This is a genomic window from Nocardia gipuzkoensis (genome assembly GCF_021183645.1).
Classification (GTDB): Bacteria; Actinomycetota; Actinomycetes; order Mycobacteriales; family Mycobacteriaceae; genus Nocardia; species Nocardia abscessus.
Map to the genome: position 1 here is coordinate 4,346,103 of NZ_CP089225.1, position 57,183 is coordinate 4,403,285.

50 protein-coding genes and 2 pseudogenes (1 of these 52 cut by a window edge) are annotated in these 57,183 nt (G+C 70.1%); 29 read left to right on the forward strand and 23 right to left on the reverse strand.

What is annotated here, in order from left to right; all coding sequences use genetic code 11:
- Nucleotides 1-1,767: the 3' portion of an ABC transporter permease gene (locus LTT66_RS19605; RefSeq protein ID WP_233060065.1), read on the forward strand. Its footprint begins 762 nt before the window's first position; the window shows 1,767 of its 2,529 coding nt (coding positions 763-2,529); its start codon lies beyond the left edge, outside the window; it ends in the stop codon at nt 1,765-1,767.
- A gap of 435 nt (nt 1,768-2,202) precedes the next feature.
- A complete protein-coding gene (locus LTT66_RS19610) occupies nt 2,203-3,027 on the forward strand; it encodes a phosphatase PAP2 family protein (RefSeq protein ID WP_233060066.1) in 825 nt (274 codons plus the stop codon).
- A 160-nt stretch (nt 3,028-3,187) separates the two neighbouring features.
- Here the strand turns inward: LTT66_RS19610 and LTT66_RS19615 are convergent, their stop codons facing one another.
- Genes LTT66_RS19615 through LTT66_RS19630 form a run of 4 tightly spaced genes read right to left on the reverse strand, consistent with a single transcriptional unit; the run spans nt 3,188 to nt 10,654 of the window.
- A complete protein-coding gene (locus LTT66_RS19615; RefSeq protein ID WP_233060067.1) occupies nt 3,188-4,345 on the reverse strand; it encodes a VWA domain-containing protein in 1,158 nt (385 codons plus the stop codon).
- 29 nt (nt 4,346-4,374) lie between these two features.
- Entirely contained in the window at nt 4,375-6,711 is a 2,337-nt protein-coding gene (locus LTT66_RS19620; protein WP_408638858.1) for a DUF5682 family protein, read from the reverse strand.
- Nucleotides 6,690-7,790, reverse strand: a complete 1,101-nt coding sequence (locus tag LTT66_RS19625; RefSeq protein WP_233060069.1) for an ATP-binding protein — start codon at nt 7,788-7,790, stop codon at nt 6,690-6,692. Before LTT66_RS19625 ends, LTT66_RS19620 begins: the two co-directional genes overlap by 22 nt.
- Nucleotides 7,787-10,654 (reverse strand): SWIM zinc finger family protein, encoded by a 2,868-nt coding sequence (locus LTT66_RS19630; RefSeq protein ID WP_233060070.1) that lies wholly within the window; start codon nt 10,652-10,654, stop codon nt 7,787-7,789. The genes LTT66_RS19625 and LTT66_RS19630 overlap by 4 nt, the downstream gene beginning before the upstream one ends.
- A gap of 433 nt (nt 10,655-11,087) precedes the next feature.
- On the opposite strand from LTT66_RS19630, the gene LTT66_RS19635 reads away from it, so the two are divergent.
- The 4 genes from LTT66_RS19635 (at nt 11,088) to LTT66_RS19650 (ending at nt 15,084) form a co-directional block, all read left to right on the forward strand.
- Nucleotides 11,088-13,532: an AAA family ATPase gene (locus LTT66_RS19635; RefSeq protein ID WP_233060071.1), complete on the forward strand. Its 2,445-nt coding sequence runs from the start codon at nt 11,088-11,090 to the stop codon at nt 13,530-13,532.
- Nucleotides 13,533-13,539: 7 nt separating this feature from the next.
- Nucleotides 13,540-14,022, forward strand: coding sequence for a hypothetical protein (locus LTT66_RS19640; protein WP_233060072.1), 483 nt, complete (start codon nt 13,540-13,542; stop codon nt 14,020-14,022).
- Nucleotides 14,023-14,400: 378 nt separating this feature from the next.
- Nucleotides 14,401-14,790, forward strand: coding sequence for a YchJ family protein (locus tag LTT66_RS19645; protein ID WP_233060073.1), 390 nt, complete (start codon nt 14,401-14,403; stop codon nt 14,788-14,790).
- Nucleotides 14,791-14,808: 18 nt separating this feature from the next.
- Nucleotides 14,809-15,084 carry a SelT/SelW/SelH family protein gene (locus LTT66_RS19650; RefSeq protein ID WP_043696962.1) on the forward strand — a complete coding sequence of 92 codons (276 nt, stop codon included), beginning with the start codon at nt 14,809-14,811 and terminating at the stop codon, nt 15,082-15,084.
- A 21-nt stretch (nt 15,085-15,105) separates the two neighbouring features.
- On the opposite strand, the gene LTT66_RS19655 is transcribed toward LTT66_RS19650, so the two are convergent.
- Entirely contained in the window at nt 15,106-15,333 is a 228-nt protein-coding gene (locus tag LTT66_RS19655) for an FmdB family zinc ribbon protein (RefSeq protein WP_043696959.1), read from the reverse strand.
- Between the two features lie 152 nt (nt 15,334-15,485).
- Between LTT66_RS19655 and LTT66_RS19660 the strand changes: the two genes are divergently transcribed.
- From LTT66_RS19660 to LTT66_RS19670, 3 genes and pseudogenes are all read left to right on the forward strand, one after another.
- Entirely contained in the window at nt 15,486-15,872 is a 387-nt protein-coding gene (locus LTT66_RS19660) for a hypothetical protein (RefSeq protein ID WP_233060074.1), read from the forward strand.
- Nucleotides 15,842-16,155: pseudogene (locus LTT66_RS19665) on the forward strand (hypothetical protein); the annotation flags it as partial. The gene LTT66_RS19660 and the pseudogene LTT66_RS19665, both read left to right, overlap by 31 nt.
- Nucleotides 16,156-16,374: 219 nt before the next feature.
- On the forward strand, nt 16,375-17,970 hold the full coding sequence (locus LTT66_RS19670; RefSeq protein ID WP_233060075.1) for a carboxylesterase/lipase family protein: 1,596 nt from the start codon (nt 16,375-16,377) through the stop codon (nt 17,968-17,970).
- 147 nt (nt 17,971-18,117) lie between these two features.
- On the opposite strand, the gene manB is transcribed toward LTT66_RS19670, so the two are convergent.
- The 3 genes from manB to rfbD all read right to left on the reverse strand — a co-directional run bounded on the left by manB (nt 18,118) and on the right by rfbD (nt 21,408).
- Nucleotides 18,118-19,197 carry a mannose-1-phosphate guanylyltransferase gene (gene manB, locus LTT66_RS19675; protein ID WP_043696952.1) on the reverse strand — a complete coding sequence of 360 codons (1,080 nt, stop codon included), beginning with the start codon at nt 19,195-19,197 and terminating at the stop codon, nt 18,118-18,120.
- A gap of 39 nt (nt 19,198-19,236) precedes the next feature.
- Nucleotides 19,237-20,133, reverse strand: a complete 897-nt coding sequence (locus LTT66_RS19680) for a glycosyltransferase family 2 protein (RefSeq protein ID WP_043697026.1) — start codon at nt 20,131-20,133, stop codon at nt 19,237-19,239.
- Nucleotides 20,134-20,538: 405 nt separating this feature from the next.
- Nucleotides 20,539-21,408, reverse strand: a complete 870-nt coding sequence (gene rfbD / locus LTT66_RS19685) for a dTDP-4-dehydrorhamnose reductase (RefSeq protein WP_233060076.1) — start codon at nt 21,406-21,408, stop codon at nt 20,539-20,541.
- Between the two features lie 111 nt (nt 21,409-21,519).
- On the opposite strand from rfbD, the gene LTT66_RS19690 reads away from it, so the two are divergent.
- From LTT66_RS19690 to LTT66_RS19700, 3 genes are all read left to right on the forward strand, one after another.
- A complete protein-coding gene (locus tag LTT66_RS19690; protein WP_408638859.1) occupies nt 21,520-23,076 on the forward strand; it encodes an LCP family protein in 1,557 nt (518 codons plus the stop codon).
- 3 nt (nt 23,077-23,079) lie between these two features.
- On the forward strand, nt 23,080-23,802 hold the full coding sequence (locus LTT66_RS19695) for a TIGR03089 family protein (RefSeq protein WP_233060077.1): 723 nt from the start codon (nt 23,080-23,082) through the stop codon (nt 23,800-23,802).
- A gap of 134 nt (nt 23,803-23,936) precedes the next feature.
- Nucleotides 23,937-25,238 (forward strand): cytochrome P450, encoded by a 1,302-nt coding sequence (locus LTT66_RS19700; protein ID WP_233060078.1) that lies wholly within the window; start codon nt 23,937-23,939, stop codon nt 25,236-25,238.
- On the opposite strand, the gene LTT66_RS19705 is transcribed toward LTT66_RS19700, so the two are convergent.
- Both LTT66_RS19705 and LTT66_RS19710 read right to left on the reverse strand, forming a co-directional pair.
- Entirely contained in the window at nt 25,239-25,943 is a 705-nt protein-coding gene (locus tag LTT66_RS19705; RefSeq protein WP_195150350.1) for a response regulator, read from the reverse strand.
- The gene (locus LTT66_RS19710) at nt 25,940-27,508 is read right to left on the reverse strand and encodes a sensor histidine kinase (protein WP_233060079.1); all 1,569 of its coding nucleotides are present in this window, start codon (nt 27,506-27,508) and stop codon (nt 25,940-25,942) included. The genes LTT66_RS19705 and LTT66_RS19710 overlap by 4 nt, the downstream gene beginning before the upstream one ends.
- A gap of 122 nt (nt 27,509-27,630) precedes the next feature.
- Between LTT66_RS19710 and LTT66_RS19715 the strand changes: the two genes are divergently transcribed.
- Nucleotides 27,631-28,995, forward strand: coding sequence for a cation:dicarboxylate symporter family transporter (locus LTT66_RS19715; protein ID WP_233060080.1), 1,365 nt, complete (start codon nt 27,631-27,633; stop codon nt 28,993-28,995).
- Nucleotides 28,996-29,097: 102 nt separating this feature from the next.
- Here the strand turns inward: LTT66_RS19715 and LTT66_RS19720 are convergent, their stop codons facing one another.
- Together LTT66_RS19720 and LTT66_RS19725 are read right to left on the reverse strand one after the other, a co-directional pair.
- The gene (locus LTT66_RS19720) at nt 29,098-29,313 is read right to left on the reverse strand and encodes a DUF4287 domain-containing protein (RefSeq protein WP_233060081.1); all 216 of its coding nucleotides are present in this window, start codon (nt 29,311-29,313) and stop codon (nt 29,098-29,100) included.
- 154 nt (nt 29,314-29,467) lie between these two features.
- Entirely contained in the window at nt 29,468-29,893 is a 426-nt protein-coding gene (locus LTT66_RS19725) for a DUF4267 domain-containing protein (protein ID WP_195064940.1), read from the reverse strand.
- A gap of 221 nt (nt 29,894-30,114) precedes the next feature.
- Between LTT66_RS19725 and LTT66_RS19730 the strand changes: the two genes are divergently transcribed.
- Nucleotides 30,115-31,584, forward strand: a complete 1,470-nt coding sequence (locus LTT66_RS19730) for a phytoene desaturase family protein (RefSeq protein ID WP_233060082.1) — start codon at nt 30,115-30,117, stop codon at nt 31,582-31,584.
- Between the two features lie 73 nt (nt 31,585-31,657).
- Here the strand turns inward: LTT66_RS19730 and LTT66_RS19735 are convergent, their stop codons facing one another.
- From LTT66_RS19735 to LTT66_RS19765, 7 genes are all read right to left on the reverse strand, one after another.
- Nucleotides 31,658-32,584: a cation diffusion facilitator family transporter gene (locus LTT66_RS19735; protein WP_233060083.1), complete on the reverse strand. Its 927-nt coding sequence runs from the start codon at nt 32,582-32,584 to the stop codon at nt 31,658-31,660.
- A gap of 76 nt (nt 32,585-32,660) precedes the next feature.
- Nucleotides 32,661-33,881 carry a mannose-6-phosphate isomerase, class I gene (gene manA / locus LTT66_RS19740; protein WP_233060084.1) on the reverse strand — a complete coding sequence of 407 codons (1,221 nt, stop codon included), beginning with the start codon at nt 33,879-33,881 and terminating at the stop codon, nt 32,661-32,663.
- Nucleotides 33,881-35,083, reverse strand: coding sequence for a serine/threonine-protein kinase (locus LTT66_RS19745; protein ID WP_233060085.1), 1,203 nt, complete (start codon nt 35,081-35,083; stop codon nt 33,881-33,883). The genes manA and LTT66_RS19745 overlap by 1 nt, the downstream gene beginning before the upstream one ends.
- Nucleotides 35,084-35,201: 118 nt before the next feature.
- The gene (locus LTT66_RS19750) at nt 35,202-36,578 is read right to left on the reverse strand and encodes a phosphomannomutase/phosphoglucomutase (protein WP_181719251.1); all 1,377 of its coding nucleotides are present in this window, start codon (nt 36,576-36,578) and stop codon (nt 35,202-35,204) included.
- Between the two features lie 52 nt (nt 36,579-36,630).
- Entirely contained in the window at nt 36,631-37,011 is a 381-nt protein-coding gene (locus LTT66_RS19755) for a DUF3499 domain-containing protein (RefSeq protein WP_043697013.1), read from the reverse strand.
- Nucleotides 37,012-37,335: 324 nt separating this feature from the next.
- Nucleotides 37,336-37,815 carry a metallopeptidase family protein gene (locus tag LTT66_RS19760; RefSeq protein WP_167477524.1) on the reverse strand — a complete coding sequence of 160 codons (480 nt, stop codon included), beginning with the start codon at nt 37,813-37,815 and terminating at the stop codon, nt 37,336-37,338.
- Nucleotides 37,816-37,939: 124 nt separating this feature from the next.
- Nucleotides 37,940-38,173, reverse strand: a complete 234-nt coding sequence (locus LTT66_RS19765) for a WhiB family transcriptional regulator (RefSeq protein WP_029901515.1) — start codon at nt 38,171-38,173, stop codon at nt 37,940-37,942.
- Between the two features lie 491 nt (nt 38,174-38,664).
- Here LTT66_RS19765 and cofD point away from each other — a divergent pair, with 491 nt between their 5' ends.
- The 15 genes and pseudogenes from cofD to hpf all read left to right on the forward strand — a co-directional run bounded on the left by cofD (nt 38,665) and on the right by hpf (nt 54,292).
- On the forward strand, nt 38,665-39,663 hold the full coding sequence (gene cofD / locus LTT66_RS19770; protein ID WP_408638652.1) for a 2-phospho-L-lactate transferase: 999 nt from the start codon (nt 38,665-38,667) through the stop codon (nt 39,661-39,663).
- Nucleotides 39,660-41,006 carry a coenzyme F420-0:L-glutamate ligase gene (locus LTT66_RS19775; RefSeq protein WP_233060086.1) on the forward strand — a complete coding sequence of 449 codons (1,347 nt, stop codon included), beginning with the start codon at nt 39,660-39,662 and terminating at the stop codon, nt 41,004-41,006. Before cofD ends, LTT66_RS19775 begins: the two co-directional genes overlap by 4 nt.
- 34 nt (nt 41,007-41,040) lie before the next feature.
- A complete protein-coding gene (locus LTT66_RS19780) occupies nt 41,041-41,559 on the forward strand; it encodes an NUDIX hydrolase (RefSeq protein ID WP_181719248.1) in 519 nt (172 codons plus the stop codon).
- 179 nt (nt 41,560-41,738) lie between these two features.
- A complete protein-coding gene (locus LTT66_RS19785) occupies nt 41,739-42,995 on the forward strand; it encodes an alkane 1-monooxygenase (RefSeq protein WP_233069336.1) in 1,257 nt (418 codons plus the stop codon).
- Nucleotides 42,992-43,165, forward strand: a complete 174-nt coding sequence (locus tag LTT66_RS19790; protein ID WP_233060087.1) for a rubredoxin — start codon at nt 42,992-42,994, stop codon at nt 43,163-43,165. Before LTT66_RS19785 ends, LTT66_RS19790 begins: the two co-directional genes overlap by 4 nt.
- Entirely contained in the window at nt 43,162-43,344 is a 183-nt protein-coding gene (locus LTT66_RS19795) for a rubredoxin (protein WP_043696873.1), read from the forward strand. The genes LTT66_RS19790 and LTT66_RS19795 overlap by 4 nt, the downstream gene beginning before the upstream one ends.
- 40 nt (nt 43,345-43,384) lie before the next feature.
- Entirely contained in the window at nt 43,385-44,005 is a 621-nt protein-coding gene (locus LTT66_RS19800; RefSeq protein ID WP_233060088.1) for a TetR/AcrR family transcriptional regulator, read from the forward strand.
- Nucleotides 44,006-44,196: 191 nt separating this feature from the next.
- A complete protein-coding gene (locus LTT66_RS19805; RefSeq protein WP_233060089.1) occupies nt 44,197-45,333 on the forward strand; it encodes an alkane 1-monooxygenase in 1,137 nt (378 codons plus the stop codon).
- Between the two features lie 116 nt (nt 45,334-45,449).
- On the forward strand, nt 45,450-46,934 hold the full coding sequence (gene ahcY / locus LTT66_RS19810) for an adenosylhomocysteinase (RefSeq protein ID WP_233060090.1): 1,485 nt from the start codon (nt 45,450-45,452) through the stop codon (nt 46,932-46,934).
- A 145-nt stretch (nt 46,935-47,079) separates the two neighbouring features.
- Nucleotides 47,080-47,727 (forward strand): dTMP kinase, encoded by a 648-nt coding sequence (locus LTT66_RS19815; RefSeq protein ID WP_181719242.1) that lies wholly within the window; start codon nt 47,080-47,082, stop codon nt 47,725-47,727.
- A gap of 78 nt (nt 47,728-47,805) precedes the next feature.
- The gene (mtrA, locus tag LTT66_RS19820; RefSeq protein WP_039800350.1) at nt 47,806-48,483 is read left to right on the forward strand and encodes an MtrAB system response regulator MtrA; all 678 of its coding nucleotides are present in this window, start codon (nt 47,806-47,808) and stop codon (nt 48,481-48,483) included.
- Nucleotides 48,480-50,225 (forward strand): annotated as a pseudogene (gene mtrB / locus LTT66_RS19825) (MtrAB system histidine kinase MtrB); the annotation flags it as partial. The gene mtrA and the pseudogene mtrB, both read left to right, overlap by 4 nt.
- A gap of 422 nt (nt 50,226-50,647) precedes the next feature.
- The gene (gene lpqB / locus LTT66_RS19830; protein WP_233060091.1) at nt 50,648-52,471 is read left to right on the forward strand and encodes an MtrAB system accessory lipoprotein LpqB; all 1,824 of its coding nucleotides are present in this window, start codon (nt 50,648-50,650) and stop codon (nt 52,469-52,471) included.
- A gap of 264 nt (nt 52,472-52,735) precedes the next feature.
- A complete protein-coding gene (locus LTT66_RS19835; protein WP_233060092.1) occupies nt 52,736-53,380 on the forward strand; it encodes a ComF family protein in 645 nt (214 codons plus the stop codon).
- Nucleotides 53,381-53,608: 228 nt separating this feature from the next.
- Nucleotides 53,609-54,292, forward strand: a complete 684-nt coding sequence (gene hpf / locus LTT66_RS19840; RefSeq protein ID WP_408638860.1) for a ribosome hibernation-promoting factor, HPF/YfiA family — start codon at nt 53,609-53,611, stop codon at nt 54,290-54,292.
- A gap of 37 nt (nt 54,293-54,329) precedes the next feature.
- Here hpf and LTT66_RS19845 read toward each other — a convergent pair whose 3' ends face one another.
- From LTT66_RS19845 to LTT66_RS19860, 4 genes are read right to left on the reverse strand one after another with little or no spacing between them, the layout of a single operon-like run.
- A complete protein-coding gene (locus tag LTT66_RS19845) occupies nt 54,330-55,430 on the reverse strand; it encodes an MAB_1171c family putative transporter (protein WP_233060093.1) in 1,101 nt (366 codons plus the stop codon).
- Nucleotides 55,427-55,951, reverse strand: a complete 525-nt coding sequence (locus tag LTT66_RS19850; protein WP_233060094.1) for a hypothetical protein — start codon at nt 55,949-55,951, stop codon at nt 55,427-55,429. Before LTT66_RS19850 ends, LTT66_RS19845 begins: the two co-directional genes overlap by 4 nt.
- Before the next feature lie 47 nt (nt 55,952-55,998).
- Nucleotides 55,999-56,436, reverse strand: a complete 438-nt coding sequence (locus tag LTT66_RS19855; RefSeq protein WP_181719237.1) for a hypothetical protein — start codon at nt 56,434-56,436, stop codon at nt 55,999-56,001.
- Between the two features lie 10 nt (nt 56,437-56,446).
- Complete coding sequence (locus tag LTT66_RS19860; protein ID WP_195096383.1) at nt 56,447-57,148, reverse strand: helix-turn-helix domain-containing protein; 702 nt, start codon at nt 57,146-57,148, stop codon at nt 56,447-56,449.
- Nucleotides 57,149-57,183 lie beyond the last annotated feature (35 nt).

Genomic DNA, 57,183 nt, shown 5'->3' on the forward strand with positions numbered 1-57,183 from the left:
GTCTCCAACGCGCTCAACTTCATCAACTACTTCCTGCTCGCCTTCGGTGCGATCGCGCTGATCGTCGGCACGTTCATCATCTACAACACCTTCTCGATGATCGTCGCGCAGCGTTTGCGGGAGCTGGCGCTGCTGCGCGCGGTGGGCGCGAGCAGGCAGCAGGTCGGCCGGTCGGTGGTGGCCGAGGCGTTCGTCATCGGCTTGATCGGCAGCGTGATCGGCCTCGCGGGCGGCGTCGCGCTCGCGTTCGGATTGTCGGCGGTGCTGAACGCGTTCGACCTCGGATTGCCGACCGGATCGATGGCCGTGCGTCCACGCACCGTCGTGGTCGGACTGCTGGTCGGTCTCGTGGTGACGGTGGTGAGCGCCTACGCCCCCGCGCGCCGCGCCGCGCGGATCCCACCCGTGCAGGCCATGCGCGAGGAGTTCGCGTCCACCGGCGAGTCGCTGCGCTGGCGGACCGTCTCCGGTGTGGTGCTCGCCGTGCTCGGCGCGGGCTTCGTCGTGCTGGGTGCGCAGCGCACCGGCGGCACGGCGGCCGCCACGGTCGGGGTCGGCGCGCTCGGCCTGATCTTCGCGGTGCTGCTCGCCGCGCCCGCGCTGTCGCGGCCGGTGGTCGGCGGGCTCGGGGTGCTGGTGCGCCCGTTCGGGCCGATCGGCCGCATGGCGCGCAACAACGCGGCGCGCAATCCCCGCCGCACGGCCGCGACCGCGTTCGCGCTCACCCTAGGGCTGATGCTCGTCTCGGCGATCGGCATGCTGGGCGCCTCGGCGAAGGCCAGCGTCGGTGTGCTGGTGGACAAGGGTGTGCGAGCCGACTACGTGCTGGCCGGGCCGCAGTTGCTCGGCGTGCCGTTCGGTGCGGCCGACGCTGCCCGCACCGACGTGCCCGGAGTGCAGCAAGCGGTGGGGATGCGAGGTGCCGGCTTCAAGCTCGGCGACGAGCAGGTGTTCGCCACGTCGCCGGACGGGCCGCTGAACGGCGTGCTGAACTACGAGATCGTGCGCGGCAGCGACACGCTCGGCGCCCGCGACGTGCTCGTGTCGGAGGACGAGGCCGCCGACCGCGGGTGGAAGGTCGGCGACCAGGTGACCCCGACCAGCGTCGACGGCAAGAAGGTTCCGCTCACGGTGACCGGCCTGTACAAGAAGAACCCGCTGCTCGGTCCGATGGTGGTGTCGCAGACGGTCTACGACGAGGTGGTCCCGCTCAACTTCCGGACCAATTTCCTGGTGCTGATCAAGGCGCAGCCGGGCGCGAACCTCACCCAGATGCGCGCCGACCTGGAGCAGGCCACCGAGCGGTTCGTCGTGGTGCAGGTGCAGGACCGCGAGGAGTTCAAAGGCGCGCAGGGCAAGCAGATCAACACCCTGCTGGCCATCCTGTACGGTCTGCTCGCCTTGGCGGTGGTGATCGCCATCCTGGGCATCGTCAACACGCTCGCGTTGTCGGTGGTGGAGCGGCGCAGGGAGATCGGCATGCTGCGCGCGGTCGGTATGCAGCGCGCCCAGGTGCGCCGCACGATCTATCTGGAGTCGATGCTCATCGCGGTGTTCGGCGCGATCGTCGGCATGGTGCTCGGGCTCGGCCTCGGGGTCGGCTTCCTGCGCACGCTGCGCGACTTCGGCCTCGACCAGATCGCCATCCCGTGGAACCAGCTCGTGCTCGTCCTGGTCAGCTCGGCGGTCGTCGGGGTGCTGGCCGCCCTCTGGCCCGCGGTGCGCGCGGCGCGCACGCCGCCGCTCGCTGCCATCGCCGATCTCTGAGATACCGTGCGGCGCACAGATATTGTGCGCCGCACGGTGACGGATCGGCTTCAGAGCCGCGTCTCTCTCGCCGACGCACATGGACACACGGCGTCGGCGCTCTCTCCGGCGTGTCCGGCTGGGTCATCTTGCCCGGCGGATGAGCGCTCGTTGTCGCGTGCCGCCGGTGGGCGAAACCGTGGCAGCGTGACACGTCCCTCGAAGTCGGTGGACCGACGGCAGCACTCGAGTCAGGCTCAGAGGCGCCGCCCGGGTCAGGGGCGGCAGTGATCGCGAATTCGCTTGTGCTGTAAGCGAACTCGACCATCGACGCGCCGGTGTCTGTCCCGTCACATCCTGCTGAAGTTGTCCGTTTCGTAGTGCTAGTTTAAACGGAGGCTATCACTCCACTTAACTTTCGGTAACGGCCTGTTCAACGGGGAAGGAGGCCGCGCGATGGTCGCTGTGGACTTCGGGGGTCCGGGCGCCGGACTCGAGTTCGCACCGGGCGGAGTCGTCGAACGGGTGCGTGCGGCGGTGCGCGGTCGCGGCGGCGAGGCGCTCGGGCAGCTGCTCCTGATCACGGTGCTCTATCTCGGCTATCGCGCAGGGCGGCTGGTCACCGCCGATCACACCGGGCGCGCCATGGTCAACGCACACGGTCTGCTCGGCCTCGAGGAGCGGCTCGGCCTGCCGGACGAACAGCAGGTCCAGGCGTTGTTCCTGCACCGCGACTTTCTCGCGGTCCCGGCCAATTTCTACTACGCCGCGGCGCATTTCACGGTGGCCGCCGGGGTGCTGCTGTGGCTGTGGACGTTCCGGCCCGAGCACTATCGCTGGACCAGGAACCTCATGGCGGCCCTGACCGGAGCCGCGCTCCTGGTGCACATGCTGGTTCTGCTCGCGCCTCCGCGCATGCTGCCCGATCGTGGTTTCGTCGACCTGGCCGCGCTGTACGGCCAATCCGTCTACGGGGAGGCCGAGTCCGGCGGTCTTTCCAATCAGTTCGCGGCTATGCCGTCGCTGCACGTCGGCTGGGCGCTGCTGCTCGGTGTCGCCGTGGTCGCCGCGACTGGCACGCCGTGGCGCTGGCTCGCCCTGGCGCATCCGGCGCTGACCACGCTCGTCGTCGTGGGCACCGCCAACCACTACTGGCTGGACGCGATCGTCGCTGTCGGATTGCTGGCAGTGGCCGCGGCTCTGCATCCCTTCGTGGTACCCGCGGCGGCCACCGCCTGGGGCGTGATGGGTCCAGTTCGGCCGAAACCTGTTTCGACCTGAAAACCCTGCCGTCGCTCGTCGTTCAGGTCGTCTCCCTGGTGCAGGAGATCGCCGCCGGTCACACCGGCTGATCGGTTCCCGCAAGCCGCCCTTGGTGGAGGCCGTCAACCGGAAAGCGGGATCGGCCAGGAGTGCCGTCTTCTCGTACGGGAGCGCCGACTCAGTGGTGGGCCGCGTTGGCGTGCGACCAGGACTGGACGTCGCCTCGATCGAGGGCCACTGCCAGCAAGTCCGGGAATTTGTCGGGTGTGCAGGCGAAAGCCGGGATGCCCAGCGCGCCGAGGGCCGCGGCGTTGTCGTGATCGAAGGCGGGGGCGCCGTCGTCGGAGAGGGCGAGCAGCACGACGACCTGCACGCCGGCCTCCTGCATGGAGCGGACGCGGCGCAGCATCTCGTCGCGGATACCTCCCTCGTAGAGGTCGGAGATCAGGACGAACAACGTGTCGGCCGGGCGAGTGACCAGGGATTGGCAGTAGGCGAGGGCCCGATTGATGTCGGTGCCGCCGCCGAGTTGCGTGCCGAACAGCACGTCCACCGGGTCGTCGAGTTTGTCGGTGAGGTCGACGATCTCGGTGTCGAAGACCACCAGCGAGGTGCGCAGCGACCGCATCGAGGCCAGCACCGCGCCGAACACCGACGCGTACACCACGCTGGCGGCCATCGAACCGGACTGGTCGATGGCCAGCACCACGTCGCGCCGCACCGCCTGTGCCTTGCGGCCGTAGCCCACCAGCCGTTCGGGTACCACGGTGCGATGCTCGGGCAGGTAGGTGGCGAGGTTCTTGCGGATAGTGCGGTCCCAGTCGATATCGCGCAATTTCGGCCGGGTGACGCGAGCGGCGCGGTTCAGCGCACCGGAGACCGCGGTGACGGTGTGCGCCGCCACGCGCTGTTCGATCTCCCGCACCACCTTCTCCACCACCATGCGCGCGGTCGCCTTGGTGGTCTCGGGCATCACCCGGTTCAGGCTCAGCAACGTGCCGACCAAGTGCACGTCCGGCTCCACCGCCTCGAGTAGTTCCGGCTCCAGCAGCAACTGCGTGAGATCGAGTCGCTCCACGGCGTCGCGCTGCATGACCTCGACAACCGTCGCGGGGAAGTAGCTGCGAATGTCGCCGAGCCAGCGGGCCACGCGCGGCGCGGAACCTTGCAAACCACCGGTGCGCTTGCCGGGCGGAGTCTCGTCATCGGTGTTGTACAGCGCCGACAGCGCCCGGTCCATGGCCGCGTCCGCGCCGGAACCCAGCCCGCCGAGCCCTTCCTCCGCGGCCGCGCCGAGCACCAATCGCCAACGCCGGGAATGTGCTTCGACGCTCATATCGTGTCCTCGCCCCGCTGCCCGATCGCTCATATCGTGACCCCCAAGATCTCCGCCGCGGTGCGCACCGCGGCTGTGGCGCGGTCCGCGTCGATGTCCGCGACGGCCGACGCGGCGGCCACGGACCCGCCGTCGCGGACGGCCTGCCCGATCGCGCGGCGCTCACCCGATTCGAACGCGCCGAAGGTCCGGCGCAGCAGCGGCAACGTCTCGACGAACGTGTCGTCCCCGAGCCCGCGCAACCAATCGTCGATGAGCCGCAACAGCTCCCGATCGTGCACCAGCAGCAGGCCACGGCCGCCGAGGAACCCGTCGACCCACGCCGCCTTCGCCGCGGCGGTGGCGCCCACCGACAGGGCCGCGGACAGCCTGCGCGCGGATTCGGCGTCATCGATGCGGCCCGCGTCGGCGAGCAGGCGGACGGCTCGTCCCACGAGCGCGCCGTGCACGTCGTCGCGGTCGGCGACGCGGCGCAGGGCGGCCAGCCACTCGCCGGTGGCCCAGCCGTCGTCCCTGGTGTGGATCGCGGTGTGCGCCGCGTCCAGCAGGCCGCGCAGTTCGGTGGCGGCGTCGGTGTCCAATCCGGTGACCGCGGCGGACAAGCCCGCGCAGATGCGCACCAGCAGGCCATCGGCGACGTGGGCCAGCGCTTTGGTGTCGGTGCCGCGCACGTCGCCGTAGCGCAGTGTGCGGATCAGCCCGGGCAGCGCGGCGAGAAGGTGGGTGACGTCGTGGTCCAGCGCGGCGGTGGACTCCAGCCGGGCGATCAATCCGTTGGTGGCCCCGCCGAGGTCGGCGAGCAGCGCGACTTCCAATGCGGCGGTGAGGTCGCCGACGGAGCGGTCGGCGCGGCCCGCGGTGTCGAGGATCTTCGCTTCCGCCGCGGTGCGGATGGTGGTGCCCCAGCGCGAGGCCTCGATGATCGAGATCGCGTACTCGGGATGCCACCGCAGCGTCCAGGTTTCCCGGAAGGTGCCGGTGCTGCGCACCTCGCTGGTGGTGAGCGTGCCCCAGTCGATGCCGAGCACCCGCAGCCGGTGCAGCAGGCGCGATCGCTCGACCTCGCGTTCCTTACGCAGATCCAGGTCGACGGTGCGGGCCGACGGCTCCTGCTTCATCCGCAGCGACCGGATGGTGGCCCGCAGGTCCGCGTCCAGCGGCACGGTCGGCGTCTGCTCGGGAACGGCGCCGAGTGCCTCGCCGACGACGAGTTCGCCGATCACCAACCGCAGCATCGTCTCGTCTCCGCCGCACAGCACCGACCGCGTAGCCTCGGTGACCTCCGACAACCCGGCGAGCGGGCGGCCGCGCAGCGCGGCGAGTGTGTCGGCGAGCCGGACCGCCTCGATGACGTGCGCGCTGGAGACGGGCAGGTCGTGGGCGCGCAGCACACCGGCGACCTTGGTCAGCCAGCGGGCGATCGGTCGTTCGGTCTCGGTGAACAGGTGGTGATACCACCCCGGCGAGGTGACGCCCGCGCCGTAGCCGGAGGTGGTGGACAACCGTGAATGTGTCCACGGCACCCAGGTGAGCCGGGCTTTGGTCTTCGGCAGCCCTTTGAGCAACCGGGCGTCGGGTGCGGCGGGCCCGAGCGCGCCGGTGAGCGCGGGCGCATGCCACGCACCGCATACCACCGCCAGTCGTGTCGCTCCGTCCTTCAGAGCTTTGCGCATGGTTTGGCGCATATAGGCTTCGCGCCGCAGCGTGTGGGCGTCGACCACGAGGGGCTCGGGTGGTGATTCGCGCACGGGGGATTCGGCGACCGCCTCCGCGACCGAATCGAGCTCCGGCTCATCCGCGGGGCCGCTGTCCGGCGTCACGTCGCCTTGCCGCGCGGTGTGTTCGGCGGATTCCCGCAGCGCGCCCATCGCCTCGGTGATCGGGTCGAACGCGTCGGCGTCGGGCACGGATTCGACGACGGCGTCCCACCAGCGTTCGGCGTCGTCGTAGCCGCCGGCCTCGGCGAGCGCGGCGAGGGGATCGAAGCGGTCGCCGGGTTCGTCCTCGGTGGCGAGCACTGTCGACGCGGGCAGGTCGCAGAATCGCACGGGCACGTCGTGGTCCACGGCGTACCGCAATGCCTGCCATTCGGGGGAGAACACCGCGTACGGCCAGAACGCGGCTTTGGCGGGTGCGTCGGGAACATACGCCAGCAGCGCGACCGGCGGCGTCATCCCCTCGGCCGCGACGTAGCCCACCAGAGGATCGGCGTCCGAGGGCCCCTCGATGAGAATCAGGTCGGGGCGGAACGCCGTCAGCGCAAGCCGCAGCGAGCGCGCCGACCCGGGACCATGGTGGCGGATGCCGAAAACCCTGGTCACCGGGGCGAATTCGGCGGGAGAGGTCACCCGGTGACCTCCCGGCAGGCGCGGTAGAAATCCGCCCAGTCGGGCCGCTCGCGGACCACGGCCTCCAGGTACTCGGTCCACACCACCGCGTCGGCCACCGGGTCCTTGATCACCGAACCGAGCACCGCGCCCGCGATGTCCGAGGCGCGCAGCACGCCGTCGCCGAAGTGCGCCGAGAGCGCGATGCCGTTGGTGATCACCGAGATCGCCTCGGCTGTGGACAGCGTCCCGGACGGCGACTTGAGCTTGGTGCGGCCGTCGGCGGTGCTGCCCGAACGCAGTTCGCGGAAGACCCGCACCACTCGCCGCACCTCCTCGGCCGCCGCGGGCACGGTGGGCAGTTCCAGCGCGGAGCCGAGCTGCTCGACCCGCCTGCTGACGATGGCGACCTCCTCGTCCTCGCTCGCGGGTAGCGGCAGCACCACCGTGTTGAAGCGGCGGCGCAACGCGGAGGACAGTTCGTTCACCCCGCGGTCGCGGTCGTTGGCGGTGGCGATGACGTTGAAGCCCTTGGCCGCCTGCACTTCGCGGCCGAGTTCGGGCACCGGCAGGGTCTTCTCGGACAGGATGGTGATCAGCGCGTCCTGCACGTCCGAGGGGATGCGGGTGAGTTCTTCGATCCGGGCGATGGAACCCGTCCGCATGGCGTTGAGCACCGGCGAGGGCACCAGCGCAGCGTCGCTCGGTCCTTCGGCGAGCAACCGCGCGTAGTTCCAGCCGTAGCGGATCGCCTCCTCGGCGGTGCCCGAGGTGCCCTGCACCAGCAGCGTCGAGGAGCCGCTGATGGCAGCGGAAAGATGTTCCGAGACCCAGGTTTTGGCGGTGCCCGGCACGCCGAGCAGCAGCAGCGCCCGGTCGGTGGCCAGCGTCGCGACCGCCACTTCCATCAGCCTGCGCGGGCCCACGTACTTCGGGGTGATCACGGTGCCGTCGCCGAGGGTGCCGCCGAGCAGGTAGGTGACCACCGCCCAGGGCGACAATCGCCACGAGGGCGGGCGGGTCCGATCGTCGGCGGCGGCGAGGGCGCGCAGTTCGTCGGCGTACGCCTGCTCGGCGTGCGGACGAAGCAGGGCCGGTGTGGGGTCGGTGGTCGTCACTGCAACTCCTCGAGCATCATCGAGCGGTGGTTGAGGTCGTGGGCGAGCTGGTCGAAGGCGTGCTCCCAGGCGGGATCGTCGCATCGGCGGGCCACCGCGGACAGGCTGCCCGCGGCGGCTATCGGGAGGTGGACGGCGGCCGTGGCGAGCAGCGACCGGTGCGCGTTCGGCGACGCGCCGTGCGTCTCGGGGCGACGCGCCGCCGCCCGCGCCCGTTCGAAGAGCAGCAGGACGACGTGCTGGGCGAGCGCTTCCGGCCACGGATGGCCCATCGCAGGCAGCAGCGCCTCGATCTCCGAGAGCCACGAGCCGTCCAGCCGCACCAGGTGCGCGGTCCGGTCCGGCAGCGGCAGCAGCGCGAACAGCTCGCGCCTGCGTAACATCGCCAGGTCGGTGGGGACACCGGCTTCGAACAGCGCCCGCGCCCAGGCCGAATCGCGCTGGGCCAGTGCGGCGTCCACCCAGCCGTCGAAGACCGGCTGGCGGAACCGGTCCTCGATGGTGGCGCGGACCGCCTGCTGCGGCGTGCCCAGCACACCGGTCCAGTGCGTCAGCGCAGTCGCGGCCACCACCTGCCGCAGCCGCGCCGCGGACACGTCGGGCGCGCCGTTCCAGCGGTAGGCGAATTCGGATGTGCGATCGGTGATTCCGTCGCGCTGCGCGGCGGCGTCGAGCGTGTCCGGAAGGGCGAGAACAACGTGTGTGTGCAGCATCCGGTGCTCGGCGCGCAGCCACGCGCTCGCCCGGGCGCGCATGCGCAGGCTGAACGCCGATTCCGGGAGCCGCGCGAGCAGTCCGGCGGCGGTGCGGCGCACGTCGGCCCGCCGGTCGTCCAGCGCCGTTTCCAGCAGGGGCTCGTCGTCGGGCCCGAGTCCGTCGGCGAGCACGGCCAGCAGTTCGGCCTTCAGTGGCCCGGTTTCCTTCGGCCACGCCGCGTTGAGCGTCGTCCTGGCCGCCTCGGCGTCGTCGCGCCGGAGGGCGGCGAGCCAGTCGCGCCGCTCGGCGGGCTGACCGAACAGCCAGGTGTCCGCGGAGCGTTCGGACGCGGGCGACGGCTGCCGCACCAGGTCGCGCCAGTCCGGATGCCGGGCCGCCAGCCAGCTGCCCCGAGTGCCCGCCAGGCGCAGCAGCGGCTCCCGCGAGGTGGCGTTGATCTTCGCGTGCTCGAGCAGTTGCTCGCACAGCGCGTCCGGGGCCCGATAGTCGTGCGGCGCTGCCGCGTCGAACCATTCGGGAAGGAATGCCGAGCGCTCCCGCAGCATGCGGGCCAAGCGTGCGGCTGCCGGGCGCGGCAACAACGGGCGCGGGTCATCGGCCGCCGGTTCCGGCGCCGCCGCGGTGGCGGGCGCGACACCGCCCCGGCGGAACAGGTCGTGCAGCGCCGCGGATTCGAGCAGCCGCAACGCGGGGTCACTCGGCAATCGCTCGGCAGCGCGCGCGATCGGGGGCGCCAACCCGGTGAGGTCCGGGGACCGGCGCGCGGTGCCCAGCAGCGCGACGGAGGTGAGATCCGCGCTCGCGGACGACCCGGCGGGCGGACGGGACGCGTCGAGGCCGAAGGTTTCGGTGGGCGTCAGGTCGGTCACCTCGCCGGCGGTGAACACCGAAATCGGCGCCAACCCGTCGGGGCTCCACTCGCCGACCACGGTCACGGGGTGACCGCCGGAGACGGCCATCAGCGTCCACGGCTGTTCGCCCGGCCGGATCGGCAGCGCCGTGCCGTCGGATTCGGTGACGTACCAACCCTGTTCGGTCCGGGTGGGCACCACGCGGGCCAGCAGCATCGGCCACGAACGCAGCCACGGATCGGCGCCCAGCGCGGTCGCGTGCGCGCCCAGCGCGGCGGCGATCGTGGCGGCCCGGCCGGCTTCGGCGGGCAGTGTGGTGAAGGGTTCGGCGGCGCCGTGCCGTTCACCCCACAGTGCTCGCAGCGGTGCGGCGCCCGGATAGAAATGCAGCTCGGCGTCGGCCAGTTGCCCGAGCGCGGGAACGTCGGCCGGGAAGCCGGGTGAACCGAAGGAATGATCGACCACCAGCGCCCAGCGCCCGGTTTCCCGCCCGTACAGCCACGCGCGCCGGGTGTAGAGGCGTTCTTCCTCGGTGACCCGCAGGCCGCACACCATCCATCGGTCCCGGACCGCGGCTTCGGCGCGCACCGCCTCGGCCGGGCTGGGGTATCCGACGTGCGTTCGGATGCTGGCGCGCAGAGCGGGCGGCACCGCGTCGAGCTGCCGGTGTGCGGCGATCAGCAGGTGCATCCGCGCGTATTCCCGCAGCACCACGTCGGGCCAGTCGGTTCTGGTGGCCACGGCTGCCGGGAGCCTGCGCAAGGCGGAGGCGAGCCCAGGGGCCTGCGCGTCGACCATCCTGGCGGCGACGGCCTCGAAGGCGCGATAGGAGCGATCGGCCTGCGCGAGCCCGGTGCGCACCTGATCACCGAGCCAGACGTCGAGTTCCTCCAGCCCCGCGGTCACTCGTACCCGCCGCTGTTCGGCGGTGGCCGGGTTCGGGGTGCGGGCGCGGTCGGCGGTCGCGGCGCGCGCCGCACGTCCGCCGATCCACGACGCCGCGTAGTCCGCGGTTTCCGCGGCCACGGCGACCTCGCCCGCGGCCCAGCGCAGCAACAGCGACAGTGCGTGCTTGCAGGGGAACTTGCGGCTCGGGCACGAACACCGGTACGCCGGACCGGACAGGTCGACGATCGTCTGGTACGGCGTGGCCCCGCTGCCCTGGCACCGACCCCACAGCGCCGCGCCGTGTTGCCCGCTCTCCTGCCAGCGGCTCACCAGCTTGCGCGCCGCCGACAGCGAACTCGCGTCCGGCGCCAACGCCGTGACCTGGTCTTCGGTCCACGGCGTCGTCATCGCGCGGCTCCGGCTCGGTGGTGCCTCATCGCTTCCTTCGTTGCTCGGTTGACCGGATTTCTACCCCAGCGCACCGACAAGTGCCGCCGCCGGTGCCGCGCCGGGAACGGAACCGCTTGCCCCGGCGTCACATTCGCCGATCGAACGATCTTGCGCCGATCGGGGCGTTCTGGCATTCTGTCCTGTTCGGCTCGACCGAGCCACCCGGAACGGGTGTCGACACCATCGAGGCTGCCCGCCGGGGTTGGCGCGAGGGGTGGACATCGAGACGCGGCGCAGGCGTTTCGATGACCATATTTCCATCCCCGCGGGCAGATTCGCATGGGCGCGGTGTGCGATTCGAACGTGATCGGGTAGCGTTTCGCACAGCTTCGACAAGGCGCCGCGCACGGGGTTGGAGGAGTGCGCGGCTCGATGGTGGAGGGGATTTCGCATGCGCCTGGATCCCGACGCTGTCCAGGCCGCCGGATCAGCGGACGCCACGCCCCGGCTCTCGGAGGTGGTGACCCGGCGCCTCGCGGAGGACCCGGCGGTCACGCCCTCGGTCAGCCGGACCGTCCTGCGCGCCCTCGGCGCCGCCGAATCCGATGACGCGACAACGACATTCGATCACTCCGGGATCTTCCTCAGCGCCATCCGGGTGTGCGGTTTCCGCGGCATCGGTCCGGAGACGACGCTCCAACTGCCGCCCGGGCCGGGTCTCACGCTCGTGGTCGGTCGCAACGGCAGCGGTAAATCCAGCTTCGCCGAGGCCGCCGAATTGGCCCTGACCGGCGGTAATCGCCGCTGGGACGGCCGATCGGCGGCCTGGCGGGAAGGCTGGCGCAACCTGCACGAGGGCGCGGCCGCCCGCATCGAGCTGGAGCTGCTCACCGCGGGCGACGCGCCCCGGCTCACCATCACCAAGGTATGGGCGCCCGACGCGGATCTGTCGGACGCGCACTGGACCCAGCGGTATCCGCCCGCGCCGCCGAGCGTATTCGACACCGACCGCTGGGCGGCACAGCTCGAGCTCTACCGCCCGTTCCTTTCCTACAGCGAGCTCGGCGCGCTGGTGGACGGGAAGCCGAGCGACCTGTTCGACGCGCTGCACCAACTGCTCGGGCTCGACGAGCTCACCCTGGCGCAGGAGCGGATCCGGATGCGCAGGCTGCAACTGGAACGCGCCGTGCGGGATTCGCGGCAGGAACGGCTGGAACTGCTGGAGCTGCTGGCCTCGGTGGCCGACGACCGCGCGGTCCGGGTGGCCGGGCTGCTGCGGCCCGCCCAGCCGGATCTGGCGGCCGTGGGCCGTGAAGTGCTGGGCGTGGTGGACGACCCGGCCGGACCGGACGGCCTGCGCGCGATCGTGCGGCTCGCGCTGCCCGACGACGCCGAAGTGGAAGCCGTGGCGTCCCGGCTCGAGGCGTGCGGCGACGCTCTCGCGCAGGGCGCCACCGCCGACGCCGAAGCCGATCTGCGCCTGCTCGGCCTGCTGCGCAAAGCGCGCGAGCACCAGGCGGCGAGTGGAACCTGCCCGTGCCCGATATGCGGGCGCGGCGCACTCGACGAGGCGTGGGTGCGCGAGACCGACGCGGCCATCGAGCAGCTGGCCGCCCGGGTGGACGCGCTCACCACCGCCCGCATCGAGCTCGGCAACGCCGTGCGGGCCGCGCGGGCGCTTCCCGACCTGGTTCCCGCCGAACTGGATTTCGATCCGCGCAATCCTCCGTCGGTGGACACCACGGCGGTGCGCGGGGCTTGGGCCGACTGGGCCGCGCTCACCACCGCCGAATACACCCCTGAACTGCCCGAACGTCTGCGCGTCGCGCACGCGCGGCTGGTCGACGAACTCGACCTGCTGCAGCAGGGCACCCGCAAGGAACTCGACCGCTTGGACGAGGTGTGGACGCCTTTGGTGCCGCGGATCGTGGCCTGGCTGGACGGCGCGCGCGAGGTGGCCGCGCACGCGGCGGAACTGCGCACGGTGAAGAGGGCCGAGGACTGGCTGAAGTCGGCCACCGCTGGGCTGCGCGGTGAACGCATGACGCCGCTGGAAACGACGGCCCGCTGGGTCTGGCGCACGCTGCGGCAGCAGAGCAACGTCGAGTTGGGCGCGATCCGCCTGCAGGGCAACGCGGGCACCGCACGCCGCGTCCTGCTGGACGTGACCGTGGACGAGGTGGACGGCGCCGCATTGGGTGTGATGAGCCAAGGCGAGTTGCACGCGCTGGGGCTGTCGCTGTTCCTGCCGCGAGCGACGGTGGAGGAGAGCCCGTTCCGCTTCGTCATGATCGACGACCCGGTGCAGGCGATGGACCCGGCCAAAGTGGACGGCTTGGCACAAGTGCTCGCCACGGTCGCCTGGACGCGTCAGGTGGTGGTGTTCACCCACGACGAGCGCCTCGCCGAGGCGGTGCGGCGGATGCAGCTCGACGCCACCGTGCTCGAGGTGCAGCGCCGCGACCGCTCGGTGGTCGAGGTGCGGGTCTCCAGCGATCCCATCCGCCGCTATCTGGACGACGCGCGCGCCTTGGTGCGCACCCCCCAGTTGCCCGCGGCGATCGCCGACGAACTCGTTGCCACGTGCTGCCGCTCGGCGGTGGAGGCGGCCAGTCTGGCCAGGGCGCGGCGCACCCTGCTCGCCGCGGGCATGAACCACAACGAGGTGGAACGCCACATCGATGCCGCGCACTCCACCAGGGCGAAGGTGGCGCTGGCGGTGTTCGGGGTCGGCAGCAAGGTCGACGACCTGAACAAGAACCTCATCGCGCGGGAAGGACGGTGGGTGGTGGACGCCCTGCGCGACGCCACGGCGGGCGCGCACGTGCCGATCGGGCGCGACATGCGCGAGCTGATCGGTGAGACGGAGAAGTTCGTCGCGTGGCTGGTTCGGTGAGGCGCCGATGAGCGGGCGGCGCCGGCCGGTCGGCGCGCGCCGCGGACCCGCGGAGGGCGGCCGCGGTCCCCGGCACGGGCAGCGGCGGAAGGACGGTGGGCACCGGCCGCGGGCGAATCGGCCGTCGGTCGCCGAGCGGCTGGAGACCGTCGATCTGCTGCTCGGCGGATCGGTGACCGACGCGGGCGGATTGTGGTCGCGGGCGACCGCCTGGATTCTGCGGATAGCCCTGGAACAGGCCGTGGACGATCTGTGGCTGCGGCTGGCGCCCGCGCTGATCCGCTGCCCGATGCGGGCGCAGCTGATCGCGCTGCGCGCCTTCGCGGGGCCGGAAGTGGCGGCGCGCGTGGCGGTGCTCTGGGCCGCCCTCTCGCGCGCCGCCCACCACCACGACTACGAACTCGCGCCGAGCGTCACCGATCTGCGGCGCTGGCGCGAGCAGACGGTCGCCTTGGCCGCGGACCTGGCGGCGGTGGACGCGCACCGTTGACGCTCGGCGATCGCGCGCACCTGGTTGCGGGTGTGCGACGAGGGTCGACCCGGCGATCCCGCACGATGATTCGGCGGCAAGATGCGAGGGCATGAGCCGGGCCGGGCCCGAGGTGGCACGGCACGTGGTTCCTCGGTCTACCTGTAACGGGCGGGCACCGGTGACCAGGATCGACCCCCGCGGCGGAGCGTGCCCACGGTGTGCTGTGCTCCGTGTGGAGCCGCGACGGCGGCGGCTCTCGGGTTTGCCCGAGGCAGTGCGACACGGCGATCATGAGGGGCCCGGCCGAGCACGGACGGGATGGCAGACCGGCTCCTACCGGAGGTGGTCGCACAGCACGACCACGACGGGTCGCGCTCGTGCCGGAGAGGAGACAGCGTGAGCGGAGCACGACGGTGCCCGTGCGGGCGCGGTGACGCATACGACGAGTGCTGTGGCCCGGTGCTGCGCGGCGAGCGTCCGGCCGCGACCGCCGAAGCGCTGATGCGGTCGCGCTACACCGCGTTCGCGGTGGGCGACGCCGACTACCTGCTGCGTTCCTGGCACCCGCGCACCCGCCCACGCGAGCTGGCCCTCGATCCGGCGCAGCGCTGGCTGTTCCTGGAGATCACCCGGACCGACCGCGGTGGACTGTTCGACGAGACCGGCACGGTGGAGTTCGTCGCGCACTACCGGGACGCGGACGGCCGCGGCGCACTGCATGAGATCAGCAGATTCGCCCGGTCCGACGGCGCCTGGGTGTACCTGGACGGCACGCACGACGCCTGACCGGTAGCGTCGACGGGCATGGCACGCGTCGCGATCGAGTACTGCACCCAATGCCGCTGGTTGCTGCGGGCGAGCTGGATGGCGCAGGAACTGCTCAGCACGTTCGCCACCGACCTGGACGAAGTCGCGCTCGTCCCGGGTTCGGGCGGGATCTACCGGATCACCGTCGACGGCGAACAGATCTGGGAGCGCAAGGCCGACGGCGGATTTCCCGACATCGCGGTGCTGAAGCAGCGGGTGCGCGACCGGGTCGCCCCCGAGCGCGACCTCGGCCACGTCGACCGGCGCGACTGAGACCACACCGGCCGGACCAGGTCATCCGCAGCAGCCGCCACCACAGCAGCCGCCGCCGGCCGGGGGCGCGGCGGAACTCGGCGCGGGCGCGCTTCCGCCACCCCGGGAGACGGTGGCGAAGGTGGTCAGCAACTTGACCGTGTCGTCGTGGCCGGTCGGGCAGGTCGCGGGCGCCGACGCCTCCGCCATCGGACGGGTCACCTCGAACGTGTCGCCGCAGCTGCGGCACCGGTAGCTGTAACTCGGCATCCGCTCAGTTTAGGTCCTCCGCCCCGATACGTTCGGATCGCACTGCGCCGAAATCTTCGCACCCGCGCGCCGCGTCCGTACCGTGACGGGGCAGCGCGGCGCTGAAGAGGTGGTGCTGTTCGTCGGGAACGTGATCGACGTGGACCGTCGCCGTGCACGGGCAGGTGCATTACGGACCGAGGTCGGGTGCGGGTTCGATCGAGACGCTGCTCGGCCTCGGCGCGGGGAAAAGCGCTGGACAGCTGCCGGTTTCGTCGCTCAACGACTCCTACTCCGATCATGCGCTGCTCACGCGCTGCGGTGCGGCCTCGACGATGCCGGACCTGGTGGCGGCCGCTGCCGACGGGGCGCCCGTGCGCGGCCTGTTCCTGGAGCGCGCCCGCGTGCTGTGCCGGGTCGTCGCGGCACTGATCGATCTGCTCGACCCCGAATCGGTGGTGATAGTGGACCGGGGCCGTCACGTCGCCGGTGTGTGGGAGGCGTATCTCACTGCGGTGCGCGAGCATTGGCGGCGCGGGCAGTGGGCGCGCACGAGATGATCGCCGCGCTGGAGCACGGGTACTACCAGCCGATCGGCGACCACGGGCGCAGTATGTCGGCGGGCCAGCGCCAGCTGCTCGCTCTGGCCAGGGCACAGTCGTCGCCCATCGCCTCGCCACCGCCGCGGATCTCATCGCGGTGGTCGGCCAGGGGCGGCTGCTGCAGACGGGCACGCACGCGGAGCTGCTCGCCGAGGACGGGCCGTACCACAGGTTGTGGGCCGCGTATGTCGGCGACGGCCCGGCGTCGGTAGCGGACCGGCAATCGGAGGCCGCCACCTGATCCTGCTGCACGGCTCCGTCGGGACCCCGGCAGCATCTTTTCCGCTATCAGGGGGAGCACGGGACGATCGCGGCCACCGTGACCGATTCGACACCGGACCCCTGGGCAGGGGCCTGAACAGCGGATGAATAGCATCCGACGCAGCAATGTCTCGGCATCGAAACGTTGCCGTACTGATCTTCGACGTACTCTCGAAAAAGAAGTATGAGGAGGTCTGCGATGCGCGCTCAGTTCTCCGAGGCGGTGCCCGGTCCGGACGGTTTCGCCGAGCCCATCGCGCGAACGGCTTACGGCGACGTGCGCGGCCTGCGCGAAGGTTCGATTTCCGTCTGGCGCAGCATCCCGTACGCGACGGCGCCCGCCGGTCCGGCCCGGTTCGCCCCACCCGAGCCCCCGCAGCCCTGGGACGGAGTGCGCGACTGCACCTCTTACGGGCAGATCGCGCCGCAGACAATGGGCACGATGGTCCCCATCGACTCGGGCCTGACCATGGGCGAGGACTGTCTCTGGCTCAACGTGTGGTCACCGCGGTCCGAGACCGGCGATCCCGCCCGCGTCCCGGACGCCGAGCCGCGCCCGGTGCTGGTCTGGCTGCACGGCGGAGCGTACTGCCTCGGCACCGCCGCGCAGCAGATCTACGACGGGCGCAAGCTGGCCGCGACCGGCGACGTCGTGGTCGTGGGGGTGAACTACCGGCTCGGCGCGCTCGGCTTCCTCGACCTGTCCTCGCTCGGCGACGACTTCGCGCCGAACCTCGGCCTGCACGACCAGATCGCCGCTCTGGAATGGGTGCGCGACAACGTCGCCGCGTTCGGCGGCGATCCCGGCAACGTCACGCTGTTCGGCGAGTCCTCCGGCGCGGGTTGCGTCACCGCGCTGCTCGCCGCCCCCCGCGCCGCCGGGCTGTTCCACAAGGCGATCGCGCAGAGCCCACCCGCGACCACGGTGTTCGGGCCGGAGCGGGCGGCCACGGTGGCGCAGCGATTCCTCGAGCTGATCGAACTGCCCGCGACCAGGGCCAAAGAACTGCTGGAATGCCCGATCGAGCGGATCATCGCGGCGGCAGGCGTCCTGCTGGACGAGATTCCGCTGAAGGAGCCGGGCAGGCTGGCGGCCGCGCCCGTGGTGGACGGCGATCTGCTGCCGACCTACCCGATCGACCGGTTCCAGCGGGGACGCACCCACCGGGTGCCGCTGATCATCGGCACCAACAAGGACGAGGCGTCGCTGTTCCGGCTGCTGCGCTCGCCGATCATGCCGGTGACCCCGGACGCGGTGAACGCGATGCTGCGGGACGTCGCGGCGGGGCACCCGGAGATGTCCGCGCAGCGCATCGCCGAGATCACCTCCGCCTATCCCGATCTGAAGAAGGCCCGCGGAGCGCTGGCGATGTCCACCGACGCGGCGTTCCGGATGCCGGCGCACTGGGTGGCCGACGGTCATGCCGCGCACTCGCCGACCTGGATGTACCGCTTCGACTACGCCACCCCGATGCTGCGGGCGGCCCGGGTCGGCGCGGGTCACGCCACCGAATTGCCCTACGTCTTCGGCAATTTCGGCACGCTCAACCTCGACCCGACCTTCTGGCTCGGTGGTCGCAGAGCGGCCATGGAGGTCTCCGGCCGGATGATCCGCCGCTGGCTGGCGTTCGCCGCCCATGGCGTCCCCGCCGCCCTCGACGGCTCCAAGCACTGGCCGCCCTACCGCCTCGCCGCCCGCGCCACCCTGCTCATCGACAGCGTCGATCGAGTGGTCGACGACCCGGACCGTGACCTGCACACTGCCTGGGGCCAACAGGCTGTCGGTTTCTCCTAGGGGCGCTGTTCGACCCGGCCGGTGCCGCCACCGACTTGAACACTCGTGTCGGCGCGGTCGGTGGCGCCGGAAGCAAGCCCCCCGCCGACCATGCGGATGTGTCGATGACCTCCGGATCTTCGTGCGCGGGGGCGAGCGGGACGCGCCTCAGACGTCGGTCGAGAAGCGAATGCCGCCGTCGGGGATCTCCACGCCGGGCCACACGCGCGCCCCGCGCAGGAGTTCGCAGCGGGCGCCGATGTTCGCCCCGTCTCCGATGACGCCGTCACGGACGAGCGCGCGCGGGCCGATGCGCGCGCCGAAGCCGATGATGGTGCGCTCGACCGTGGCCCCCGCCTCGATCACCGCGCCGTCGAAGACGACCGCGCCGTCCAAGCGCGCGCCCGCGCCGATCTCGGCGCCGCGGCCGACCACCGTGCCGCCGATCAGCAGCGCTCCCGGTGCGACGCCCGCACCAGGATGGACCAGCGATTCGCCACGCTGACCGGGCAGGGCCGGGGAGGGCGCGATGCCGCGGACCAGGTCGGCGGAGCCGCGGACGAAGTCCTCGGGAGTGCCCATGTCGCGCCAGTACGAAGCGTCGACGTAACCCTGGACGCGGGCGCCCTCGGTCAGCAGCGCCGGGAACACCTCACGCTCCACCGACACCGGACGCCCGGCCGGGATCTTCTCGATGTACTCGCGGCGGAAGACGTAGCACCCGGCATTGATCTGGTCGGTCGGCGGGTCCTGGGTCTTCTCCAGGAACGCGGTGACCCGGCCGTTCTCGTCGGTGGGCACACAGCCGAACGCGCGTGGGTCGCTGACCCGCACCAGGTGCAGCGTCACGTCGGCACGGGTCGACTCGTGGGTGTCGAGCACCGCGCCGAGGTCGGTGCCGCCGAGCACGTCGCCGTTGAACACCATCACGTTGTCCGCGCGCAGCTTGGGCAGCACGTTGCGGATGGCGCCGCCGGTGCCGAGCGGCTCGGTCTCGGTGACGTACTCGATCTCCAGGCCGAGGTCCGAGCCGTCGCCGAAGTGCTCCTCGAACACTTCGGCCTTGAACGACGTGCCCAGCACCACATGGGTGATCCCGGCCTCCGCGATGCGGGCGAGCAGGTGGGTCAGGAACGGCAGCCCGGCCGTCGGCAGCATCGGCTTGGGCGCCGAAAGGGTCAGCGGCCGCAGCCGCGTGCCCTGCCCGCCGACCAGGATCACCGCGTCGGTGCCTGTATTTCCTGCCATCAAGCTCCCCTGTTCACAAGGTCGTACTCGCCGCCGCCGCTATCCGGCGTCGCGCGCCTGCTGGCGCAGGGCAGATCGAACCGCAATCCGCGAGCGGATCGCAAGTCCGGCCCGCAGTGCCAGCCGCAGCGGAGCCTGCCACCAGTGCGGATGCCGGTCGGCCTGGAACCGGTAGGCGCTGGCGTGATGGGCGGGCAGCATCACCTCGGGATGGCGGCCCGCCGCGTGCCCCTTGGCATGGGTGACCTCGGCGTCCGGCACGAACACGTTGTGCCAGCCCGCCTTGCCCATCCGGTCGCCGAAGTCGACGTCCTCCATGTACATGAAGTACCGCGAATCGAAGCCGTCGATCGAGTCGAACGCCGCGCGCCGCACCAGCAGGCACGACCCTGACAGCCAGCCGACGGCCCGTTCGGAGATCTCCTCGTTCTCCTGCCGGTACCGGCGGGTCCACGGGTTGGACTTCCACACCGTGCCGAGGATCGCGTGCCCGGCGCCGTCGAGCAGGCCGGGCACCCGGCGGGCCGACGGGTACACGCTGCCGTCCGGCTCGAGCACCAGCGGCCCGAGCGCACCCGCGCGCGGCCAGCGCTTGGCGGCGGCGAGCAGTGTGTCGATCGAATCGGTGCCCCAGCGGATGTCCGGGTTGGCGATCACGACGAACTCGATGCCCGGATCGATCTCCGCGACCGCCCGGTTGATGGCGCCGCCGTAGCCGATGTTGCCGCCGGTGCGCAGCAGCCGCACGTGCGAATTGGCCTCGGCGACCAGCTCCGGCACACCGTCCACCGACCCGTTGTCGGCGAGGATCACCTGGGGTTTCTCCGAGGTGGCCCCAGCGAGGGTGGTGATGAAGTGCTCGAGGTGCTCACCCGGGGAGTAGGTCACCGTGACGACGGCCAGCCCGGTGGGCGCGGCGGAATCGGAATCACTCACGGCAGCCAACTCTAGTGGGCGCGACCGAACGTCGTCTGTCGATAGGCCGTGCACGGCCGCGGTGGGAGTGGAGGTACGCCGATTGGGTGCTGTCGGACACGGTCTGTCGGTGGTCCGCGCACGGCCGCAGGACGCCTTGAAGGTGCTGCCGGACGTCGTCGGTGGTGGTCCGCGTACGGCCGTAGTGATGGCGCAGGTACGCCTTGAAGGTGCTGCCGGACGTCGTCGGTGGTGGTCCGCGTACGGCCGTAGTGATGGCGCAGGTACGCCTTGAAGGTGCTGCCGGACGTCGTCGGTGGTGGTCCGCGCACGGCCGTGGCGAAGGCGCAGGTACGCCGCGGAGGTGCTGTCGGACGCCGTCTGTCCGGAGGTTGGCGCACGGCCGCGGCGAAGCCGGAGGTGCGCCTAGTCGGCCCGTCGCGCCAGCGCGTCCCCCAGCGCGGTCCGCCAATCACGCAGTGGCCGCAGCCCGGCATCGTTCCACGCCCGCGGCGACAACACCGAATATGCCGGGCGCCGTGCGGGTCTGGGGAACGCGGAGGAATCGCACGGGCGGACGCGCTCGGGATCGGCGCCGACACCCGCGAACACCGCGCGGGCGAGCTCGAATCGACTGGCCCGCCCGGCATTGGTGGCGTGCAGCACGCGCGGGGCGTCCGGCCGGCCCGCCAGTTCCAGCAGCGCGGCGGCCAGATCGGCGGCATAGGTGGGCGAGCCGACCTCGTCGTCGACCACGTCCACGGTGTCGCGTTCCCGCTCCAGCCGCAGCATGGTCGCGACGAAATCGCTGCCGCGCCCGGTGTATACCCACGCGGTGCGCACCACGTGCGCGTCCGGGCAGCCGCTCAGCACCGCCTGTTCGCCCGCGAGCTTGGATTCCCCGTAGACGGTGGTCGGTCCGGTCACATCGGCGGTGTCGTACGGCCGATCCTGGGTACCAGGAAAGACGTAATCGGTGGACAGATGGATCAGCCGGGCACCGAGGTCGGCGCAGACCTCGGCGAGCACGGCCGGTCCGGTGGCGTTGCCCGCGTACGCCGCCTCGGTTTCGGTTTCGGCCTGGTCGACGGCGGTGTACGCGGCGCAGTTCAGCACCACGTCGCCGGGCGCGAGTACCGCGCGCACGGCAGCGGGGTCGGTGATGTCGAGTTCGGCGCGCCCGTAGCCGCCTGCGGCCGGAGCGAGACGCCGCAGTTCCCGGCCCACCTGTCCGTGCGCCCCGGTGACGACGAGGCGGGCGGGCACGGTGGAGTCGGGTGCGGTGGGGTCGGTCACGGGCGCAAGTCTGGCACGCCGCCACGTCCGCGGTTGCCGCCGTTCGCGATAACCGTTCGATAGCCTTGAGCTATCGGGGGATCCCGAAACCGGGCGGGGCGAGCGGTGACCATGGTGGCGGATCGGTTGCGCACGCGTCGCCAGGGAACCGAGTTTCGGCGAGAGGATGCAGATTTGTCGCAGCGGAGGGGCACATCGGCGTCGGCGCGTCCGACCGGGGCAGGCGACCGGTCCTACGGTCCGCTGCGCTCGATCGCGGCGGCCGCCGCCGTGATCGTGCTGGTGCTCACCGGTTTCGCCTGGCACAGTGTCGACGCCCTGGTCGCCAACATCGAGCGCATCGGCGATCTCGGACTCGGCGGCAGCCGGGACGGCGCGGTGGACATCCTGCTGGTGGGTGTGGACAGCCGCACCGACGCGCACGGCAACCCGCTGTCGGACGCCGAGCGCGCCATGCTGCACGCGGGCGACGAGGTCGGCACCAATACCGACACCATCGTGCTGCTGCGCGTGCCCAACGACGGGCGTTCGGCGACGGCGATCTCGATTCCGCGCGATTCCTACGTCAGCATTCCCGGCCTCGGCATGGGCAAGATCAACTCCGCCTACGGCGCCACCAAGGCGACCCAGCTCCAGAAGCTGGCCGAGCAGGGGGTTTCCCAGGCCGACGCGGAGCGGCAGTCCACCCAGGCGGGCAGGCAGGCGCTGATCAAGACGGTGGCCGCCCTCACCGGCATCACCGTCGACCACTATGCCGAGGTGAGCCTGCTCGGCTTCGCGCTGCTCACCGACGCCGTCGGCGGGGTCGAGGTGTGCCTGAAGAACCCGGTGGACGAATGGATGTCCGGCGCCCGTTTCCCCGCGGGACGTCAGCGCCTGGACGGGCCGAGGGCGCTGAGTTTCGTACGTCAGCGCCACGATCTGGAGCGCGGCGACATCGACCGCATCGTGCGCCAGCAGGTGTTCATGGCGCAGCTGGTGCGGCAGGTGCTCAGCGCGAAGACGCTGGCCAATCCGGCCAAGCTCCAGCAACTCAGCGAGGCGGTGGGGCGGACGATCGTGCTGGACGAGGACTGGGACGTGCTGGCGTTCCTGCAGCGGTTGAAGGATCTGACCGGCGGACAGGTGAAGTTCGAGACCATTCCGGTCGCCGATCTCAACGGGGAGACCAGCAGCGGCGAATCCGTGGTCAAGGTCGAGCCCAAGGCGGTCAAGTCCTATATCGCCTCGCTGGTCGGCGACGGCCCGGCCCCACGCAACACCGAGCCGGGCTTCGATCCCGCCTCGGTGACGGTCAGCGTGTACAACGCCGGCGGCATCGGCGGGCTGGCGGCGGAGGTCGCGCAGGCGCTGAGCGCCAAGGGATTTCGCCAAGGCACGGTGTCCAACTACAGCGGCGGCCGCGTCACCAGCAGCCGGGTGCTCGCGGCGGACACCGCGAGCCCGAAGGCTCAGGCGGTGGCCAAAGCGCTCGGCGGGCTGACGGTGCTCGCGGATCCGGCCCTGTCGCCGGATTCGGTGAGCGTCGTGCTGGCGAGCGACTATTCTGGTCCGGGTTCATCGGCGAGCCGGGTGTTCGATCTGTCCGGTACGTCGTCAGCCGCCACACCAGTCCCACCCGCTCCACCGATCGACGCAGGCCAGAACGGACCGAAATGCGTGAACTGAAACATGCGTGACATCCACCAGGTACACACACTCACCGAAGCGGTACTCGATCCGATCCTCGCCCGCGAACCGGCGGGCCCGCGCGTCACCTACTACGACGACGCCACCGGAGCGCGCATCGAGCTGTCCGGCGCGACATTGGCGAACTGGGCGGCCAAGACCGCCAATCTGATTCGCGACGAGTTCGGCCTCAGCCCGGGCGCCAGGGTCGCCGTTCTGCTCCCGGCGCACTGGCAGACCGCCGCCGTGCTGCTGGGCTGCTGGTGGGCGGGCACCGAGGTGGTGCTGCACCCGGACGAGGACGCCGATCTGGCCCTGGTCATTCCGGATCGCCTGGACGAGGCCGACGGAGCGGGCGAGGTCGCGGCACTGTCGCTGGACGCCATGGGCTCCCCGGTGCGCGACCTGCCGGTGGGCGTCACCGATTTCGCCACCTCGGTGCGCGTGCACGGCGACCAGTTCCTGCCCCGCGGCGCCGGTGTCGCGCTGGACGGCATGCCGGTCGCCGAGGTGCTGGCTGAGGCCAGGAAATCGGCGGTGCTCCAGGGCTTCGCGGAGGGTGACCGGGTGCTGTCCAGTACGCCGTGGGACACCCCCGCCGAACTGATCGACGGATACCTCGCGGTGCTCGCCGCGGGCGCTTCGCTGGTGCAGGTGGTCAATCCGGATCCGGCGGCGCGGGAGCGGCGCATCGCGTCCGAACGGGTGACCGCGCAACGCGGGTGAGCGGCGATCCGATCGCGATCCGCGCCCAGGTAGCGGCTCCTACCACGGTATGGGCGCCGCATCCGACCTGGGGACGTTTTACAAGTCGGCGGCGTTCCGTACGGTGGAGTCATCGCACAACGACGGGGTTGAGTATGAAGCCACACTATTGGTTCCGCTGGTTGTCGGTGCAGGGCGCGCCTCGTCTCGCGCTGCGGCTGCAGGCCCGCCGCGGCGACCCGTTCGCCGAACTGATGGGCGGGCCCGCCGGCTTCGACGACCCCTACCCGCTGATCGAGCGGTTGCGCGGGCAGGGGAGACTGCTGCGCACCTCTATCGCGTGGGCGACCTTCGATCACGAGCTGTGCCGTTCCATCCTGCGCGACAACCGTTTCGGCGTGCGCACGACGGAGAGCTTCAACATCCCCAAGCCGCTGCAGAAGCTGGCCGAGCGCTTCCCGCTGCCGCCGAATCCGGTCGAGCCGCCGTCGATGCTGGTGATCGATCCGCCGGAGCACACGGCGATGCGCAAACCGGTCGCCTCGGCGTTCACCCCGCGCGCGATCCGCAGGCTGCGCGACCGCGTCGAGACGGTCACCGAGGAATTGCTGGACGCGCTGCCCGCGCACGGTTCGGCGGATCTGATCGGTTCCTTCGCCTCCCAGGTGCCGATCGCGATCATCTCCGAGATGCTCGGCTTCCCCGACGAGGACAAGGCCAGGTTCCTCGACTGGGGTGATCAGATGACGCCGTTGCTGGACGTCGGCATCCCGTGGCGCGCCCACCGCAAGGCGCTGCTGGCCATGGAGGTGATGAACGACTACCTCGACCAGCACATCGAACGGTTGCGCCGCGCACCGGGCGAGGACATCCTCAGCAGCCTGGTCACCGCGGGCGAGCTGGACTCCCATGCGCTCAAGGCCACCGCGAGCCTGCTGATGGGCGCGGGCTTCGAGACGACGGTCAACCTGATCGGCAACGGTGTCGCACAACTGCTGGCCCATCCCGATCAGCTGGAACGGCTGCGCGAAGAACCGGAGCTGTGGCCCAATGCCGTCGAGGAGATCCTGCGTTTCGACTCACCGGTGCAGACCACGGCGCGCACCGCGCTGACCGACGTGCAGATCGACGGTATCCGGGTGCGCGCGGGCAACACCGTGGTGCTGTCGCTGGCGGGCGCCAATCGCGACCCGGCGGTCTTCGCCGATCCCGGGCGGTTCGACATCGGACGCGACAACGCCAAGGAGCACCTGTCGTTCAGCAGCGGCGTGCACGTCTGCCTCGGGGCCAGCCTGGCCAGGATGGAGGGCGTCCACGCGCTGCAAGCCCTGTTCGAGCGGTTCCCCGACCTGCGCCTGGATGGTCCGCCGAAGCGGCGCGAGCTGTTCACCCTGCACGGCTACGAACTGATGCCGGTGCGGCTCGGTCAGCGCGCGCCCGCGCCGGAACCGGTCTGATCAGCCGGGCGTGGTCTTCCAGACGTAACGGGTCTTCGGGCGTCCCGCCCTGCCGTAGTCCGAGCGGCGCACGACCAACCCGTCGTCGGCCAGCTTCTCCAGGTACCGCCAGGCTGTGATGCGCGACACCCCGATCGAGGTCGCGGTGTCCGCGGCGGTGACGCCCTCGCCCTCGGCCGCGCGCACGGTGCGGGAGATCTCGTCGAGAGTCTGCGGCGCGACGCCCTTCGGGGTGGCGGCGCGCTGGTCCGGGGTCCGTAGCGCGCTCAACGCCCGGTCGATGTCGTGCTGGGAGATGGCGCTCTCGCCGGCCGGAAGCGCGGTGCGGAACTCGCGATAGCGATCCAGCTTGTCGCGGAACGCGGCGAAGGTGAACGGCTTCAGCAGGTACAGCACGACGCCGTGCGACACCGCGGTGCGCACCAAGGCCAGGTCCCGGGCGGAGGTGATGGCGATGACGTCCGGGCGCGGCGCCAAGCCGGTCAGCGCGGCCGCGACGTCGAGCCCGCTGGCGTCCGGCAGGCCGATGTCCATCAGCACCAGGTCGATCGGCGTGCCCTCGGCCGCGGCGTCGGCGGCGGCGCGCATCGCCTCGCGTCCGGTATGGGCGACACCGACGGGGGTGAATCCGGTGATGCGCTCCACATAGGCGCGGTGCGCCTCGGCGATCAGCGGCTCGTCCTCGACGATCAGGACACGGATCATCGCGCTTCCTTTCGTGGAATCGTCACGGTCACCGCGCTTTCGGGATCCCGTTGAGTGCGGATGCTTCCCCCGTGGCGGGCCACCAGCCGGTGGACCAGCGCGAGACCGAGCCCGTGGTGGTCGGCTTTGGTCGAATAGCCGCGCTGGGACGCGCGCGCGAACATCTCCGCCGACATGCCGGGTCCGCTGTCGGCGATCCGGATGTAGAGCGACTCGTTCGCGGCATCCGCCCGCTGGTGGCGCAGGGTGACTTCCACCCAGCCCGACGCGCTGCCCGCCGCGGCATCGATCGCGTTGTCGACGAGATTCCCGACCAGCGTCACGGTTTCGTGCGGCGACAGCGGATCCACCGAGTCCAGGGCGGTGTCGTCGGTGATGGTCAGCTCGATGCCGCGTTCGGCCGCCTGGTTCACCTTGCCGAGCAGCAGAGCGGCCAGCGCGGGCGCACCCACCGCGGCGAACAGCCGATCGATCAGCGACTGGGACAGTTCGAGTTCCGCGGTGGCGAACTCGACGGCCTCCCGGTGGTGGCCCAGCTCCACCATGGTGACCACGGTGTGCAGCCGGTTGGCTGACTCGTGCGCCTGCGCCTGCAACGACGCCGCGAAGCTGCGCACGGAGTCGAGTTCGCCCATCACCGCCTGCAATTCGGTGTGGTCGCGAATGGTCATCACCGTGCCGATCGGCCTGCCCTCCCACGAGACGGTGTCCTGGTTGACCAGCAGGATCCGATCGGTGGTCACGTGCATCTCGTCGCGAACGGTGCCCCAGCTCATTCGTTGCAGCGACAATGGGAGGTCGCTGCGCCGGACGTCGCCGACGGGCAGGTCGAGCAGCCGGCGTGCCTCGTCGTTGACCACCTCGGCGTCCTCGCCGGACGGCCCGAACACCACCAGACCCTCGTGCACCGAGTGCAGGACGGCGTCGTGGTGCTCGTACATCGCGCGCAGCTCGTCGGGCGCCAGGCCGTGCGTCTGCCGCCGCAGCCTGCGGCTGAGCAGGAACGATCCTCCGGCGGCCAGCACGAGCCCGGCCCCCGCGACGCCGAGGATCACCGGGAGCTGGGTGGCGACCTGGTCGCCGATCTTCGCGCGGGTGACGCCCGCGGAGACCAGGGCCACGATCCGCCCGTTGTCGTAGACCGGAGTCACCGCCCGGATGGAGGGGCCGAGGGTGCCGGTGAAGGTCTCGGTGAAGGTCTCACCCGCCAGCGCGCGATCGATGGTGCCGCTGAACGGCAGCCCGATCATCGCCGGGTTGGTGTGCGTGTAGCGCGTCCGGTCCGGTGCCATGACCACGATGAAGTCCATGCCGGTCTCGCGGCGGATCTCCTCGGTGACCGGCTGCAACAGCGCGGTCGGATCGGCCGCGCCGATCGCGGCCACGGTGGAGGGCGCGTCGGCGACACTCACCGCGACGTCGGTGACCTCGCGGGTGGTGGTGACGTCGCTGTCATGCCTGGCGTCCAGCACGGCGAGCACCACGCCGATCGCGATCATCACCGCGAGCACGACCAACTGGAAGACGAATGCCTGACCGGCGAGGGAGAGCCGACCGCGTCTCACAAGCTCTTCCTCCGCTGAACGTAATGCACCAAACAGTGACCAGGATCACCCAGCCGACCATCATTCTGCCTGGCGAGCGTCAGCGACCTCGCTTCGGTACCTTTCGAAGGGAAATCCTCGCTATGAGCGACTCGGTTCGAACGCGGCACGACCGCACCCATTGGCTCTATCTGGCCGTCATCGTCGCGGTGGTCGCGGGCGTCCTCGTCGGCTGGCTGGCCCCCGGCGTCGCGCAATCGTTCGCTCCGCTGGGAACCATCTTCGTCAATCTCATCAAAATGATGATCGCTCCGGTCATCTTCTGCACGATCGTGCTCGGGATCGGCTCGGTGCGCGCGGCGGCCACCGTCGGCAAGGTCGGCGGTCTGGCCATCGGCTACTTCCTGATCATGTCGACCATCGCGCTCGGGATCGGTCTCGTCGTCGGCAATCTATTGCAACCCGGCACGGGACTGAATATCGCCAAGTCGACCAAAGCCGGTCACGACCTGGCGACCACGGCGCACAGCGCGGGCGGCACCTGGGAATTCGTCCAGAACATCGTCCCGTCCACGCTGCTGTCCTCGCTCACCACCGGCAATGTCCTGCAAGCGCTGTTCGTCGCGCTGCTGGTCGGTTTCGCCGTGCAGGCCATGGGCACGGCGGGCGAGCCGATCGTGCGCGGCGTGGCGCTGCTGCAGAAACTCGTATTCCGGATCCTGGTGATGATCCTGTGGCTGGCGCCGATCGGCGCGTTCGGCGCGATCGCGAACGTGGTCGGCAAGACCGGCCTGGACGCGGTGGTGAAACTGGGCACGCTGATGGCCGCGTTCTACCTCACCTGCCTGGTGTTCGTCTTCGGTGTGCTCGGCGTGCTGCTGTGGAGCGTCTCGCGAGTGTCGATCTTCAAGTTGGTCCGCTACCTCGCGCGGGAGTACCTGCTGATCGTCGCGACCTCGTCGTCGGAATCGGCGCTGCCGCGGCTGATCGCGAAGATGGACCACATGGGCGTGCAGCGCTCGACCGTGGGCGTCGTCGTGCCGACCGGGTATTCGTTCAACCTGGACGGCACCGCCATCTACCTGACCATGGCGTCGCTGTTCATCGCCGAGGCGATGGGCAAGCCGCTGTCCATCGGCGAGCAACTCGGGCTACTGCTGTTCATGATCATCGCCTCCAAGGGCGCCGCGGGCGTCACCGGCGCGGGGCTGGCCACGCTGGCAGGCGGATTGCAGAGCCACCGGCCCGAACTCCTCGACGGCGTCGGCCTGATCGTCGGCATCGACCGTTTCATGTCGGAGGCGCGGGCGCTGACCAACTTCTCCGGCAACGCGGTCGCCACGGTGCTGATCGGCACCTGGACCAAGACTGTCGACGTGGACCGGGTGCGCGAAGTGCTAGATCGCAGGATGCCTTTCGATGAGCGGACCATGCTCGACGACGACCACGGGACGCCGGGGGCGCCGCTCACGCGAGAGGCCGAGACCATCGATCTGGTCAAGGCATAGGGCGCGGCCGGGCGAAGTCCCGCGCAGCGCCGGGCCGGGCGCCAGCAGCCGGCGCACGACGAAGGGCCCGCACGATCTGCGGGCCCTTCGTGGCGTCCGGGGTCAGGCCGCCCACTTCTCGGGGTGCAGGTGGTGCTGGGTGAGCGCGGTGGCGTGGCCGTGCCCGAATCCGTGCTCGGTCTTCAGCCATTCGACGAGGTCCTTGTGCGAGGTCAGTCCGTTGTCGCGCATCGCGGCCTTCCACTCCTCGATGGCGCGGCCGTACTTGGCCTCGATGGAGGGGAAGTAGGACGCGGGGCCGTGCGGCTTGGTCGCCATGGTCGATCTCCTTGCTCGTCGTGCGTTCGATGGTGCTGACGAAGCGAACTGCCGGAATTCGTCGGCGGTCCGGTGAAAGTGATCCGGATCGCTGCGAGGGCGGGTTCCGTTGCGACGCGGGCGCAGTCGAGAGGTCTGTGGCACCGCAGCCTGGTCAGGCGGTCACGGCGACCGACGCAGTCGTGTGGTCCTTGCCCAGGCTGTGCTCGCGGATCAAGAGCGCACCGGTCAGCGCGACCAGGGCGGCGGTCAAGCCGTGGATACCGAAAGCCGCGGCGGCCGAACCGTGCCAGCTGAGCACGGTGAGCATGTCGCCGATCGGCACGAGTGCGACGACCGAGGTCACGATGCCGAGCGCGTACCGCTGCCGCAGGCCGAGCAGGACCAGGATCAACACGCCGAAGACGGTGTCCCGCACGCCTTTGAGGTTCATGAACGCCGCCGCGTCACCGTCCGGCCAAGCGGGAAGGCCGAAGCCGGGAGCGATGGTGTCGGGGGCGAACAGGTAGCTGATCCCGATGTAGAGGATGAACGCGGCGCCGATCAGGGACAGGACGGTGGCGGTGCGGGAGAGGGTCATGGTGGCACTCCTACTGGTAATCTCTGCTCCGAAATCTAGCGTCGCTAGATCTGATAGTGAGAGAATAATCGAGCTTCGATAGATTGTCTAGCGACGCTAGAATTTGAATCATGAGCACTCGCACGGGTCCGCGACCGGGGGGCGGGGCCGCAGGCGGGTCGGCCGCGCGGTGGTGGTGTCGGCGAGCAAGTCGAAGGCCGGTCGGCCGGTAGCGTGGGGGCATGGCTGATGTGGTTGTGGTCGGCTCGGGACCGAACGGGCTCGCCGCCGCGGTGATTCTGGCCAGAGCGGGGCTCGCCGTGGAGGTCTACGAGGCCGAGCCGACGGCCGGGGGCGGGTCCCGCACGGCCGAGTTGACCCTGCCGGGTTATCGGCACGACGTGTGCGCGGGCGCGCATCCGATGGCGGCGGCGTCTCCGCTGTTCCGCGCGTTCGACCTGACCGCGCACGGCGTCGACCTGCTCACGCCGGAGGTCTCCTACGCGCATCCGCTCGACGGCGGCGTGGCCGGCCTGGCCTGGCGGGACCTGGAACGGACGGTCGATGCCCTCGGTCCGGACGGCCCGGCCTGGCGCAAGCTGTTCGCACCGCTGGTGCGGCACTGGCCGGACGTGGTCGACATCGCGATGTCGGACCTGCGGCGCGTCCCGTCCGGGCTCGCGACCGCGATCCGTTTCGGCCTGCGCACGCTGGAGCAGGGCTCACCGCTGTGGAACGTCAGATTCCGCGAACAGGTCGCACCCGCCCTGCTGACCGGCATCGCCACCCACGCGATCATTCCGCCGCGCGCCGTCACGGCCGCGGGCGCGGCACTGCTGCTCGGCACGCTGGCCCACGTCGGGGGCTGGGTGATCCCGCGCGGCGGCAGTCAGGCGATTCCCGATGCGCTCATCGCCGAACTCGAACGCCTCGGCGGCCGGGTGCACACCGGGCACCGGGTCGACTCGCTGGATGAATTCGCCGATGCCCGTGCCGTTCTGCTCGACCTCGCCCCTGCCGAACTGCTGCGGATCGCCGAGCACCGGTTGCCCGCCCGGTACGCGAAGCGGCTGCGGCGTTTCCGCTACGGCGGCGCGGCCTGCAAGATCGACTTCGCGCTCTCCGGTCCGGTGCCGTGGCATGCCGAGGGCTGCGCGCTGGCCGGAACGGTGCACGTGATCGGCACCCGCGCCGAGGCCATGGCCGCCGAGCACGCCGTGGCCATGGGACGACACGCCGAACGGCCCTATGTGCTGACTATCCAGCCCGGCGTGGTCGACTCCACCCGCGCGCCCGTGGGCGGCCACACCTACTACACCTACGCCCACGTCCCCAACGGCTCCACCCGTGATGTCAGCGAGGAAGTGATCGCCCAGGTCGAGCGATTCGCGCCGGGCTTCAGGGATCTGATCGTGGCCAAGAACGTGATCACCGCCGCTGAAATGCCCTCGCACAACGCCAACTACATCGGCGGCGACATCTCCGCTGGAGCGATGACCCTGCGCCAGTTCGCGTTTCGTCCCGCCCCGCGCTGGAATCCTTACGCCACACCGATCCCCGGTGTCTACCTGTGCTCGTCCGCCACCCCGCCGGGCCCGGGGGTGCACGGCATGAGCGGATTGCATGCCGCGCGCCACGCTCTGCGCGAACGCTTCGATATCCGCACCGATCCGCTCGACCTCTTGCGTACCCCCGCTACCCAGCACCGCTGAGAACTACCCAGCCGGGATCTTCCCGCCACAGACTCTTGCGCCGCACGAGAGAACTGCTCCGGTCCGCGAGGACCTATCCCTTGGCGGGTTCGGTGCGGTAGAGATCGGGTTCGAGGTAGATCGCGCGTGCCGCGGGGACCGCCGCGCGGACGCGGGCCTCGGCGTCGTCGATGGCGTTCGCGATCGCCGCGACGTCCAGGCCGGGGACCACGCCGACCTTCGCCGCCACGAGCAGTTCCTCCGGGCCGAGGTATTGGGTCTTGAGGTGGATCACCCGATCGATGCGGATGTCGTCCACCAGGTTCGCGCGGATCTTCCCGTTCTCCTCCGGTGTGGCGCCCTCACCGATCAGCAGGCTCTGCATCTCCACGATCAGCACGACGGCGATGACACCGAGCAGCCCGCCGATGGCCAGCGTGCCGACCCCGTCCCAGATCGGGTCGTGGGTGATCATGGTCAGGCCGACGCCCGAGAGCGCCAGGATCAGGCCGACCAGCGCGCCGGTGTCCTCCAGCAGAACCACCGGAAGTTCCGGGCTGCGCGAATTACGGATGAACTGCCACCAGCTGGCCTCACCTTTCAGCGGCGCGGACTCGCGCACGGCAGTGGTGAAGCTGTAGAGCTCCAAGGCGATCGCGATCACCAGGATGACGATCGCCACGATCGGCGAAGTCAGCTCTTCCGGATGCTGGATCTTGTGGATGCCCTCGTAGATGGCGTAACCCGACCCGAGGGTGAACAGCACCAGCGCCACGATGAACGAATAGAAGTAGCGGTTGCGCGCGTACCCGAACGGGTGCAGCTCGGTCGCTTCCTTCGCGGCGCGCCGCTGCCCCAGCAGCAGCAGTCCCTGGTTGCCCGTGTCGGCTACGGAGTGCACGGCTTCGGCGAGCATCGACCCCGAGCCGGTGATCGCCGCACCGACGAACTTCGCCGCGGCGATCCCCGCGTTCGCGGTCAACGCCGCGACGATCGCCTTCTTGCCACCACCAGCAGACATGGAAGCATGTCCTCTCTGTTTCTCCGGGATACCCGCGACCAGACTAGGGCACCGGTGATCCGGCGTTCCGGATCGGTCAGCCGCTCGCGCCGACGCATGCGCAGAACAGCTGGACGGCACCGTCCAGCGCCTGCGCGCGAATATCGGTGTCGGCGGCGGAGATCCAGGCGGCCCCGCCCCGGGTGAGCTCCAGCGCGGAGCCGTTCTGGAACAGGCGCACCCGTCCCGCCGTGCACAGCACGATGCCCGGCCCCGCCGCGGTCAGCGGCACCCGCGCGGACCCGGCGACCAAGTCGAAGCGGCGCAGCGCGAACTCGGGCGCAGGGGTGCGGTAGCGCACCGACCCGTCGCCCGCGGGTTCCGGCAGCACGACCGGCAAGCCGATCGGTTCGAAGTCCAATACGCGCAACAGTTCCGGCACGTCGACGTGTTTGGGGGTGAGACCGCCGCGCAGCACGTTGTCGGAGTTGGCCATGATCTCCACGCCGAGCCCGCGCAGGTAGGCGTGCAGATTCCCGGCCGCGAGGAACAATCCCTGGCCCGGCTCCAAGGTCACCCGGTTCAGCAGCAGCGCTGCCAGCACACCCGCGTCGCCCGGGTATGCCTCGGCGAGTTCGAGCGTGGTGCGCGCCTCGGCGGTGAACTCGCGCGCGCCTTTGCCGGACAGGTATCGCACACAGCCGTCCAGCACCGCGGGCAGCAGCGTGGCGAGCACGTGCTGCGGCAGCGTGATCCAAGTGGTGAACAGTGTGCGCAAGCCGGCGGAATCCGGCTGGGCGGCAAGCAGTTCGCAGTAGGAGTGCAAGCTGTCCACCGCCAGCGCGCGCAGTAACGCGACCGTGCGGTGCGGCTCGCGGAAACCGGCCAGCGCCTCGAACCGGTCCAGCGCGACGACCAGTTCGGGCTTGTGATTGTCGTCGCGGTAATTGCGCAGCGGCGAATCCAACGGCACCTTCGCCCGGTTCTCCCGGTCGAAGCCGGCTCGGGCCTGTTCCGTGCTCGGGTGCGCCTGCAGCGACAGTGGCTCCTCGGCGGCCAGTACCTTGAGCAGGAACGGCAGCTTCGCGTCGAATTCCGCCGCGGCGGAGCCCAGTTCCCGGTCCGGGTCGGCGGCGACCAGCTCCAGCAGCGAAGTGGTGCGGTCACCGATCTTCACGTACGCCGGGTCGGCGGGGTGGGCGCCGAACCACAACTCGGCTTCTGGATGCGCCGACGGCACCGGCCTGCCGCACAGCTGAGCGAGCGCGGTGCGCGAGCCCCAGGCATACGAGCGCAGCGCACCAACGAGTTCGTGCACTAGTAGCTTCCCCCGTACTGCCCCTGGCTGTCGGCCGAGGCGGTGCGCGAGCCGATAAGCCGCAGGTAGGCGGCGGCCATCTCCAGTCGCAGCGCGAGCACCGCGAGCTGTTCGAGTTCGGTGCCCTCGGCAGGCGCGGGCTCCTCGGCGCGGGCCTGCGTGGGAGCGGCGGGGTCGGTCATCTCGGTGTGCAGCAGGTCGACGTCGGCGTTCACCAGATCGGCGTCGACCAGGTTCGATCCGTCGCCGCCGAACACCGCGAGGCGGCGGCGCGCGGCCGCGCGATCGCGATCGGCGCTGAGCACGAACACCCGGATGCGCTCCACCGGCGCGGGGCCGTCGAGCTCCTCGTCGTGGAACAGCGGATCGAAGTCGGGCGCGGATTCGCCTGCCGCCTCGGACATCCTGGTCCGCGCCGCCACGGCCTCGGCCAGGTCCACCGCGGTGGCCACTTTGCCCGCGGACTGCAGCAGCACCTCGGCGCCGTGCTCGGCCAGCTCGGCGGCGGCGGGCGAATCACCCGCGAGCACGATGCCCCGCTGCTGCATGCGCGCGGCCAGCGTCTTGGCGGGATTGCGGAAGACCTCGTTGTGCGGGCCGTCGCGCAGCGCCTCCGCGTCCAGCACGTCGGCCAGTTCGGTGAGGTCGGGGACGGCGGCGCCGGTGCGCTGCGGGTCCACCGCGCGCAGCACCGCGATTCCGGCGGCCAGGAAGCGCAACAGGCGGTTGTGCCCGAGCACCGGTACCCGCGGCTCCAGCACGGCGGCGCGTCCGGCCGCGGCGGCGCGCAGCGGCCCCTCGTGCGGCGCGGCGACGACCACCTCCGCGCCGCGGCGCAGTGCCCGGTCGACGGCGTCGATCAGGCGCGGATCGCCCGCGTCGTCGCCGGAGACCAGGACGACGTCCAGCGGCCCCACCCACGGCGGGAGGGCGGCGGCGGGCACCACGGGTAGGCCCGCACGGTCGCCGAGCGCGGCGACGAGCAGTCCGGCGGCACGGGCGGCACGTCCGGAACCGGAGACGAATACCACGCTGCGTGGGCGCAGATCGGCCAATCGGGCCAGCGCGTCCTCACCGACGGCCGCCGCGGTAGCACGTACCTGGGCGCCGCCGGATGCGGCCGAGCGAAGGGCGCCGCCTGCGTCGGCGGCCTCGAGTGAAGCGGCATCGTCGAGGTCGAGCACCGGTGTTCCAGCGATCATCGGGCGTCCCACCTCCCCTCATCGCGCTGTGTCTTTTCCGCCCCCGCGCCCACCCGGTCCAGCTGCCACACCGAGACCGAGTCGGGCGACTCCAAGGCCTGTGATTCCACTATTCCAGTCAGGAGCGCACGATGCTCAGGATCTCGGTCACGAGTGCGTCTACTTCCTCCGCCGATCGGGCCTCGACGTTCAGCCGGAGCAACGGCTCGGTGTTCGACGCGCGCAGGTTGAACCAGGCGTTGTCGGCCAACTGCACGGTCACCCCGTCCAGCCGGTCCACCGAGTGCGCCCGGTCCGCGAAGGCCTCCACCACGGCCAACGTCCGCGCCTCGGCGTCGGCCACGGTCGAGTTGATCTCGCCGGAGGCCGCGTAGCCGGCGTAGGAAGCCATCAGTTCCGACACCGGCCGGTCCTTCTCGCCGAGCGCGGCCAGCACGTGCAGCGCCGCGAGCATGCCGGAGTCGGCGCCCCAGAAGTCGCGGAAGTAGTAGTGCGCGGAGTGCTCGCCGCCGAACACCGCTCCGGTGGCGGCCATCTCCTGCTTGATGAACGAGTGCCCGACCCGGGTGCGCAACGGCGTTCCGCCCAGTTCGTGCACGAGTTCGGGCACCGCGCGGGAGGTGATCAGATTGTGGATGATCACCGCGCCGGGCTCCTTGGCCAGCTCGCGCTCGGCGACCAGGGCGGTGATCGCCGAGGGCGACACCGGGTCGCCGTTCTCGTCGACCACGAAACAGCGGTCGGCATCGCCGTCGAAGGCCAGGCCGATGTCCGCGCCGGATTCGCCGACCAGCTTCTGCAGGTCTACCAGGTTCGCCGGGTCCAGCGGATTGGCCTCGTGGTTCGGGAAGCTGCCGTCCAGCTCGAAGTACAGCGGCACGATCGTCACCTGGGGCAGCGTGCCCAGCACCGCGGGGACCGTGTGGCCGCCCATACCGTTGCCCGCGTCCACCGCGATCGTGAGGGGGCGGATGCCGTCGAGATCGACCAGGCCGCGCAGGAACTGCGCGTATTCGGTGAGCAGATCCAATTCCGTCGCGCTGCCGCGCTCGCCCGTGTACTCGGGCACACCCTCGATCAGCTGGCCCTTGACGGTGGCCAGACCGGTGTCCTGCCCGACCGGAAGGGCCTTGGCGCGGCACAGCTTGATGCCGTTGTAGCGGGCCGGGTTGTGGCTGGCGGTGAACATGGCGCCCGGGCAGTCCAGGTGTCCGGAGGCGAAGTACAGCTGGTCGGTCGAGGCCAAGCCGATGTGCACCACGTCGAGGCCCTGGTCGAGCACGCCGTCGGCGAAGGCCGCGGACAAAGCCGGGGAGGAGTCCCGCATGTCGTGTCCGATGACGATCCGGGTGGCGTTCTCGGCGCGCATCAGCCGGGCGAAGGAGGCGCCGACGTCCCTGACGAATTCCGCGTCGATCTGATCACCGACCACACCGCGAACGTCGTAGGCCTTGATCACCGCGTTCACGAATTCGGCAGAGCGGGCGACTGTCATGCCCACCACCCTAGTGGTTGCGCCGAGCCGGTCCGACACCGTCCTCGTCTGTTCAGGACGGCGGGTCGGGCAGGACGCGCAGATGGCCGCGGCGGCCGGTTCGCGTGGTCCGCGGCGGCGGGGGAGCGTAGTCGCGATAGCCACGCTGCTCGTGCTCCGGCGGGCGGCGGCGCAGCCCGGCCTCCCGCACCGCCTCGGCGAGCGCGGTCAGATCGTCGTCATCCGGTGTGCTGGAGGAGAATCCACCTTCGTGGCGAACCAGCTCCCAGCCCTTCGGAGCGGTGATTCGTGAGCCGTGCGTTTCGCAGAGATCCCAGGAGTGCGGTTCGGCGACCGTCGCGAGTGGTCCGACCACTGCCGTCGAGTCCGAGTACACATAGGTGAGCGTCGCGACGGCCGGATTCTTGCAGCCTGGACGGCAGCAACGACGCATGGGAATCACGCCGATGAGAGTAACCCCCCTGGCGCGTCGATGGGGACAGACACGCTTGAAGAATCTCGGTTCGCGCGTCGCGAAACGAGGGCGGCACGCAGGCCCGCCGGGCGCGCTTCGCGTCCGGCGGTGTACTGCACGACGTTTCCCCGGCTCGGACCACGGTGTGCCGCCCGGCCGGCCCCGTGAGGGTGCGCGGTGCGAGCGGTTCGTCGCGAAGCGGGAAGCTCCGGGATACCCAGCGGTCACCGGCTTACACGTGTTCTCGCCGGCGCCTGCCCCGCAACTGCATTCGAGGGCCACCGCCGCGCGGATGGGTGCGACTCACTCGGCTTCCGGATCGATCACGTCCGGGTCGACGCCGAGATAGGTCGCCACCTGCTGGACCAGCACCTCGCGCAGCAGGTCCACCAGGTCGTCGGGGTCGCTGGCGCGCAGTTCGAGCGGCTTGCGGAACAGCACCACGCGCGCCCTGGTCGCCGCGCCGTGCCGGTCGACCCCGGCCGGGATGAGCCGGGAGAGGGGAACCGGGCCGTCGGCGACCACCTCGTCCGGCCAGGTGACCGAATCGGGGTGCAGCGGACGGATTTTCGGAACGTCGTCGACCGCGATGTCGAGCTTGGTGAGCCGGTCGTGCCAGCGGGTGTCCAGCGGGGCGAACGCCTCCAGCACCAGCCGGTCGAATTTCTGGCCGCGGGTCCGCCAGGCGGGCACCGTGGGGGGCAGCATCGGCCCGCGCACTCCGCGGCCACGGCGGATAACCGACCGCGCGGTCGGCGGTCGACGCTTACGGGAACGTGCCATGACACAAAATCTAGGCCAGCCGGGTCCGGCCGTCCGCATCAGGCGGTGGAGATTCGTCCGGTCGTGTCGCGCGTGCCCGGAGTGCCCTGGTGGGACGGGCGGCTCCGGGCCCCGCGGATGTCTGTCAGCCGATGCCGCGCTTGAGGCGGCGGCGCTCTCGCTCGGAGAGCCCGCCCCAGATGCCGAAGCGCTCATCGTGCGCGAGCGCGTATTCCAGGCACTCGTCACGCACCTCGCAGCCCATGCAGATCCGTTTGGCCTCACGAGTCGAGCCGCCCTTCTCGGGGAAGAACGCCTCCGGATCGGTCTGCGCGCACAGGGCGCGCTCTTGCCACTGCTCTTCGATGGATTCGAACATCTCGTCGAAGCCGGTCACGACCAGGCTGAGCCGGGGCGCTGTGACTCCGTCACCCCCCTCTTGGTCCTTCCAGCCGCCGTTGTCTGCGCAGACGCCACGTGCTGCGCCTGCTGTGGAATCGGTCGGCGAGACCATCTCGTTGGCCACGCTCCGCCTCCTCACTGTGTGTTAGCGCAGAATGATTCTTTCCGTCGGACCAACACGCGCACCGACGGCCATACCCCGCGACGTTGTCCCGCGGACGTCCCCGAGCTTGTCATACCGATGCGAACATCTGTTCGAAAAGCGGCTCGCGCGTGGAACTCTCGCGCGACCCCGGAATGACATGACTGTGATTAGACACGCCGGACGCGTCGATGGTCAAGCCGCCGTCGCTATTCCGTTACTATCCGCAGCCGCATTCCGATCCCAACTTGTGATCTGCAATAGCAAATAAACAGCAAATTTGCCGCGAATGGGAGTCGCCACGCCAGCGCATAGGCTGTGCGGATGTGACTGGACAACAAGCGGACGCCACGCCCGCGAACGGACCCCGGATCGCCGTGCTGGTCGGCGGCGTCGGTGGGGCGCGTTTCCTGCAGGGCGTCCGGGAACTGCTGCCCGAGGCCGAGGTCGCCGCGATCGTGAACGTCGGCGACGACGTCTGGATGCATGGGCTCCGGATCTGTCCCGACCTCGACACCTGCATGTATACCCTCGGCGGCGGCATCGATGCCGATCGGGGCTGGGGTCGCGTCGGCGAAACCTGGCACGCCAAAGAGGAGCTCGCGAAGTACCACGCCCAGCCGGACTGGTTCGGCTTGGGGGACCGCGATATCGCCACGCATCTGATCCGGACCGAAATGTTGCGCGCCGGATACCGGCTCTCCGCGGTCACGGAAGCGCTGTGCAACCGGTGGCAGCCCGGCGTGAAACTGATCCCGGCAACCGACGATCGCTGCGAAACGCATGTCGTCGTGACCGATCCGGGCAAGCCTGGCGAACGGCGCGCGATCCATTTTCAAGAGTGGTGGGTTCGCTACCGCGCGAACATCGACACCCATGGATTCGCCACAATTGGCGCCGATGAAGCCAAACCTGCCCCAAATGTGATCGATATCATAGAATCCGCCGACGTGGTCCTTCTCGCGCCGTCGAACCCCGTCGTGAGCATCGGCGCCATCCTCGCCGTGCCCGGTATCCGCGGCGCCCTGCGCACCACCCGGGCCAAGGTGATCGGCGTGTCCGGCGTGATCGACGGCAAGCCCCTGCGGGGTATGGCCGACGAATGCCTGTCGGTGATCGGCGTGGAGACCACGGCCGAGGCGATCGGCCGGTACTACGGCGCCCGCTCGGCCACCGGCATCCTGGACGGCTGGCTGATCCACAGCACCGACACCGCCGACGTGCCCGGCGTCGAGGTGCGTAGCGTGCCCTTGTTGATGACCGACCCGCCCACCACCGCCGAAATGGTGCGTCAGGCGCTGGATCTCGCTGGAGTCGCCCCGTGACCACATCCGCCGATCACGCGGCCGGAGAGCTGCGCATCCTGCCCATCACCGGGCTGCCCGAATTCCGGCCCGGCGACGACCTCGCCGAGCACATCGCCCGCTGTGCGCCCTGGCTGGCCGACGGTGACGTGCTGGTGGTCACCAGCAAGATCGTCGCCAAGGTCGAGGGGCGCATCGTGGAAGCGCCGCTGGACCCGGAGGAACGCGACGCCGCCCGGCGCAGGCTCATCGACCAGGAGGCGGTGCGGGTGCTCGCCCGCAAGGGCCGCACCTTGATCACCGAGAACAAGCTCGGCATCGTGCAGGCGGCCTCCGGCGTGGACGGCTCGAACGTCGAACAGGGTGAACTCGTGCTGTTGCCCACCGACCCGGACGCCAGCGCCAAGGCGCTGCGCGCCGCGCTCGCCCGGCGACTGGGTGTGACGGTGGCGGTGGTCGTCACCGACACGATGGGCCGCGCCTGGCGCAACGGCCAGACCGACGCGGCCATCGGCGCCGCGGGCCTGCGGGTGCTGCACGACTACGCGGGCGCGGTGGACGGACAGGGCAACGAATTGTTCGTCACCCAGGTGGCCGTGGCGGACGAGCTGGCCGCCGCCGCCGACCTGGTCAAGGGCAAACTCGGCGGTGTCCCGGTAGCGGTGGTGCGCGGCCTGCCGATCGTCGACGACGGTTCCAGCGCCACCGATCTGCTGCGCGGCGGCACCGAGGACCTGTTCTGGCTGGGCACCGCGGAGGCGATCGAGCGCGGTCGCAAGGAGGCGATCCTCCTGCGCCGCTCGATCCGCCAGTTCGCCGAAACGCCGGTGGACCCCGAACGCATCCGCGCGGCGGTGTCGGTCGCGCTGACCGCGCCCGCGCCGCACCACACCCGGCCGGTGCGATTCGTCTGGCTGCGCGAGCCGCAGCTGCGTACTCGCCTGCTCGAGGCGATGGCGCGGCAGTGGCGCGCCGATCTGACCGCCGACGGACTCGACCCGGAGCGGGTCGAGCGCCGGATCGCGCGCGGGCGCATCCTGTTCGACGCCCCCGAGGTGATCATCCCGTTCTGCGTGCCGGACGGCGCGCACGACTACCCGGACGAGCGCAGGCGGGCCAACGAGCGCACCATGTTCACCGTCGCGGTGGGCGCCGCGGTGCAGGGGCTGCTGGTCGCCTTGGCCACCGAGGGAATCGGCAGCTGCTGGATCGGGTCGACGATCTTCGCCCCGGAGGTCACCCGTGCGGTCCTGGGTCTGGACGAGGACTGGAGCCCGCTGGGCGCCATCGCCATCGGCCATCCGCTCGAGGAGCTGACCCCACGGCAGGCACCGGGCGCGGGCTCGGGGCTGGTCGAGCTGTGACGCGCTTCGATCCCGCGGCGCGCGAGGGGCGCCGGTGAGCGCGGAGTCGCTGCACGCTTCGGCCACCGAGTTGCTCGAAACATGGTGTCCGGACGTCGAATCGGACCGCTCGCTGCGCGAGGCGATGTTGGCCTTCCTCGGCTCTGCTCCGCGCGGGTGCCTGCGCGAGCACGCGCCGGGCCACATCACCGCCTCCGCGGTGGTCTTCTCCCACGACGGCCGCGAGGTGCTGCTCACCCTGCACCCGCGGGTCGGACGCTGGATCCAGCTCGGCGGCCACTGCGAGGAGCGCGACGAGACGGTCGCGGGCGCCGCGCTGCGCGAAGCCATCGAGGAATCCGGCATCGCGGACCTGCGGTTGCACCCGGGACTCTACGGCGCCCAGGCGCACCCCATCACCTGCTCACTCGGCGTGCCGACCAGGCACCTGGACCTCCTGTTCCGCCTCACCGCTCCCGCGGGCGCCGTCCCGGTGCGCAGCCACGAATCCACCGATCTGCGCTGGTGGCCGGTAGACGCGCTGCCCGCGGACGCCGACGTTCTGCTGCGTTGAACTAACCCCTCTTCGAGACCGGGCCCCGGTCGGATGCACATCCGGTTGGGGCCTTTCTCATGCGCGCGTCGGTTTACAAATTGTCTGATTTGTATAGACAAGCGACAAATGTGCCTATATCGTCCATATGTGAGGTAATGCACGTCACAGTAAACGTGCTGTTCGGATTGGAGACAACGATGTCGACGCACGCCGACATGTCTGCGCAGCCGGTCGAGGTACCGGCCTGGCGCGACCGCAAGCGCTATATGTGGCTCTGGGGATTGTTCGCCCCGACCGGCCTGTTCGTCATCGGTCTGCCGCTGATCTGGGCGTTGAACGAGCTCGGCTGGCACCGCCTCGCGCAGGTGCCGTTCTGGCTCGGGCCGATCCTGATCTATGTGCTGATTCCGATCGCGGACGTCTTCTTCGGCCCGGACGGCGACAACCCGCCCGACGAGGTGATGGAGTACCTGGAGAACGACCGGTACTACCGCTACCTGACCTATCTTTACCTGCCGTTCCAGTACGCCACGCTGCTCATGGCGGCCTACCTGATCACCGCCGACGAGGTGAGCTGGCTCGGCATCGACGGCGGGCTGCACGTGGTGGACAAGATCGGCCTGGCGATCACCGTCGGCATGATCGGCGGCATCGGCATCAACACCGCGCACGAGCTCGGCCACAAGAAAGTGGACCTGGAGCGCTGGCTGTCCCGCATCGCGCTGGCCCAGTCGTGCTACGGGCACTTCTACATCGAGCACAACCGCGGCCACCACGTGCGCGTCGCGACGCCCGAGGACCCGGCGAGTTCCCGGGTGGGCGAGACCTTCTGGGCGTTCTGGCCGCGCACCGTGTGGGGCAGCCTGAAATCGTCCTGGCAGTTGGAGAAGGCGCGGCTGGATCGGCTCGGCAAGAAGCCGTGGAGCCTGCGCAACGAAGTGCTCAGCGCCTGGCTGATGTCGGCGGCGCTGTTCGCGGCGCTGGTCGCGGTGTTCGGCATCGAACTGCTGCCCTACCTGATCCTGCAGGCCGTGGTCGGCTTCAGCCTGCTGGAGGCGGTCAACTATCTGGAGCACTACGGCCTGGTGCGGCAGCGCACGGCGAGCGGCCGGTACGAGCGGCCCGCCCCGGTGCACAGCTGGAACAGCGACCACATTGTCACCAACATCTTCCTGTACCACCTGCAGCGGCACAGCGATCACCACGCCTACCCGACCCGGCGCTACCAGACCTTGCGCAGCTGGGACGGCGCGCCGAACCTGCCCAGCGGCTACGCCAGCATGATCCTGCTCGCCTACTTCCCGCCGCTGTGGCGCCGCGTCATGGACAAGCGCGTGCTCGCGCACTACGACGGCGACATCACCCGCGCCAACATCGATCCGGGCAAGCGGGAGAAGGTGCTGGCGCGCTACGGCTCCGCCGCCACCGAGACGGGCGGAAAGGACGCATTGTGAGCGCCTATCGCTGCCCCGTCTGCGACTACGTCTTCGATGAGGCGAAGGGCGCGCCGCACGAAGGCTTTCCGCCGGGCACCCGCTGGGAGAAGGTGCCGGACGACTGGTGCTGCCCGGACTGCGGCGTGCGGGAGAAGATCGACTTCGAGCCGATAGGGGCCACGAAATGAACGAGTACAAGCTCTATCAGTGCATCCAGTGCGGCTTCGAATACGACGAAGCCGAGGGCTGGCCGGAGGACGGCATCGCGCCGGGAACCCGCTGGGACGACATCCCCGACGACTGGACCTGCCCGGACTGCGGGGCCGCCAAGGCGGACTTCTACATGGTCGAAATCGAACGGTCGTGAGATTTTGACTGCGGCAGGCGCCCGTGACAGTGTCGCGGGTATGCCGCGCAACGGAACCAGAGTTCCCTACCAGGAGGCCGCGCGGGACCTGCTGCGGACGTCGGTTCTGGACGCGATGCGCGAGCTGCTCACCGAGCGGGATTGGTCCAAGATCACCCTCGGCGACGTCGCGGCCAGGGCCGGCGTGAGCAGGCAGACGCTGTACAACGAGTTCGGCTCGCGCAGCGGACTCACCCAGGCATACGCCCTGCGACTGGCCGACTTCCTGGTCGACCATGTCGACGCGGCGATCAACGGCAACGTGGGCGACGTCCGCGCCGCGTTCCGTGACGGCATGGCCAACTTCTTCTTCGACGCGGCGTCCGACCCACTGGTGCAGTCGTTGCTCGCGGGCGAGGTGAAGCTGGATCTGCTGCGGCTGATCACCCTCGACGCCGGGCCGTTGCTCGAGCATGCGACCGAGCGGCTGTCGCGCGCCTTCCAGTACAGCTGGGTGGCGTCGACGGCGGCCGAATCGGATGTCATCGCGCACGCGCTGGTGCGAATCGCCCTCAGCTACATCCCCACTCCGCCCGGTCCGGGGCGGGACGCGCCCGCGGAGTTGAGTGCGCTGTTGAGTCCCTACGTCGAAGCGATCCTCGCCGCGCGGGTGCAGAACTGAGCCCGCGCGGGCAACCGGCTCGCGACTCGGCGCATATGCAGCACATTGAAAACAGACTGCACGGCTTGTGATAGCGATCCTGTTTCAACCGACGGCACAGGTGTAACGAACACCAAGTCAACAAGTATTCTCAGGCGACGGTGTTCGGGTCTTCTTTGAGCGGAGAAAAAGTGCAAACGGTTGGCAAACCGGTGGGATCGCCCGATCCCAAACGCCATCTGTGGGTTCTCGGCTTGCTCGCGCCGTCGTCCGCATTGCTGCCGTCGCAACTGGTGCTGCACACCGGCGCCGAGGTCTTCTGGTGGATCGGCCCGATCATCGTGCTGATCGTCATCCCGGCGCTGGACTGGGCGATCGGCGTGGACGGCAGCAATCCGCGGGACGAGGACTACGAATTGCTGTCCAACGACCGGTATTACCGGTGGTGCACCTACCTGATGCTCCCGGTCCAGCTGATCGGCCTGGTGATCGCGTGCTACATGTGGTCCGGTGACGACCTGAGCGTGGTCGACAAGCTCGGTCTGGCCGCCACCCTCGGATTCGTCAGCGGCATCGGCATCAACGCCGCCCACGAACTCGGGCACCGGGTCGAACGCATGGAACGCTGGCTGGCCAAGATCGCGCTCGCGCAGTCCGGTTACGGACACTTCTTCGTCGAGCACAACCGCGGCCATCACGTGCGGGTGGCGACCCCGGAGGATCCGGCCAGCGGCCGGCTGGGCGAGTCGCTGTGGGAGTTCCTGCCCCGCAGTGTGTCCGGGAGCTTCCGCTCCGCACTCGCGCTCGAGCGTGAGCGGCTGGCGCGCAAGGGCAAGGGCTGGTGGAGCCGGGACAACCACATCCTGCAGGCCTGGTCGATGACGCTCGTACTGTTCGGCGCGCTGATCGCGGCGTTCGGCTACCAGGTGCTGCCCTGGCTGCTGCTGCAGGCGGTCATCGGCATCGGCCTGCTGGAGACGGTGAACTACGTCGAGCACTACGGCCTGCTGCGCGCGCGCCGCCCGAACGGCATGTACGCCCGCTGCTCGCCGCGCGACAGCTGGAACAGCGACCACCTGGTCACCAACATCTTCCTGTTCCACCTGCAGCGGCACAGCGACCACCACGCCAATCCGGGTCGGCGCTACCAGACACTGCGCACCTCGCAGCAGGCTCCGCAGCTGCCCGCGGGCTACGCCGCCATGATCGTGCTGGCCGCCATCCCGCCGCTGTGGCGGTGGGTGATGGACGACCGCGTCCTCGCCCATTACGGCGGCGACATCACACTGGCGAACATCCAGCCGCGTAAGCGGCGCCGCATCCTGGCGGCCCGTGGGGTAATCGCGTAAGCACCGCCCCCGGGGCGAGTTCGACGCCGGGCCGCGCGAGCAGGACAGGCGCGTCGACCACGCCGGGTCGTGAGCGACTAGCCTTGCCTCGGTACTTGCCGAACCAGGAGAGGCTGATGACCACCTCAGAACTTCACGCACGCACGTCGTTGACCGCCGATGTCCGCAACGGCATCGACTACAAGGTGGCAGATCTGTCGCTGGCCGATTTCGGCCGCAAGGAGATCCGTCTGGCCGAACACGAGATGCCGGGTCTGATGGCGCTGCGCCGTGAGTACGCCGAGGTGCGGCCGCTGCAGGGCGCGCGCATCTCCGGCTCGCTGCACATGACCGTGCAGACCGCGGTGCTGATCGAGACCCTGACCAGCCTCGGCGCCGAGGTCCGCTGGGCTTCGTGCAACATCTTCTCGACCCAGGACCACGCGGCGGCCGCCGTGGTCGTCGGCCCGCACGGCACCGTCGACGAGCCCAAGGGCACCCCCGTGTTCGCCTGGAAGGGCGAGACGCTGGAGGAGTACTGGTGGGCCGCGGAGCAGATGCTCACCTGGCCGGGTGAGCCGGCCAACATGATCCTCGACGACGGCGGCGACGCCACCATGCTCGTGCTGCGCGGCGCTCAGTTCGAGAAGGCGGGCGTGGTACCGCCGGAGGACGAGGACCACTCGGCCGAGTACAAGGTCTTCCTGAACCTGCTGCGCGAGCGGTTCGAGACCGACCGGGGCAAGTGGGGCAAGATCGCCGAGTCGGTGCGCGGCGTCACCGAGGAGACCACCACCGGCGTTCTGCGGCTCTACCAGTTCGCGGCGGCGGGGGAGCTGGTGTTCCCGGCGATCAACGTCAACGACTCGGTCACCAAGAGCAAGTTCGACAACAAGTACGGCACCCGGCACTCGCTGATCGACGGCATCAACCGCGGCACCGACGTGCTCATCGGCGGCAAGAAGATATTGATCTGCGGCTACGGCGATGTCGGCAAGGGCTGCGCGGAATCGCTTGCCGGACAGGGCGCCCGGGTGCAGGTGACCGAGATCGACCCGATCAACGCGTTGCAGGCGCTGATGGACGGCTACGACGTGGTGACCGTGGAGAACGCGATCGGCGAGGCCGACATCGTCATTACCGCCACCGGGAACAAGGACATCATCACCCTCGGACACATGAAGGCGATGAAGGACCAGGCCATCCTCGGCAACATCGGTCACTTCGACAACGAGATCGACATGGCCGCGCTGGAGCGTTCCGGCGCAACGAAATTGACCATCAAGCCGCAGGTCGACCTGTGGACGTTCCCGGACAGCGGCCGCTCGATCCTGGTGCTGTCGGAGGGGCGTCTGCTCAACCTCGGCAACGCGACCGGTCATCCGTCGTTCGTGATGTCCAACAGCTTCTCCAACCAGGTGATCGCGCAGATCGAGCTGTGGACCAAGCCCGAGCAGTACGACAACGAGGTCTACCGGCTGCCGAAGCATCTGGACGAGAAGGTCGCCCGGATCCACGTCGAAGCGCTCGGCGGTGAGCTGACCAAGCTCAGCAAGGACCAGGCCGAGTACATCGGCGTCGACGTCGAGGGCCCGTACAAGCCGGATCACTACCGCTACTGAGCGCGGCGCCGGGTGTCCCGCGGGCCGCTTGCCCGCGGGACACCCTGCCCTTCGGGCAACCGCGGGCGCACCTGCCGGATGCTCGTCATCCGCGCTGGTCAGCCGGTGCGGGCACCGAGCGGACGGCGGGGTACGCTGCCTGGTCATGGGAGTGCTGATAGCGGTCGAGGGCCTCGACGGCGCGGGCAAGCGGACGCTGATCGAGCGGGTCGTCGCCGAGCTGCGCGGTCGCGGGCTGCGCGTCGCGACGATGGCCTTCCCGCGCTACCGCGTCTCGGTGCACGCCGATCTGGCCGCCGAGGCGCTGCGCGGCGCGCACGGCGACCTCGCCGCCTCGGTCAGTGGCATGGCCCTGCTGTTCGCGCTGGATCGCGCCGACGCCCAGGACGAGTTGTCGAAGCTGTTGGCCGACAACGACGTTGTGCTCCTGGACCGCTATGTCGCCTCCAACGCCGCCTACTCGGCTGCCCGGCTCGGGCAGTCGGCCGCCGGTGAAATCGTGGACTGGGTGGGCGAATTGGAGTTCGGCAGATTCGCCCTGCCGACGCCCGCGCTACAGGTGTTGCTGGACGTGCCGACCGAGCTCGCCACCGAGCGAGCCCGCAGGCGTGGCGAACTCGACGCCGAGCGCGCGCTCGACGCCTACGAGCGCGACGGCGGTCTGCAGCACCGGACCGGGGCGGTGTACCGTGAGCTGGCCGAACGCGACTGGCGCGGACCGTGGTGGACATACCGATCCGACGACGGCCCGGCCGCGCTGGCCGCGCGCATCGCCGAAATCGTTGGTCGATAAGGTTGGCTGTGCCGCGGGTTCGCACCAGTGTTGGCGTGGCGGCCCGATCCTGGCCTGGGAGATGACAACATAGTAGTTATGAAGCCGAAGATTCTGGTCGTCGACGACGATATGGCACTCGCTGAGATGCTCACGATCGTCTTGCGCGGGGAAGGGTTCGACCCGCATGTGGTCGGCGACGGCACACAGGCCCTGGCGGCGGTTCGCGAGATCCGCCCCGATCTGGTGTTGCTGGACCTGATGCTGCCCGGCATGAACGGCATCGATGTGTGCCGTGTGCTGCGGGCCGATTCCGGGGTTCCGATCGTGATGCTCACGGCCAAGACCGACACGGTCGACGTCGTGCTGGGTCTGGAATCGGGCGCCGACGATTACATCGTCAAGCCCTTCAAGCCGAAGGAGCTCGTGGCCCGGGTGCGGGCGCGGCTGCGCCGCACGGAGGAGGAGCCTGCCGAGCTGCTGTCGATCGCCGATATCGTGATCGACGTGCCCGCGCACAAGGTCAGCCGCGGCGGCGCGCAGATCTCGCTGACGCCGCTGGAGTTCGACCTGCTCGTCGCCCTGGCCCGCAAGCCGCGCCAGGTGTTCACCCGTGAAGTCCTGCTCGAACAGGTCTGGGGCTACCGGCACGCCGCCGACACCCGCCTGGTGAACGTGCACGTGCAGCGGTTGCGGGCGAAGGTCGAGAAGGATCCCGAGAACCCGGAGATCGTGCTGACCGTCCGCGGTGTCGGTTACAAGGCCGGACCACCGTGATCGATGGCGTGATCGCCCGTCTCCAACGATCGCTGGCGCCGGTGGTGGCCTGGTTCCAAGCGGTCGGCATTGCCTTAGGCCACCTCTGGCGTCGCTCGCTGCAGTTGCGTGTCATCGTGTCGACGCTGACGTTGTCGCTGATCGTCATCACGATCCTGGGCGTGGTGCTGACCAGTCAGATCACCGACCGGTTGTTGGACGCCAAGATCAACGCCGCGGTCGAGGAGATGGACCGCGCGCGCAACACGGTGGAAAGCCAGCTGGCGGGTGTGCACGACATCGGTGCTCAGCCGCAGCGGTTGGAAGAGGCCCGCAACGCGTTGTCCAACCGCGGCGGCACCGGCCAATCCACCGGCGCCGCGGGCAGCTTCGATTCGGCGCTGAGTGTGATCGGCGGGATGCCCCCGCAGCAGATCCCGCGCGGCCCGATCCAGGAGGTGCCCGACGAACTGCGCCGGTTCGTGCAGCGCAACCAGGTCAGCTACCAGTTCGCCACGGTCGACGACGCGGATGGTTACAGCGGTCGCGCGCTGATCATCGGCAGCCCGAGCGCGGAGATCCCCACCCTGGAGATCTACCTGATCTTCCCGCTGGCCAACGAGGAACGCAGCCTGTCGCTGATGCGCGGCACCATGCTGGTCGGCGGCATCGTCCTGCTGGTGTTGCTGGCCGCGATCACCGCGCTGGTCACCAGGCAGGTGGTCCTGCCGATCCGCTCCGCGGCCCGGATCGCGGGCCGGTTCGCCGACGGCAGGCTCAAGGAACGCATGCTGGTGCGCGGTGAGGACGACATGGCGCGGCTGGCGCAGGCGTTCAACGAGATGGCCGAGAGCCTGTCCAACCAGATCACCCAGCTGGAGGAATTCGGCAACCTGCAACGCCGGTTCACCTCCGATGTCAGCCACGAGCTGCGTACCCCGCTCACCACCGTGCGCATGGCCGCCGACCTCATCCACGGCAGCAGCGACGACCTCGACCCCGCCCTGGCCCGCAGCGCCGAGCTGCTGGTCAACGAGCTGGACCGGTTCGAGGGCCTGCTCAACGACCTGCTGGAGATCAGCAGGCACGACGCGGGCGTCGCCGAACTCCAGGTCGAGTCGCTGGACGTGCGGATGTGCGCGCGGGCCGCGATCTCGACCGTGCGGCACCTGGCCAAGGACGCCGGGGTCGAGGTGATCACGGACATGCCGGAGGAGCCGCTCGTCGCCGAGGTCGATCCGCGCCGGGTGGAGCGGGTGCTGCGCAATCTGCTCGCCAACGCGATCGACCACAGCGAGGGCAAGCCGGTGCTGATCCGGATGCGCGGCGACCTCGACGCGAACGCCGTCGCCGTCGTCGTACGGGATCAGGGCGTCGGCCTGCGGCCCGGCGAGGAGAAGCTGGTCTTCAACCGGTTCTGGCGCTCGGATCCCTCGCGCATGCGCCGCTCCGGCGGCACCGGCCTCGGCCTGTCGATCAGTGTGGAGGATGCGAACCTGCACGAAGGCAGGCTCGAAGCCTGGGGCGAGGCCGGGCTCGGCGCCAGCTTCCGCCTGACGCTGCCGCTGGTGCGCGGCAAGAAGCTCGGCGCGAGCCCGCTGCCGCTGGAACCGGGCCGCAAGTCGATGCGCGTGGTAGAGGCGGAGCCGCCCGCCGATTCCGGCGCTCCCAAGGGGGATGCCGCCGAACCGGCTCCGGCGCGACCGGCCGCCGCCGAGCCGACGGTGACCGATTCGGAAACCGGCCAGGCGCCGGACACCCTGCGCGGCAGCGCGGAGCCGAGCGTTTCCGAGCAGGCAGGCGGCCCCGAGGCCACACAGACGGGGCCTCTCGAGCCGCAGGACGCGCTGTCGGAGGATTCGAGCCGACCGGCCGCGGTGGATAGCTCGGCGCCGGGCGGCGACGAGGCGACGGTCGAGGCCGCGCGCGTCGGTTCGGACGCGGACGCGGCGTCGGATACCCCCGAAGCGGAGGCGCCGGACGCCGCCGAACCCGGCGTCCGCGAATCGAACGCGGCGCGGGAGCAGGCCCCTGAGCCGAGCGCGAGTGACTCGCCCGGCGCGACGACGCCTACCGACAGCACGTCGACGGAGGACGCGCCGGTCTCCGGCGCGAACGGATCGCCGGCCTCCGAGTCGGCGCGGACCGGGCGCGGCGGATCGCGCGAATCGGGGGACGTACAGTCATGACCATGCGTGTCAGAACTGCGCGAATGCAGCGGCTGACCGTGCTGGCCGCCGCGGTCCTGGCGGTGCTGGTTCCGCTCACCGCATGCGCCAGTCTGCCGGAGTCCTCGGCGCCGGAGGCGCTGGGCACCATCAACCGCGGGCCGACCTCCGAGGGCCCGCCGCCGCCCGTCGCCAACCGCGATCCCGATCTGCTGCTGCGTGACTTCCTCCAGGCCACCGCCGATCCGGCCAACCGGCATCTGGCCGCCCGGCAGTACATGACGCCCGCGGCCTCCACGCAGTGGGACGACGCGGCGGGCACCGTCATCGTCGAAAAACCCGACACACTGCGGGAATCGCGCTCCGGTGACAAAGCCACCTACCAGATCCGCGCGCGCAAGGTCGGCGAGCTGGCCGCCGATGGCGGGTACCGTCCCAGCGACGATCTGGTCATGGTGGAGAACAAGATCGAGCTGACCAAGGTCGACGGCGAGTGGCGCATCGACGAGCTGCCCGACGGCGTCGTGATGGACTCCACCGCGTTCTTCAAGTCCTACCGCCGCTACGTGCTGTACTTCATCGATCCGGGCGGCAACGCGGCCGTCCCGGATCTGCGCTGGATGTCGGTGCAGAAACCGGAACTGCCCCAGCGATTGCTCAGCTCGCTGATCGACGGGCCGCAGCACGCGCTGGCGTCGATGCTGCGCAACGAGCTCACCCCGCCGATCGCGCTGCGCGGCACGATCACCAAGATCAACGGTGATCCCGACGACGTCGGCATCGGGCTCGGTGGCGTCCGGATCGACTTCGCCGGCGCGTCGGCGCTGAACCCGCGCGATCGCGAGCTGCTCGCCGCGCAAGTGGTGCTGACCCTGTCCAGCGCCGACATTCTGGGGCCCTATCAGCTGCTCGCCGACGGCAAGCCGCTCGACGAGCGGTTCGCCGCGAACGGATACAGCGCGGCGGACGTGCAGCAGTTCAGCCCGGCCACGTCCGCGCGCAATCAGGTCGGGCTGCATGCCCTGCGCGGCGGCGGCTTGGTGGAGGTCGGCGACAACGGCGGCATCACGCCCGCGCCCGGCTACTTCGGCCGGGTGACCAACCTGCAGTCGGCGACCCTGTCCCCGGACGGTCAGTTCGTCGCCGCGGTGGCGGAAGCGGGGAGGCCACCGGGCATGCCGTCGCGCACCTTGATGGTCGGCACCTACGGCGGGAACGCTTTCCCGGTGGCCGAGGGATTCACCATCACCCGTCCGTCGTGGACCGCGGACGGCAGCGCCGCGTGGGCGGTGGTCGACGGCGATCGGGTCGTCCGTGCGGTCAATGATCGAGGCACCGGGAACGTGTCGGTGCAGGACGTCGACATCTCGGCGTTGACCGCGGCATCGTCGGCGTCGGCGCCCCGGCTGCCGATCACCGAACTCCGGATCTCCCGAACCGGAGTGCGGGCGGCGATGATCGCCGACGGCAAGGTGTACGTCGCGGTCGTCGTGCCGCAACCGGACGGGAAGCTCTCGCTGGCTTCGGCGCTTCCCGTGGGAGTCGGACTCAGCACGGCTGCGGTGTCGGTGGACTGGCTGGACGCCGATTCGATCATCATCGCGCGCGAGGGCAATATCGACCCGGTGAGCACCGTGTCGGTCGACGGCTCGGAGCCGACGCCGTTGACGTCGCAGAATCTGACGGCGCCGGTGCGGTCGGTGAGCGCGAGCTCGGATCATCAGTACGTCGCCGACTCGCGCGCGGTGCTGGAGCTGACCTCGGCTCCGGACCAGGGCCAGCCCTACTGGCGCGAGGTTCCCGGCCTGGGCGCGAACGCCATCCCCGTCCTCCCCGGCTGAGGGTTCGGTGGGCCGTCCGAACGGTGTCGCGGGGCGAGTCGGCTGGGACGTCACGGAGGAGGGCCGGATGCTTCCGCGTGGGCACTCGCGTAAGGACGGGCCGGTGGCCGGAGCGAGCGGCAACACACGCTCGTGGGCCCGGCCCGCACCGGTGTGCGGCACTGCCGCGTAAACAGCGGTGCCGCAACGTAAGCAGCGTTCTGCCGCGGATCGCCGTCGGCATGATCGAATCAACTTGTCGGCGGCCCGGCGCACACTGTGCCGATGCGAACCCTGCTCGATCTGGTGCTGCCCGCCGTCTGCGCGGGCTGCGGGCGTGCCGGAGCCGATTGGTGTGCCGACTGTGCCGTCGCGCTGGCCGGTCCGCCGGTGCGGGTGTGGCCGCGCACCGACCCGGGCGCCCCATGCTGGGCGCTGAGTCCGTATGCGGGGCCCGCCCGCCGGGCGGTGCTCGCCGTGAAGGAACGCGGACGGCGGGATCTGGCGAAGCCGCTGGGGGCGGCGTTCGCGGCCGCGCTCGCCGACCTGCGTTCGCCGGGCCGGCCCCTGGTGCTGGTGCCCGCACCGAGCAGAGCCGTGGCGGCGCGGCGCAGAGGTGGTGATCCGGTGCTGCGCACCGCGTCGGTAGCTGCGCGATGGCTACCGAGCACCCGCATGATACCTCTGTTGCGGGTGGGGCGTGGGGTGCGAGATTCGGTGGGCTTGACACCCGCCGAGCGGGCTCGGAACCTGGGCGGGCGGGTGACCGCGCTCGCCGGTCGCGCCGCCGACTGGGAGATACCGGCGAATGCCGAGGTGGTGCTGGTCGACGACGTGCTGACCACCGGAGCCACCGCCCGCGAGTCGGTACGCGCCCTGCGATCGGCCGGATTGCCGACACATGGCGTTCTCGTTACTTGCGCTGCTTGACTCGGGGAAATTTGCGTGAACACTGGCGATCAGCCCGTTGGCGGACTAGCGTCGCGAACACACACCCGAACCGCAAGTTTGGAGGTGGCGCCTCGGACATCTGTGCCGAGTCTTGTCGCTCGGCACGCTCAATCCCGCCGCACCGGAATCGGTCGGTGCGGCCAGATCCGGGAGGTACGCGTGACGACTTCTTCACGACCTTCAGTGAAAGATCCCGCTACTTCGGTGCTGGATTCCGGCACCCAGGAAGCACTAGAGCAACCCGCAGCGGAACGACCACGTGCGCCACGCGGCGACATCGTGGTGAAGGGCCGCAACGTCGAGGTGCCCGACCACTTTCGTATTTACGTCGCGGAAAAACTCTCCCGAGTAGAACGCTTCGATCCGTCGATCTTCCTGTTCGACGTGGAGCTGTTCCACGAGCGCAACCGTCGTCAGCGCAAGAACTGCCAGCGCGTCGAAATCACCGCGCGCGGAAAGGGTCCCGTCGTGCGGGCCGAAGCCTGTGCGGACAGCTTCTACGCCGCCTTCGAGTCGGTGACCGACAAGCTGGAGAGCCGGCTGCGCCGTACCAAGGATCGGCGCCGGGTGCACTATGGCGACAAGAGGCCGGTCTCCGTCGCCGAGGCCACGGCCGAACTGGTGGACGACTCCCTGTTCGAGCGGCTCAATGAGTCCGCCGCCGCGCACGCGCACGCGGAGGAGGGAAGGGAACCGGATTACGAGGCGGGTCCCGGCCACATCGTGCGCACGAAGGAGCATCCGGCGACTCCGATGTCGGTCGACGACGCCCTCTACCAGATGGAGCTCGTCGGCCACGATTTCTTCCTCTTCCAGGACAAGGAGACCGACCGGCCCTCGGTGGTCTACCGCCGTCACGCCTTCGACTACGGTCTCATCCGGCTGGCCTGACGACGCTGTCCCATACCCGCTGCTCCGGGCATTCGGCTCACCGGCCGGATGCCCGGAGCATTGTGCTGGAGCATGCTCGCGACCTCGGCCATCGGCGTGCCAGCGCGAGCAGCAGCCGCAGATCCGAGTCGAGATCGCCGACCGGCCGCCCCGCGGGATCGTCGAACCGCCGTGGCGGTGCCGCCGCCGCGCCGTTCGACTTGGCGGCGATGGCTTTACGAATCCGCTGCACGTCGTCGGCGCCGCTCGCTTCCGCGGGCAGGTAGCGCCGCAAATGCATCAGGGCGTCGCGGATCTCCACCGTCATACGGATCAGCCGGGCGTCGGATTCGGCGATCGGTAGATCCGGTTCGAGTACGATCTCCGGCACCGCGGCGGTGAGATCGCGCCACAGCGGCCGCAGGCGGCGGCAGTACCGTCCGGCGCGATCCCAGCCCACTCGGGTCCGCAGCGCCGCGAGGAGCGGGACGGACAGCAGGGCCGCGCCGAGCGCCGACGCCGCGAAAGTCGGTGCGGCCCAGCGCACCAGTGCCGGGTCGGCGGCCGTGCCGGATCCGCTGAGTCGCAGCGCCGAGATGATCAAGCCGCCGGAGGCGACGATCAGCGTGGTCAGCAGGGTTCGGTAGACGATCCGTTCCGCCGTGCTCGCTTCATCCGAGCGTAGTTCGCGCACCGCGGCGCGCCAGGCCAGCCGGCCGGTGGCGAGCAGCGGAAGCCACAGGACCGCCCCGGCCACCACCGTCGGCAGATCCGGTGCTTGCCCCAGCAACCGGCCCTCCTGCCGGGCCGCGGTACCCACGACGAGGATGAGCACGCCCCCGGCCAGCGCGGCCGAGTCGTAGACCCGCTGCCGAGCCCACGCCGACACAGGTTCCGCACCGGACCAGAGCCGAGCCGCACCGTAGAGACCGGCCGCCTCCATCAGGAGCGTGACCATCGAAAGCTGGTGCAGCAGACTGCCGATGCCGGGTGCGATGCCGCGCTCGAGCAGGATCAGCGTGGCGACACCCCACAGCATGGCCCGGTTGAGCAGGCGGTCGACGGTGGCGTGGTGTAGCGCGACCCGCCGCCCGAGCGCGACCACCGCGACGAAGACGATCAGGGGTATCGCGATCGGCGCCGGGATCGGCGAGGTCACCGCCGCCGATCGCGGAAGAACGTGCGGTGCAGCAGGGAATCGCGGCGTGGCGGGCGCATGGCGTGCAGCATCACCATGTCGGCGAAGGTCTCCGCGTCGCGTTCGCGCCGCGTGCCGTAGTCGGTGCGGCCGAGTACGTGGGCGATCGACTCCGGCGAGATCGAGGGCAGCAGGTCGGCCACCGCCGCCACGGTCGGCGTGCTCACGAGCCGGTCGCCCGGGTCGGTCTGTTCCGGGCCGTGGCCCAGCAGCATGTGCCCGAGTTCGTGCACGATGATGTGCTCGGCGTGCCACTCGGTGGTGTCGGCGCCGTAGACGATGACGTCGCTGTCCTGTTTCGCGATCCACAAGCCGCTGCCCGTGCCGCATCCGGTGCCGGCCAGCAGCGCGGTATCGATCGGCAGCAGGCTGATGCTGCGGCCCCGGTATTCCGCGACGTCATCGAGGTAGGTGCGCAGATCCCATGGGTGGGGTATCGGGAGGTCCCGGGTCAAGCTCCGGAACCGGGCCTGGATGGCCATGTGATCGGTCTCCTACAAAAGCTCAGTGGCCCATGTAGGACAGCATGTTACCGACTCGGCGGCGTCGGCTCCGCCGTGCTCTGGATGATCTTGGCCAGCATCGCCCGATCGATGTTCGAACCGCGCAGCGCGATGCTGGCGACGTTCGCGTCGCGCATGGTGGCGAGCAATTCCAGTTCCCGGTCGATGGCTCCCGCGGCGGGGCCGCGGGTGAGCAGGTAGTCGGCGGCCACACCGAAACTGCGCGTCACCGCGGCGAGGATCTCGGCATCGGCGGCGGCCGCCGAGTTCTCGTCGTCGAACTCTCCGTCGCGCAGGCGCGTCAGGTAGCTCGCCGGCACCGGCCGTCCGATGAATTCGCTCACCTGCGCGGCTACGGATTCGGTGCTGCGCTCCGGCGCGGAGCGCGGATGCACCACGGCGAACAGCCGATTGATCTTGTGGCTCAGGGTCAGCGCCGTGCCTTGCGGTCCGTTCTCGGTCATGCCTGCCTCGTCACTCGCCGTTTCGAACCGATGCCGTCGCCGCGTTGGCCGCCAGCCAGCGTGCGCGGAATCGGGCGTCGGTCGCTGCATCGATGTCCTCCGATCGACCTGCCAGCCAGCGGCGGTACCGGCGTTCCTGTATCTCGCCGGGGTCGCTGGACTCCGCGGGGACCGCGAGCAAGTGGGCGAAGGCCATTTCCACCAGGGGGTGCAGTTGCCTGCCCGGCCCGCCGTTGCGTTCGAGCATGGCGGTCGCGTATCGCGCCGAGAGTTTGGAGACCACCCGGTTGAGTTCCGCTATCGCCGCGACCACCTGCGGATCGCTGGTGCGACCGTTTTCGACGGCGTCGGTGAGCCGGCCCGATGCCGCGAGAAGCCCGGTGAGGTCGGAGATTTCGAAGCGGATGGCGTCGGGCCCGGCCACCACGGATTCTCCCGCGGCACGGGAGGCGTCGGCGGGTTCGTCGGCGGCGGGCACGCCACCCGCGTACGTACGTGCGGCGCTGCCCGGCAGCCATCGCAGCGGGGCGTCGAGCTTGTTCAGCGTCTGCATGCTGATCGCGGCCTCGCCGTCTTCGATCTTCCGGATGGTCGGCGCCGAAGGTCCCCCGAGGTCGCCGATCTGTAGCTGGGTGAGGCCGAGCTCGTCCCGGCGTTCTCTGATGATTCGCCCGAATCTCTTCTGCCGCGACAGCTCCGAAGGGCTATGCATAGTGAGTTCATGGTAAGTGTCTGGCAGGTTTTTGG

What these genes read in the sequence shown, in the direction of transcription:
- LTT66_RS19670 (WP_233060075.1), top strand. Translation starts at nt 16,375, where the DNA reads ATGCGCGCTCAGTTCTCCGAGGCGGTGCCCGGTCCGGACGGTTTCGCC.
- LTT66_RS19850 (WP_233060094.1), bottom strand. Translation starts at nt 55,951, where the DNA reads ATGGCCATCCAGGCCCGGTTCCGGAGCTTGACCCGGGACCTCCCGATA.
- LTT66_RS19835 (WP_233060092.1), top strand. Translation starts at nt 52,736, where the DNA reads ATGCGAACCCTGCTCGATCTGGTGCTGCCCGCCGTCTGCGCGGGCTGC.
- ahcY (WP_233060090.1), top strand. Translation starts at nt 45,450, where the DNA reads ATGACCACCTCAGAACTTCACGCACGCACGTCGTTGACCGCCGATGTC.
- LTT66_RS19815 (WP_181719242.1), top strand. Translation starts at nt 47,080, where the DNA reads ATGGGAGTGCTGATAGCGGTCGAGGGCCTCGACGGCGCGGGCAAGCGG.
- manB (WP_043696952.1), bottom strand. Translation starts at nt 19,197, where the DNA reads ATGGCAGGAAATACAGGCACCGACGCGGTGATCCTGGTCGGCGGGCAG.
- LTT66_RS19855 (WP_181719237.1), bottom strand. Translation starts at nt 56,436, where the DNA reads ATGACCGAGAACGGACCGCAAGGCACGGCGCTGACCCTGAGCCACAAG.
- LTT66_RS19800 (WP_233060088.1), top strand. Translation starts at nt 43,385, where the DNA reads ATGCCGCGCAACGGAACCAGAGTTCCCTACCAGGAGGCCGCGCGGGAC.
- LTT66_RS19725 (WP_195064940.1), bottom strand. Translation starts at nt 29,893, where the DNA reads ATGACCCTCTCCCGCACCGCCACCGTCCTGTCCCTGATCGGCGCCGCG.
- LTT66_RS19640 (WP_233060072.1), top strand. Translation starts at nt 13,540, where the DNA reads ATGAGCGGGCGGCGCCGGCCGGTCGGCGCGCGCCGCGGACCCGCGGAG.
- LTT66_RS19720 (WP_233060081.1), bottom strand. Translation starts at nt 29,313, where the DNA reads ATGGCGACCAAGCCGCACGGCCCCGCGTCCTACTTCCCCTCCATCGAG.
- LTT66_RS19745 (WP_233060085.1), bottom strand. Translation starts at nt 35,083, where the DNA reads ATGATCGCTGGAACACCGGTGCTCGACCTCGACGATGCCGCTTCACTC.
- LTT66_RS19705 (WP_195150350.1), bottom strand. Translation starts at nt 25,943, where the DNA reads ATGATCCGTGTCCTGATCGTCGAGGACGAGCCGCTGATCGCCGAGGCG.
- LTT66_RS19860 (WP_195096383.1), bottom strand. Translation starts at nt 57,148, where the DNA reads ATGCATAGCCCTTCGGAGCTGTCGCGGCAGAAGAGATTCGGGCGAATC.
- LTT66_RS19785 (WP_233069336.1), top strand. Translation starts at nt 41,739, where the DNA reads ATGTCGACGCACGCCGACATGTCTGCGCAGCCGGTCGAGGTACCGGCC.
- LTT66_RS19700 (WP_233060078.1), top strand. Translation starts at nt 23,937, where the DNA reads ATGAAGCCACACTATTGGTTCCGCTGGTTGTCGGTGCAGGGCGCGCCT.
- LTT66_RS19795 (WP_043696873.1), top strand. Translation starts at nt 43,162, where the DNA reads ATGAACGAGTACAAGCTCTATCAGTGCATCCAGTGCGGCTTCGAATAC.
- LTT66_RS19730 (WP_233060082.1), top strand. Translation starts at nt 30,115, where the DNA reads ATGGCTGATGTGGTTGTGGTCGGCTCGGGACCGAACGGGCTCGCCGCC.
- LTT66_RS19750 (WP_181719251.1), bottom strand. Translation starts at nt 36,578, where the DNA reads ATGACAGTCGCCCGCTCTGCCGAATTCGTGAACGCGGTGATCAAGGCC.
- LTT66_RS19695 (WP_233060077.1), top strand. Translation starts at nt 23,080, where the DNA reads ATGCGTGACATCCACCAGGTACACACACTCACCGAAGCGGTACTCGAT.
- LTT66_RS19630 (WP_233060070.1), bottom strand. Translation starts at nt 10,654, where the DNA reads ATGACGACGCCGTGGACCGAAGACCAGGTCACGGCGTTGGCGCCGGAC.
- lpqB (WP_233060091.1), top strand. Translation starts at nt 50,648, where the DNA reads ATGACCATGCGTGTCAGAACTGCGCGAATGCAGCGGCTGACCGTGCTG.
- LTT66_RS19635 (WP_233060071.1), top strand. Translation starts at nt 11,088, where the DNA reads ATGCGCCTGGATCCCGACGCTGTCCAGGCCGCCGGATCAGCGGACGCC.
- LTT66_RS19615 (WP_233060067.1), bottom strand. Translation starts at nt 4,345, where the DNA reads ATGAGCGTCGAAGCACATTCCCGGCGTTGGCGATTGGTGCTCGGCGCG.
- LTT66_RS19735 (WP_233060083.1), bottom strand. Translation starts at nt 32,584, where the DNA reads ATGTCTGCTGGTGGTGGCAAGAAGGCGATCGTCGCGGCGTTGACCGCG.
- LTT66_RS19655 (WP_043696959.1), bottom strand. Translation starts at nt 15,333, where the DNA reads ATGCCGAGTTACAGCTACCGGTGCCGCAGCTGCGGCGACACGTTCGAG.
- LTT66_RS19755 (WP_043697013.1), bottom strand. Translation starts at nt 37,011, where the DNA reads ATGCGTCGTTGCTGCCGTCCAGGCTGCAAGAATCCGGCCGTCGCGACG.
- LTT66_RS19765 (WP_029901515.1), bottom strand. Translation starts at nt 38,173, where the DNA reads ATGTTCGAATCCATCGAAGAGCAGTGGCAAGAGCGCGCCCTGTGCGCG.
- LTT66_RS19690 (WP_408638859.1), top strand. Translation starts at nt 21,520, where the DNA reads ATGGTGGCGGATCGGTTGCGCACGCGTCGCCAGGGAACCGAGTTTCGG.
- LTT66_RS19760 (WP_167477524.1), bottom strand. Translation starts at nt 37,815, where the DNA reads ATGGCACGTTCCCGTAAGCGTCGACCGCCGACCGCGCGGTCGGTTATC.
- LTT66_RS19650 (WP_043696962.1), top strand. Translation starts at nt 14,809, where the DNA reads ATGGCACGCGTCGCGATCGAGTACTGCACCCAATGCCGCTGGTTGCTG.
- mtrA (WP_039800350.1), top strand. Translation starts at nt 47,806, where the DNA reads ATGAAGCCGAAGATTCTGGTCGTCGACGACGATATGGCACTCGCTGAG.
- LTT66_RS19610 (WP_233060066.1), top strand. Translation starts at nt 2,203, where the DNA reads ATGGTCGCTGTGGACTTCGGGGGTCCGGGCGCCGGACTCGAGTTCGCA.
- LTT66_RS19715 (WP_233060080.1), top strand. Translation starts at nt 27,631, where the DNA reads ATGAGCGACTCGGTTCGAACGCGGCACGACCGCACCCATTGGCTCTAT.